This window comes from Microcoleus vaginatus PCC 9802, assembly GCA_022701275.1.
Taxonomy (GTDB): domain Bacteria; phylum Cyanobacteriota; class Cyanobacteriia; order Cyanobacteriales; family Microcoleaceae; genus Microcoleus; species Microcoleus vaginatus_A.
In genome coordinates, this window is the sequence record CP031740.1 from 4287339 (window position 1) to 4345009 (window position 57671).

Sequence of the window (57671 nt, forward strand, 5' to 3'; positions counted from 1 at the left end):
GATTTGATGTCTTTTGTGGGGCTGCCAGCGCCGGAACTGAAAGACCCGCCTTGGACTCCGGTTGTGCCGCCGCGCTTGCGAAACTCGGAACCGGCAAGGATTTTAGATAAATCGAGGTTGGATGCTGAAGATGGTGAGGATATTTTCACGACCATCCGGCAGGGGGATTTGATGTTGCACCATCCTTATCACTCGTTTGCGGCGACGGTACAGCGGTTTATTACTGAGGCGGCGCACGATCGCTCCGTGTTAGCGATTAAAATGACTTTATACCGCACTTCTGGAGATTCGCCGATCGTCAGCGCCTTAATTCAAGCAGCGGAAAACGGCAAGCAGGTAGCCGTTTTAGTAGAACTCAAAGCTAGGTTTGACGAAGAAAATAATATTAATTGGGCTCGCAAGTTAGAACAAGCTGGAGTCCACGTAGTTTACGGTTTGGTGGGACTCAAAACCCACACCAAGATTGTGATGGTAGTGCGTCGCGAGGACGGGTACATCCGCCGCTACGTCCACATCGGCACCGGTAATTACAATCCCAAAACAGCGGGACTATATACCGATGTGGGTTTGTTGAGTTGTCGCGAGGATTTGGGATCGGATTTGGCGGATTTGTTTAATTATTTGACTGGTTATTCGCGGCAGGTATCTTATCGCAAATTATTGGTGGCACCTGTCAATATGCGCGATCGATTTTTAGCTTTAATCCGCCGCGAAGCCGAATTCTGCCGCTTGCAGGCCGAAGGCCACACCGGTAGCTGCGGCCGCATTGTCGCTAAAATGAACGCTTTAGTTGACCCTCAAATCATTGTTGCTTTGTACGAAGCTTCGCAAGCGGGAGTTAAAATTGATTTGATTATCCGGGGGATTTGCTGTTTGCGTCCCGGCGTTGAAGGTGTTAGCGAAAATATCCGAGTTATCAGTATTATCGGTCGCTTTTTAGAGCATTCTCGGATGTTTTATTTTTTCAACGGTGGCAACGAAGAGGTGTATATTGGTTCTGCTGACTGGATGCAGCGCAATCTCACCAGACGGGTTGAGGCCATAGTTCAGGTGGAAGACCCGACAATTGCCATGGAATTGCAAGAAATTTTGGGAGTAATGCTGGCTGACAACCGCCAAGCTTGGGATTTGCAGCCGGGAGGACACTACTCTCAGCGACGGCCGCCTGCTAATTGCCCAGAAGTGAGCTCTCAGCAAATTTTGATGGATATGGTGATGAATTAGTCAGTAGCCAGTAGTCAAATTTGCAGTTAGCAGTTGTCCGTTCTTGTTAGCTATTAAGCTGTACAGCATTTAATTTACACTTTGAGAGCGGGTTCTGGCGGCCAACCCACAATATTTTTAGTAAACACAACTATAGCAATCCTTGCAGGATTTGTGGGATGGGCTTCTAGCCCGTCCCTCCCAGTTGTGGGATGGGCTAGAAGCCGATCCCGACTAGAAACCCAAACCACGTTTATAACTGACGAAAGGATTGCTATGTGCAAATTAAATGCGCGACAGGTTAGCCGACTACTGACTAATGACTACTTAACTATTAAAAGTACGCTTGAATTCTTCTAAGAGATCGTCAATTTCTTCGATCGCCTGAGCCACATCTATTCTCAGGGCTCCCAAGTCCGATCGATCTAACAGCCGCAGGAGGGATTCCCGCTTGCTCTCGATCTGTGCTACGCGCTCTTTGATTGTTTGTGCATCCATGGTTTTTTGCCTTTGCTACTATTAACAAAAATATTTGACATTCCCCCCTGCGAACAGGCGGAGATTCTTAATCCACCGACATACCTTTATGGGCAAATCCTTCACTGTTTTTATATGGGAAGTGATGAACCTGCTCAGGGTTTTTGGGTCTGTGTTATAGTTTGATTGTACATCAAAACTTCCCCCAAACTTCAGCCAAATTTTAGCGCAAAAAAGGCGGACGTTTGGTATCTGCGGGTTTATTTTTCATCATTCCAGCTAAAAATCGCTTCAGGGCCTTCTCCCGGTTTTTCATAAAAGCAGCCCAAAATCCCGGTTGATATTCATCCATCGTCTTGGCTAGGGCCCAGACATCGATCGCTAAGATATTATAAAGTCTTTCATCTTCGCGTTTGAGCGAGTTAATCTGCTCCAAAACCGCCTTGTTTGCTCCAGCAGTTTGTTTGTCTTCGTCTTTAATCATGTCCGAAAAATGGTTGAAAGGGCAAGAGTGTCGATCGCGATCGCCACTCTGTATACTTTGATGATACTGCCGATCTCGATTGCCTTCTGGAACCAACGCCGCGCAATTAACACGGATATTTACCGATGGCGTGCCCGGGCGAGTCCGGCAGGATAAGCTTCTGAACCTAGAGACAAGACTGTGGATGCACACCGCTCCCGCGCTCATAGATGCTAGCAGTTTTTGCAGGTCTTTTGGCAAAAAAACTAAATTTATTCAAGACTTTTTGACAGATAATAATTAAAGTATATTGTTGATTCCAGCTAACTACCTCACTAATATGTTACGCAAAATTTCTTTAGCAAACCTAGCCTTAGTTGTTGGCGGTATTATAGCAGCAGTCGGTTTCGGAGCATACTTCACAGACAGACCTACCCTGAACCTAGCCGGTTTTTTTTATGGAATTCCGCTGTTGCTGGGAGGTTTGGCCCTGAAAGCGGCCGAACTCGAACCAGTGGATTTCACCGAACCTACCTCTGCTGAAGTTCTCCTCCTGCGAGAAAGTCAGGCCACGGATACTCAAAACCAAGTCCGCAAAGATATCACCCGATTTCGCTACGGCCAACCCGCGCACTTAGATGATGCTTTGGAGCGCCTGGGCCTGGCCCCGACCGACGAGGAACGACCACTCCTGCAAGGGTTGCGGGAAGTTAATGTTGATGGTGCTTATGGGTTAATTCTAGAGTTTTATTCGCCGCTAATGCCGATCGACCTCTGGGAAGAAAAGCAAGACAAAATAGCTACTTTTTTTGGACCAGGTTTGCGCGCACAAGTGAGTCAAAAGCCTGATGACAAAATTGAATTGGCTCTCATTAAAAATACTCAAGCTTAAAGTATTCGGAAGTTTTGAGTGCAGAAATTTTGAAGTCGCCAATTAATAATTAATCGTGTATCGGCTCAGATATTGATTTTAGCGGCAGCGTGAAACCTGTCGCTATCAACACAAACTCAATCCGCAATTGGGCGATCGCGCAAATTAGATTTTCCTTAATTACAATAATAGTTGAGAACCGATCGGCAATCTTAAATCAGGAGAAGCAAAAATGGTTTCGTCCGAGAGTAGGATAGGTATTATGGGCGCCAGATCATCAGGGTTTGTCAGTTGCAGTTAAACAAGCGTCGAAGTCGATGATACCAGTCTCAGTTGCAAATAATCCTGGCTCAGTCTGGAGTAGAATAAATGAGCAGGTTGAATCCGCCAAACTACATTATTGACCACAATGTATAGGGAAGAGAGGGATACGCCAATGTCAGAAAACAGAGTGTCCATCACCGCCAAAGTACCTTTAACTGCTCAACAGCAGTGGGAGACTCTCATGGCTCATCACTGCGGACGTTGGCAAGGGGTATTGGTTAGATATGATGCCACAGGGCAGGTTCTCGATATTCTTGATTCTGTACGGAGTTTCATTCCTTCGGACGATCGGCAAACTGTCACCCATTCCCTCGACTTCAGGAGTCGGATGACAGAAACAGTAACGCAGAAACAATGGGTTTTGACCTTGGGTAATCCGCTGATTATCCATCCGGTTGATCCAGAGGCTTATCTGCTTTTTAATCCCCATTCTTCTGACACAATGGTTGGGCCCGATCGAACTGGTCAGGGATTTTATTTTGAGCCTTACCTCCTTGCATCAGGAAAAAGAACGAGTGTGGTAGTAATGTACAAATCTGCAGCAAATAGCCCTCAGCCCAATATGTTTTCCTTCTTCCGAGAGATTAAGGAAGAGGTAGCGGAACCTTGGTGGTCTGAAGAAACTCACTGTAGGATTGATCGAGTCAACTGTTTCAAATTTGCTCAAACGACAGGCGGGGCGTATGTTTCACTGGATGAGATGGCTCACCTGCCAGTTCCTCCTCAACCCAGTGAAATACAAGGAGATTTTCTACAAATCCAATTTCCAGATGCAATAGAGGTTGTTCTTTCGCTCGATCGATTCAAGACGCCATATTATGCCTCCATGTGTTGGACACCAGATACCAATGACACGCTGCGAAGCTGTACTTTAATCTACGAACAACCGGATCAAAAGGCTGATGTATTCGCCATTTAACAGGCTCAAATTTCCACTTCTGGATGAATGAGCTGGTATCCTTCTGCTTTGAGCTTCTGATTCGATATGCGCCGATTATTCGATCGCTCGGTTGTATCTGACCCATCCCATTCCACTTCAGGTAATTCGTAGCGCTCGCACAGTTGTTTAAACAATTCACGAGCAGTAATTGGAACATCATTCACTAGGTTATAAACTCCTTGTAATTGACGAGCGAGCGCCAACTCACTTGCTGATACAATGTCGTCCAGATGAATCCAGTTCGTGAAATGATTGCCTGTGCCTGGGCGAGTTGTGCCTGCAAGCTTACTTAACCGTTTCTTGAACTCGCGATCGGGTCCATAAATGGCTCCAAGGCGAAATATACATACTTTCAAATCTTGGCTGGATGCGGACAGCAAAACTTGCTCTGTCTCATGTAAAATCTCTCCATGTCTGTTAGCTGGTGCCACAGGGGAATGTTCACTCACCCAGGCTCCATTACTATTGCCATACACCGCACAACTACTGGTATATATGAGTTGTTTTATGTTGGGAAAATGCTTCAAGGCAAGAACAAGGTTGTTAGCCGTATGCAGGTATGTCTCCTCGTACATATCGGAATCTACTTGTTGGTTCGCTGTAGGAGCGAGACTCAGGAAGACCACATGTTGATTTTGCAGGATCGTCTGTAATGTCTCTTCATCGCAGCGCTTCAGGACGATCGCCTCGTTGGCCACTTTCTGTAACTCCCCAATCCGGTCTTGCGTTGTCGTCGTTGCAGTAATTACGTGACCCAGGTTCCGCCAATGCTGGGCAACGGCACTTCCAACATAGCCACAACCAATAATTATAGCGTTCATCCGTTTTTTTAACTTCTGATATAGAAGGCTCTAGATTGCATCCAAGATACCAATATATCAAAGTTACAAAACTTTACGCACTGTTTTATTGGATTTGCATTCTGGGCATTTCCTGCTACTTTTTCTCCATATCATCCCTCTCTTAGGGAACGCCGAGTTAATCAGCATTAACAAACAAGCGGGAACGAGTCATAAAACGCTCTCCATCCGGCCCTTCCAGGGAAAAATCGCTGCCTCCGGGCCCCGATGCTACGTCTATAATTAACTGCGTGTGCTGCCAATATTTGTATTGCTGCGCTGCAATATAAAAGGGACAACCCCCTATTTCACCCAGCAATACGTCACATCACCGATTATCAGTTCGCCCTCGGTAAAGCACATGGGGGAACTACCGTCGCAGCAGCCGCCGGATTGGTGAAACATCAATTCTCCCTGTTGAGTTTTGAGAGGGTTAATTAATTTTAAAGCCGCTTCTGTTGCTGTGACTTGTGCAGTTTCCATTGCAGTCTGTTTAGAACAATCTCTAGTTATTATTATGAGCTTATAGTAAGTTGTCAGGCATCTAAATTGTATTTTTGGGCGGGCGGTACGCCCACCCCACAAGCAGAAAACTCACTCTTTGTGGAACAGGCATCTTGCCTGTTCCTGACATAATTTAATAGTTGAAGGACTTTAGTCCTCACTACAAACCAATGAGTGAAGACTTTAGAAAAAACCTAAAGCTTTCGGGCTGTAACTTACCAACAACTTCTTAGTTTCCTGGTAGTGATCTAACATCATTTTGTGATTTTCGCGACCGATACCAGATGATTTGTAGCCGCCGAATGCTGCGTGCGCGGGATACAAATGATAGCAGTTTGTCCACAGGCGGCCTGCTTGAACGGCGCGGCCCATGCGGTAGGCGGTGTTGATGTCGCGAGTCCAAACTCCTGCACCTAAACCGTAGAGAGTATCGTTGGCAATTTCTAATGCTTCGGCTTCGTCTTTGAAGGTGGTGACTGCTAATACTGGGCCGAAGATTTCTTCTTGGAAAATTCGCATTTTGTTGTTTCCTTTGAAGACTGTTGGCTGGAAATAATAACCGTCTTGCAAGTCGCCTGATAAGATGTTTCTTTCGCTACCAATGAGACATTCTGCGCCTTCGGTATGACCGATTTTGACGTATTCGGCGATTTTTTCCATCTGATTGATGGAGACTTGGGCGCCGAGGGCGGTTGTCGGATTTAAGGGGTGGTCTTGTTTGATTTGACGGATGCGATCGATCGCCCTTTCCATGAATCGATCGTAGATTGACTCCTGAATTAAGGCGCGGGAGGGGCAGGTGCACACTTCGCCTTGGTTGAAGGCAAACATGACTAATCCTTCGACTGCTTTGTCGAGAAATTCGTGGTCTTGGGCGCAGATATCTTCAAAGAAAATGTTGGGGGATTTGCCGCCTAGTTCTAGGGTGACGGGGATGACATTTTGGGAGGCGTATTGCATGATTAGCCTGCCGGTGGTGGTTTCGCCGGTGAAGGCGACTTTGGCAATCCGGGGACTGGTAGCGAGGGTTTTGCCGATTTCGGCGCCGGGCCCGTTAATGACACGGTGGTTTCGTCGAGTTCGCCGATCGAGCCTTCTTGAGCTCGGATGCAGCTTGCAAAGTAATTGAAAAAATAGTAAATAAGTGCATTCATCATTATCAATGTGACGATCTTGCATAATATTTATTAGCACCATAAGCAATAAAGGTTAAAACACTCAATGTCTGCTCAAGGGTTTTATCGTCGTTCACTCCCCGATTCTGCTATTGCTTTTTCCTCCGTAGAGGGAAGGCAAATTTTTCGAGAAGCCTTGGCATTGGGAGGTATGGAAGGGTATTTTGCTCTAGCGGAACAGTTTCACACTCAAGCAGAACCCGCTTTTTGTGGATTGGGTAGTTTAGTTGTTGTTCTTAATGCCTTATCCATCGATCCGGGTCGCATTTGGAAAGGGGTGTGGAGATGGTATGGAGAGGAATTTTTAGACTGTTGTTTACCTCTTTCAGTCATTAAAGAAAACGGTATCACCTTTGATGAGTTTGTCTGTATCGCACGTTGCAACGGTGCTGTTGTAAAACCTAACCGTTACCACCAAAGCAGCTTGGAAAACTTTCGGCAAGCAGTTGAGGAGGTGACTGCGGCGTCAGGTGATATTCATCTAGTTGTTTCCTACAGCCGAAAGGTATTAGGACAAACGGGTGATGGTCACTTTTCACCAATTGGTGGCTATCATCCACAGCGGGATCTAGTTCTTCTGCTGGATGTTGCCCGTTTCAAATATCCACCTCACTCGGTTTCTCTGCCTTTGTTATGGCAAGCATTTGAACCTCTCGATACCGTCACTAATCAATGTCGAGGTTATATTTTATTGCAGAAGAGTGAAAGGTTGCCAGAAACCTTCTTTCATGTTGCTTTTGATTTACATCAGTGGCGTAGTGTTGCTCCTTACTTTACAGACATACTCCCAGACCTTCTGAGAAAAGAGCAAGCTGATTCAATTGCTTCAGTTGTCAGTACCATTCTGCACCATTTGCCTGTTGAGTTCACAACTATGGTGCATACCTCGTCAGAGACAGCAGAGAAACTTGAGAAATTACGGGCAGCTATTCAGTTAAATTCACTGTTTGATATTGTTCACCAATGCTTGTCAAGCGATGACTCGGATGCAATGTCTGTTGTACGCAAATGGCGATCGCACCAGCTATTCGTAGCAGAGATAATAACAGCAATATTACTCTCCTGTCCCGAAACGCTCTATGCAACTCTCAAACCCGAGTTACGACTGTGGTTTAGTGAGGTTCGCCACCTTGAGAAACTACTCCCTCCCTTGGATGTAGAGATATCTAGATTGAGACAACAAATGTCAGCACTCCAGGAGTTTTACACTTTATATTCCAAGGGACATCAGTGTAATATCCCTCAGAGTTAGCACCTACCGCCTTTTGACATCCCCAAACCTCGCCTAACTACAAAAGTCACAATTAAAGAGCAAGATTTAATAATACGATTTGATAGCGAAGGAATTTCTAAAAAAATATCAGGAAGGGGTTGATGTCATTAAACTATTTGCGACTGTGGATGGAACGAATTTTGATTTATTGGAGTTCCCAGCGTTAGATTAATCTCGGAAAGGATTTGGGGCTAAAACACCAACTAATGCTTGAGAACAATTGCTGGCGGCGGTTGTGGATAAAGATAAACCTCAGCGAAATATCAGGGTTGTGACTGATGTGAGTGAGGAATGGACAACGGAAAAGGTGGAAGTGGTGGTGAAAAAGAGTGGGGTTTGAGTTAGGAATAAGGAAAAGTTTAAGAAATGTACTTTTTCTTTTCCCCTTCTACTGGTTGGTTAGGTAGCTGGCGCACATTTGTTTATCGTCTTTTGTGACATTAGGATTGGTTTTTAGATAATCGCTAATCCAATTGCAGCCTTCTGACATAATGCTTTCTAAGTTATTATCCACTTTCCACAGTTTCACGGTATTGTCAGTACCTCCACTTGCCAGACTTTGACTGTCGGGACTCCAACTCATACTATCGTCAGAAAATAAAGAACTCTGATAACCGCTAAGAGTGTTGAGGAGTTTGCCTTGTTTACTCCAGAGTTTCACCGTCTTGTCACCACTTGCACTAGCCAGAGTTTGACCGTTGGGACTCCACCTCACCCTCCATACAGCCCCCTGATGATCACTAAGAGTGTTGAGGAGTTTGCCTTGTTTACTCCAGAGTTTCACCGTCTTGTCCCAACTTGCACTAGCCAGAGTTTGACCGTCGGGACTCCAACTCACACTCCAGACAAAACTCTGATGACCACTAAGAGTGTTGAGGAGTTTGCCTTGTTTACTCCAGAGTTTCACCGTCTTGTCATCACTTGCAGTAGCCAGAATTTGACCGTCGGGACTCCACCTCACCCTCCATACAGCCCCCTGATGATCACTAAGAGTGTTGAGGAGTTTGCCTTGTTTACTCCAGAGTTTCACCGTCTTGTCACGACTTCCACTAGCCAGAGTTTGACCGTCGGGACTCCAACTCACACTAGAGACAGATTCTTGATGACCGCTAAGAGTTTGCAGGAGTTTGCCTTGTTTACTCCAGAGTTTCACCGTCTTGTCACGACTTGCAGTAGCTAGAGTTTGACCGTTGGGACTCCAACTCACCCTCCTGACAGCTTCGTGATGACCACTAAGAGTGTTGAGGAGTTTGCCTTGTTTACTCCAGAGTTTCACCGTCTTGTCACCACTTGCAGAAGCCAGAATTTGACCGTCGGGACTCCAACTCACACCCGAGACACCTTCTTGATGACCAGTAAGACTGTTGAGGAGTTTGCCTTGTTTACTCCAGAGTTTCACCGTCTTGTCACCACTTGCAGAAGCCAGAATTTGACCGTCGGGACTCCAACTCACACCCGAGACAGATTCTTGATGACCGCTAAGAGTTTGCAGGAATTTGCCTTGTTTATGCCAGAGTTTCACCGTCTTGTCATCACTTGCAGTAGCCAGAGTTTGACCGTCGGGACTCCAACTCACACCCAAGACATATTCTTGATGACCGCTAAGAGTTTGCAGGAGTTTGCCTTGTTTACTCCAGAGTTTCACCGTCTTGTCACCACTTGCACTAGCCAGAGTTTGACCGTCGGGACTCCAACTCACAAGCGAGACAGATTCTTGATGACCGCTAAGAGTTTGCAGGAGTTTGCCTTGTTTACTCCAGAGTTTCACCGTCTTGTCACCTGCACTAGCCAGAGTTTGACCATCAGGACTCCAACTCACACTCCAGACATATTCTTGATGACCAGTAAGAGTGTTGAGGAGTTTGCCTTGTTTACTCCAGAGTTTCACCGTCTTGTCACGACTTGCACTAGCCAGAGTTTGACCGTCGGGACTCCAACTCACACTCCTGACAGATTCTTGATGACCGCTAAGAGTAAACAGGAGTTTGCCTTGTTTACTCCAGAGTTTCACCGTCTTGTCCTCACTTGCAGTTGCCAGAGTTTCACCGTCTGGACTCCAACTCACACTAGAGACACCTTCCTGATGACCGCTAAGAGTAAACAGGAGTTTGCCTTGTTTACTCCAGAGTTTCACCGTCTTGTCCTCACTTGCAGAAGCCAGAGTTTCACCGTCGGGACTCCAACTCACACTAGAGACACCTTCCTGATGACCGCTAAGAGTAAACAGGAGTTTGCCTTGTTTACTCCAGAGTTTCACCGTCTTGTCATCACTTGCAGTTGCCAGAGTTTGACCATCAGGACTCCAACTCACACTCCAGACAGATTCTTGATGACCCCTAAGAGTTTGCAGGAGTTTGCCTTGTTTACTCCAGAGTTTCACCGTCTTGTCATCACTTGCAGTTGCCAGAGTTTCACCGTCGGAACTCCAACTCACACTAGACACATATTCCTGATGACCTGACAAAGTATTGTGTTCTGTGATAGCATAAAGCGTTTGCATTAAGGCATCTAATACTTCCGCTTGAGTGTCGTCCTTTTCCCAGAGTAATCTATTAAGTTGTTTGAGTTGTTGCCCCGCCCGCAATGCTTCTAGTAATGCGGTGAATCCTTGACCATAAACAAGTTTTTCTCTGGAAGATGCAGTTTTTAATCTTACGCCCGCTGCTTTCAGTATTTCGCTACTAACTATCATCGTCGTGGCTAGAGAAAAAATAAATACACCCAAGGAAAGCCAACTAATCAAACTCGCCTTTTGTCGAGCTTTCGCTAAAATTTGATTAGCTTTCTTCTGGGCATCCAATTCTGTTTGAATTGTGCGCTTGTCTAATTCTTGACTAAGGCTTAAAAATTGATAATCCAAATCGCTCAAGCTTTTACTACTTGCCCAATTTTGAGCATTTTGTAATGCCTGACCTTGCAACAGCCGCGATTCATCTTGGTAATCAGAATCTATCCAAGCTTTAAAACTTTCGCTGTAAGGGCGGAGATTTGCTAGTTGTTTTTCCACCCAATCAAGGTTAAAAACCGATTGATAGATTTGGTTATAAACTTTAAGTTTGCCAGACTCCTTAACCACCAGCCCAGTTAATCGTAGTTCCATTTGTTCTGGACTATCATCAGTCGTTATTTCATTATGCTGTAGAATTTGCTGATAGATCCCTAGCAAACGACTGGCACGCTGTTCGCTGTGTAAAATGCGATCTCGAATTGTCTTTAAATGCTCTGGTTCATCCTGTATTTCCCAATTATCAATCACCTTTTCCCGCACTAAAGTTTCTACCCACTCAGCAGGATTTTGCCTGGATGCAGAGTTGGCATAATTAAACAGTAACTTACAAACTCTTTGCGTTAAAAATGGCTGTCCACCAGTCCAATATAAGACTGCTTCTAATAAAGCTTGAGAATTTTCTGCTTGAGTTCCTAGCCCAACTGCCAGAGGTTGAGCTTCTGCTAATTGAAACCCCGTTAACTCTATCCCTCGACCAATATTAAACGGAGTGCGTCGCTTGTCTTGAATTAAATCTGATGGAGTGGCTACCCCTAACATCGTAAATGTTAATCGACGATAGTCGGGTTTATCAGCTCGATTATTATAGCAATCACGAATTACAGCAAAAAAATCTTCTATTTTAAAATTTAAGCTGATTAAGCTGTCCGATTCATCGACAAAAATTACTATATCTTCTGAGATATTCTTGAGTAATACTTCTTCAATAAATTTACTAAACCTTTTAACATTCGATAGTAATCTGTTCTCCTCCCACCATTCATCTAAATCAAAAACATCATATAAATTTAATCGGCTGATGATGCTATCGATCACACCTGCATACCACTCTTCTGGCGTAATATCTGAGGTGCCAATTTCTGTGATATCAATGCTACTACAGGCGATTCCCTCTGCTTGTAACCGCTGCATTGTCCGCACTCGCAGGGATGATTTTCCCATTTGTCGGGAATTAAGAACATAGCAAAATTCTCCGGCTTTTAAAGCTTGATAAAGTTCTTCATCCGCCTTTCTAGTGACATAAGTTGGGGCGTTTGCAGGAAGGCTCCCTCCAACTTGATATTGATAATCTTTCATAGGTCATTGTTAATTCATAGGTGGAAACTCAGAAAGTTAAGGAATCAATTTGTACAGTCGTACAGGTTCAGTAATTACCTTTAACTGTTGCATACATAAGTCAATTACATTTAAAAATAAATGGGTTTTAACTGCTTTTTCGCTGTTAACCACTTGTCTAATTGCTGCTGCTAGTTATGCCTTTTTTGGCAACTTAACTAAATGGCACCGTAAATGATCGTAGTAAGGGCTTTCTTCATTAGGAGCGACTTTTAGCAAGCGCTCTAAGCTAATTCTCTCCTGGGCAACTTGGTAGAGAGCAACTCGCACTAAATAAGCATGAGCACCCACCATTTCCATTAAGTCACAAATCTCTTGATTTGACCAATTTAATCGGTGTCGATTCACTAAATCTGTTACCTGTCTCTAATTTGATGGACTCTTGGTTGAGGTAATCAGCACACATCTGTTTATCCTCTTCTGTTACTTTCGGGTTGGTTCTGAGATAATCGCCGATCCAGTTGCAGCCTAATGCCATTAGTTTATCGAAATCCCAAGTCCACAGTTTGATAGTCTTGTCAGCGCTTCCAGAAGCCAAAGTCTTGCCATCGGGACTAAAGGCAACGCTATTGACCGAATCGCTATGGCCGGTGAGGGTAGCGATCGGTTTTTGGGTTTGCAGGTTCCACAGTTTGATGGTGTGGTCATCGCTAGCAGAAGCCAAGGTTTTGCCATCCGAACTAAAGGCGACGCTATTGACCTCACCGCTATGTCCAGTCAGGGTAGCGATCTCTCTTTGGGTTTGCAAGTTCCACATTTTGATGGTGTTGTCAAAGCTTCCCGAAGCCAAAATCTTGCCATCTGGACTAAAAGCGACACTTACGACCCCACCGCTATGTCCGGTGAGAGTGGCAATGACTTTTTGGGTTTGCAGGTTCCACAGTTTGATAGTGCGGTCATGGCTAGCAGAAGCCAAAGTCTTGCCATCTGGACTAAAAGCGAGACTATAGACCCAATGCCAATGCCCGGTAAGGGTAGCGATCGCTTTTTGGCTTTGTAAGTTCCACACTTCGATGGTTGTGTCACCCCTACCCCTACTACCCGAAACCAAAGTCTTGCTATCTGGACTCAAGGCGACGCTAGTGACCCCCCAACCACCCTGCGCGGTGAGAGTGGCAATGGGTTTTTGAGTTTGTAGGTTCCACACTTTGATGATGTTGTCCCTACTACCAGAAGCCAAGGTCTTGCCATCGTGACTAAAAGCGAGGCTATCGACTTTTCCGCTATGTCCAGTGAGGGTAGCGATGACTTTTTGGGTTTGCAGGTTCCACACTTTGATGGTTTTGTCATCGCTAGCAGAAGCCAAGGTTTTGCCATCTGGACTTATGACAACACTATTAACCTCACCGCTATGCCCAGTGAGAGTGGTAATGGCTTTTTGGGTTTGCAGGTTCCATAGTTTGATGATGTTGTCACTACTAGCAGAAGCCAAAGTCTTGCCATCTGGACTCAAGGCGACGCTCTCGACCTGACTGCTATGCCCGGTGAGAGTGGTAATGGCTTTTTGGGTTTGCAGGTTCCACACTTTGATGGTGCTGTCACTACTAGCAGAAGCCAATGTCTTGCCATCCCGACTAAAGACGACGCTCTCGACCTGACTGCTATGCCCTTTGAGGGTAGCGATGGGTTTTTGGGTTTGCAGGTTCCACAGTTTGATGGTGTTGTCAAAGCTTGCAGAAGCCAATATCTTGCCATCGGGACTAAATGCGACGCTCCAGACCCAATTGCTATGTCCGGTAAGAGTGGCAATGACTTTTTGGGTTTGCAGGTTCCACACTTTGATAGTGTTGTTGTCTCCCAAGCTAGTAGAAGCCAAAGTCTTGCCATCTGGACTTATGGCGACGCCTGCGATCCCCAAATGGCTATGCTCGGTGAGGGTAGCGATGGGTTTTTGGGTTTGCAAGTTCCACACTTTGATGGTTTTGTCACTTACAGAAGCCAAGGTCTTGCCATCTGGACTCAAGGCGACGCTATAGACCCTAGTACCATCCCCAATGAGGGTAGCGATGGGTTTTTGAGTTTGTAGGTTCCACACTTTGATGGTTTTGTCATTGCTAGCAGAAGCTAAAGTCTTGCCATCAAGACTAACAGCGACCCTATTGACTTTTCCGCTATGCCCAGTGAGGGTAGCGATGAGTTTTTGGGTTTGCAGGTTCCACACTTTGATGGTTTTGTCATCGCTAGCAGAAACCAATGCTTTGCCATCTGGACTAAAGGCGACGCTATAGACCAGATCGCTATGTCCTTCCAAAGTATTGCGCTCTTTGACTTCGGAAACAGCTTTTTGCAGCGCAGCTATCACTTGTCCTTTGATGTCTCTTGTAGTCTCTGCTGAAGCATTAAGTTGTTTGAATGTTTGCCCTGCTTTCAAGGCTTCCAACAGCGCTTGAAAGGTCTGCCCGTAACTCAATGATTGATTGGAGAAAGCACTCTCTTGGATGGTATTTGCTAAAGTTTGGACTTGAGCCGCTTGCCGATTAGCTTGAGCCACTTGCCGATTAGCTTGAGTGACTTGCTTCCAGCTAAAAAAAGAGGCTCCAAACGTCACTAACAAAGCCACCCCAGCTACAACCAAAGTTACAGTCCTAATCTTTAATGCCTTTTGCTGTGCTTGAGTGAGCGTCTGATTCGCCTGAGTCAAAATTTGATTGGCTTGTCTCTGTGTTTCTAACTCTCCTTCAACTTCCCGTTGTTGGAGTTCCCGACTGGCATTTAAAAACTGATTATCTAAATCGCTCAAACTTTTACCGACTGCCCAATTTTGAGCATCTTGCAACGCTTGCCCCCGCAATAGTCGCGATTCATCCTGGCAATTAGACTCTCTCCAAGCTTCAAAACTTTCGCTATAAGGGCGGAAAGCTGCTAATTGTTTTTCCACCCAATCTAGTTTAAAAACAGATTGATAAATCCGGTTATAAACTTTAAGTTTGCCCGACTGCTTAACCACCAACCCAGTTAATCGCAGTTCCATTTGTTCGGGAGTATCATCAGCCGCTATTTCATTATTTTGTAAAATTTGCTGATAAATTCCCAGCAACCGACTTGCCCGTTGTTCGCTGCGTAAAATGCGTCCTCGAATCGTCTTTAAATGTTCGGGTTCATCCTGTCCTTCCCAATTGTCAATCACCTTTTCTCGGACTAAACTTTCTACCCACTCAGCAGGATGTTGAATGGGTGTAGAGTTGGCACTATCAAGCAGTATTTTACAAATTTTTTGGGTTAAAAATGGCTGTCCGCCCGTCCAATATAAGACTGCTTCTAATAAAGCTTGAGAATTTTCTGCTTGAGTGTCTAACCCCACTGCCAAAGGTTGAGCTTCTGCTAATTGAAACCCCGTTAACTCTATCCCTCGACCAATATTAAAAGGAGTGCGTCGCTTGTCTTGAATTAAATCTGATGGAGTGGCCACCCCTAACATGGTAAATGTTAATCGACGATATTCGGGTTTATCAGCTCGATTATTATAGCAATCACGAATCACAGCAAAAAAATCTTCTATTTTAAAATTCAAGCTGATTAAACTGTCCGATTCATCGACAAAAATTACTATATCTTTTGAGATATTCTTGAGTAATACTTCTTCAATAAATTTACTAAATCGTTTAACATTCGATAGTAAACTATTCTCTTCCCACCATTCATCTAAATCAAAAACATCATACAAATTTAATCGGCTGATGATGCTATCGATCACCCCTGCATACCATTCTTCTGGCGTAATATCTGATGTGCCAATTTCTGTGATATCAATGCTACTACAGGCGATTCCCTCTGCTTGTAACCGCTGCATTGTCCGCACTCGCAGGGATGATTTTCCCATTTGTCGGGAATTAAGAACATAGCAGAATTCTCCGGCTTTTAAAGCTTGATAAAGTTCTTCATCCGCCTTTCTAGTGACATAACTTGGGGCGTTTGCAGGAAGGCTCCCTCCAACTTGATATTGATAATCTTTCATAGTCATTGTTAATTCATAGGTGGAAAGTCACAAAATTAAGGAATCAATTTGTACAGTCGTACAGGTTCAGGAATTCCCTTTAACTCTTGCAAGCCTAAGTCAATCACATTTAAATCTGAGTGGGTTCTAACGACTTGATAAACTGTTTCAGAAATACAGATTCCTCCTGGCTCTGCTTTCCCTTCTAAACGAGCAGCTAAATTTACACCTGTCCCCCTGATATCATTATTAAAAAAGAAGATTTCCCCCAAGTGAATACCAATCCGGTGTTGGAGGACATGACTCGCAGGTAAGGTTGTAGCAGCTTCGGCGAGACTTCGCTGTATTTCTAGGGCACAGGCGACTGCTTTTACCGCACTTTCTGGAAAGAAAATTAATAAACCATCGCCCATTTCTTTAAGGACTTTGCCTTGATATCTATCGCAGATGTCTCGGATGATCCTGAAATCTCGATTCACTAATTCTAGTGTCAGCTTTTGGTTTGCAGCGGATAAAGCGGTGGAATTAACAACATCCGAAAAAATTATAGTTCCTAAATTACTCTCTAAGTTCAAACTGGATTGGTTATTCGTTTGTTGCACAGCAGTTATATTCGGTTGGGGAGAGGCTAGGCGATGGCGAAAATATTGACGATACAAACCACACAATGGCATTACAGCATTTCCCTGAAATTTGATCAACCCCATGCTTCGCAATTTAAAAGCCTCTCCGGTTTTGATCTCTACAGGTTTTTCGCTGTTAATCACTTGTCTAATTGTTGCTGCTAGTTCTGTATCTTTTTCCAAGTTAACTAAATGCCGTCGTAAATGATCGTAGTAAGGGCCTTCTTCAGTAGGAGCGACTTTTAGCAGGCGCTCTAAGGTAATTCTCCCCTTGGCAACTTGGTAGAGAGCAACTCGCACTAAATAAGGATGACCACCCACCATTTCCATCAGGTCACAAATCTCTTGATTTGACAAATTTAATCGGTGTCGATTCACTAAATCTGTTACCTGTATCTGATTGAGTTCAGGTAACTCTATGGGCAATCCCACATTAAATGGCGACTGATTAATATTAAGAGGAATATAAACTTCTTGAGAGTGAGAAATGACTAACCTCAGCTTTTTCCAAATAGGCTCATTTTTTCCCCGCTCGTGCCAAGCTCGTAATAATCCAAAGAAGTCGGTGGCTATTTCGGAATGCTCAAAAATCCGATCGACTTCATCTAACCCTAAAACAACAGGCCGCTCACTGTCCGATAGTAGATAGCGTTGGAAATACTTCGTGCTTTTATTTTTACTGCCGAGAACCCCTTTCCAATATTCTCCTAACCTATCTTCTAAATTTAATTCATTGGTAATCTCACCACAAAACCACTGCAACAACTCATCAATATTGGTGAGGGAACTGCCATCAGCCGATTGAAAGTTTAAATAAGCCGTTTGATATCCCTGTTCCTTGCCGTGGTCTAAGATTCGCTGCACTAAGGAAGTTTTTCCCATTTGACGGGGGGCTTTGACTCGGATTAAAGCTGCGGGTTTTACAATAGTTTCGTAGCACTCCGATTCAATGGGAGGTCGATCAATATATAGGGGTGAATCTAAACTAACAGAACCTTCTGGGTTATCTAAATTGAGAAGAGAAACGGGAGGTGCGACGATCAAGAATCGCGCATTTTCCACTACAGGCGACGGCTCCTCAACGATATCACCAACAGAAGCATCGCCCGATCGCTCTGCTGCATCCAACTCAGAAAAATCCGACTTCTTCTTTAATACCGGAGTCAGCTCTTCGGGAATACCAGCCATGCTGATGCTAACGCAACCCAACTTATAGGCAAATTCGATCGACTCCCCCGCCGCCAACGTATCGTAAAAACCTACAGCAAATTCTCGTGCGGCGTTATCTCCCACCGTTTGCTTCATGCCGATAACGTATGGAATGTGACGTGCGATCGCAGCCGCTTGCACTTCTGAATAGCAAGCGTTGAGTATGACGCACTCCACGTACTCATTAAACGCCTCAAACAAAGCTGCCAAAGCCTTGGCATTTACTAGCTTAATCTGCCCCATGCCATCTTCTAGGGCTAAACCGCCTTCTCCTGCACCATGCCCAGAGAAATGTACAATCTCTGGTTTATAATCTAATACGGCTCGCTGCATTTCTCTTGGCGTCACCGCCCACTGTTGCTCCAGTTGGAACTTGTCGGCCTTTTTAGAGCGTTGCAACCCCTCTGCAATTTCCTTCGCCTCTTTCTGTAAGTCCACATGGGTGGTATTTTTGGGGTTGGCAGCCAAAAACAGTATAGTTTTTTTCTTTAAAGGATAAATGCTCATCAATGGAACCTTCACGCTTAGGAGATACAGGAGCTTAACGACACTACCCCAGTCAGGGCGAGATATTTCTTGCCTTTACGGTATTTAAGCACAAACATCTTTATTTTTGTTGGTCAGTAAACTGGCAGAAACGATCGCCCTGAGTCAAGCATAACCAATCGAAAAGGCGATCGCTACTCTCAACTACTCATTTGAGCTCCGTATTCCAGAAGTGCGATCGGCTTCCCCTTTTGCAGTCATATTTCATAAATATCGAGATTCTTTATAGTTTTATTCTCATGCCCGATCCAGGATTTTTTGATGATTATTATTGCCTAAATTAGTACCTAAAATCTTCTATGCTTCCCCATTTACTTAACCCACGCACTCCGAAAAAAAACGGGTTTTTAATCAAATTTGTGGATAACAACAATGATTTATTTTAGTTTACTTAAACAATCATTCAATTCCCCTACCAACCATTCTTTCTCAGCTTGCGGCAAAAATAAGCCAAAACAATAGTTACGCGACTTGGTGCGAATCCGGCAAAAAGTCATCGATTTTTTGAGCAATGGCAGATGAATTCCGCTCAACTTTACCCGCTGGATATCTTGGGGAGTGATTTTAATTGGTCTGATGAATAGACGAGAAGCAATCCTACACAAGAACCTACACAACCACATCAAAGCATAAAATACGGTAAATATTATTATAGCTAGGATTGATATCGAGAAAAATGGATCAAATAATTTACCTAGCCAGTCGGCTACAGTGTATTTAAACAAGCCAACTGTCGAGCTCGACATATGGCATATGTACCCTAGGCTTACAAAAAATACCAGAATCAAAGAGAAGGGAAGTAAAACTTTATAACTCAGATGAATGAATTGGAAAAACCCTTTGATTTTGCTAGGAAAACGATCGGGGTATATCTTAATGAATAACCACCGTTGAGCGTCAATTAAAGTAATTCGGGATTGGGGCGAGCGCTTAAACATTTTTTCGGGATTAATCCCGCTTTGCTGTTCCCCTCGCAGCGCTGATAAAGCATCTTTTGCTGAGTGAAATCGAGCTTCAATTGCAGGTTCAATTATCTTCTCTAACCAGTCGGCAAACTCTGGAGAAATAGAGACGCGAGCGCGGAATTTTATCTTTTGCTTTTGTCTGGGTAAATCCGATGGAAATTTCTGGGTTAACAGGAAAAGCAGCGTTGTTCCTAATCCATACAAATCTGTTGATAATACAGCTTTTCCTCTGAATTGTTCTGGTGCCATATAACCGTAGGTTCCGACAACGGTACTGCCTCCTGTAACGGTATGATGGTAAGTATTTTGAACTGCGCCAAAATCAACCAGGAAGACTCGCCCATTTTTTTGCAGAATAATATTTTGGGGCTTGATATCTCGGTGGATAGTAGCAGGCAACAGCGATTGCAGATAAACTAGAATTTCTAGCAATTGACAGGCGATATGACGAACTTGCGCTTCATTTGGTTTCCAGCCATTTTCTATCAACTGTGCGAGAGATTTTCCAGGTGCGAGTTGTTGGGCGATATAAAAACAACGATCTTGGTCAGTATCAACTTGAAAGTAGTCAATGTAGCGAGGAATTCCCGGATGATTCAATCCCGATAAAGTTTTTGCTTCTCGTTCAAATAACTCGACTTTCTTCCATTCAGTTGTCAGACGCAGGGATAAAGCTTTGAGTGCAACTTTTTGATTGCTGTTTAAATCTACAGCAGCATAGGTAATCCCAACTCCACCCTGTCCTAATTTACCGATAATGCGATATTTTTCAGCAATAATTTTTTCCGATTGTTGTAGTGTTTCCATATTTTTAGGCCTGGGTTGATTTTGGAGAATTAGTCTGTTGCGCCGTGATATCTGAGTATTTGGGCTGCTGCTTCTCGGCCGGGGTTCGAGTTGGTTTCTGCTATCTTTAGCGGCGTGTCACCATAGCAGTTTTTAGCGTTAATGTTTGCACCTTTAACAATTAGCAACGTTAAGATTTCTACAGTGCCATAATGTGCGGCTTTGTGCAGTGGAGTTGTGCCACATTGGTCTATATGATTGATATCTGCACCGTTGTTAATTAGCAGTGCAGCAATATCCTTGTGTCCGATCGCGATCGCTTGATACAATGGAGTTTGACCGTTCGCCTTTCTAATGTTAACCCTCGCACCTTTAGCAATTAGCAGTTCAGCGATATCTTGAGCTCCTCCATCAACAGCAAGATGCAGGGGAGTTTGACCCCAGTTATTTCTGGCATGAACGAATGCACCTTTGGCAATGAGTTGTTTGGCTACATCCTTAAGTTTGAAAATCACAGCGATATGCAGTAAAGTTCTGCCATATTTGTCTTCACTATTAACATCTGGGTGTTTACTAATCAGCAACGCTACTGTATCCTGAAGTTTCATGTCTACGGCGATATCCAGTGGAGTTGTTCTGCTGTCATCCTTAACATCAATTTCTGCACCACGCTCTAACAGTAGTTGATTAATATTCTGCATATTCTTTGAGACAGCAATATGTAGTGGAGTCGCTCCATAACTATTTTTAACATTGAGTTGCGCGCCATTAGCAATTAAAAAAGAGACGATTTCTGGGCGATCGTCTTGAATAGCTAGGTGTAACGGAGTATTTCCAGATTCGTCCCTAGTGTTGATATCCAGCATGAGCAAAGCAGCAACTTCTTTTGTAGCTGCATAGTGCAGTGGAGTTCTTTTTTTACTATCCCTGATAACAACATTTGCGCCTTTGTTAATTAGCTGTTGTACCAACTCCTTAAAGCCTATTTTTGCTGCGTTATGTAATAAAGTTGTACCCTTGCCATTTCGGGCATTGTCTTCTTTGATGTTAATTTTTGCGCCTGCTGCGAGTAGTATTTGTGCGATCGCCTTCGATTGCGCCGTATGTAGAGGAGTTATGCCATTTTTGTTTTTGGCATTGACATTCGCGCCTTTAGCAATCAGCAACTTGGCCATTTCAGGCGATCGCGCAAAGAACAGAGGAGTTGCAGCCCTACTATCGACACGTAAAGACCTTACCAATTTATAACTCCAGAAAGGAGTCCACCTATCCAAAAGAAGTTCACTCTGGGCGTTAATATCTGCACCTTTAGCAATTAGCGTCTGTGCCACTTCTATGCGATCGGATGCAGCAGCAAAGTGTAACGGGGTAAAGCCAAATCTATCCTTAGCTTTGACATCTGCACCCTGGGCAATCAACAATTCTGCCATCTCTTTTGAGCCAGCAAAGTGTAGTAAATTCTGATTATTTACCCTAGTATTAGCACTAATACCAAGATCCAGATAATGCCTAACAGTTTTAGTATCTCCCTGTTCAACAGCGTTGACAACTGCATCGGGGGTAAATCCAATCCGGTTGAGGAGCGGATATTTAAAGTGATTTAAAACAGCAACAGTAGCAATAGCAGCCATTCCTATTTTGAGGCGTCTTTCCCATTGCGTCGGATCGGATTTAACGCTAACTATTCTAGGATTGCGAAGCAATTCAAGCGCTTCTTTTGCCGAGTTAAAGCGGTTTTCTAAATCAGGCGCTATCATCTTTTTTAACCAATCGGCAAATGCTGAAGAAATCTGAATTTGAGAGCGAAAATCTCTTTCTAGTATATTTGTTGGTAATTCGGCCGGGGAACGGTGGGTTAGTAAATACAACAACGTCCCTCCTAAACCATATAAATCTGTTGCAGGTACGGCTTGTCCGAGAAATTGTTCTGGAGCCATATAACCATAGGTTCCAACTACGGTACTTCCTCGCATTAAAGTATTGTAATAAGTGTTTTGTACTGCTCCAAAATCTACTAAGCAGACTGCCAAATCTTTTTGTTTATGGGAATTGATGGGCGATTTAAATACAATGTTCTCTGGTTTAATATCCCGGTGGATTACAGGTGGTGTCTGTGAATGGAGATAAACCAAAATATTCAAAATTTGTGTAGCAATGCGTTGAATTTCGGACTCACTAGCGTGCCAGCCACTTTCGACTAAACTTGCTAGAGATTGCCCTTCTGCCAGTTCTTGTACTATATAAAAACAACGGTTGTCGGGAGTATCGACATAAAAATAATCCAAATAACGCGGAATTCCCGGATGATTCAATTTTGATAAAACATTGGCTTCTCGTTCAAATAGTTCCAACACTTTCCAGTCGTTCATCTTCTGTAAAGACAAAGCTTTGAGTGCGACTCGCTGGTTTGTTTTGAGGTCAAGGGCTTCGTAAGTTGTGCTACTACCGCCTTCTCCGAGTAGATTTTTAATCTGATAGTGTTTGACTAAGTTATGGGAATTTTTTTGAATAATATCCATAGCATTATCCTGGGTTGATGAGTACCAAGAAACATTTTCTAGTTGGGTTTTTGTAACTCAAATTTTGAAAAATTTATGCAATGTAAATTGAGTGTCTGAGTATATTTCAAACAAGTCAATAGAAAAGTCAATGACTGACTCTGTATATTTGCTTAAATTTCAATTACCGTATTTCTATGGATAGCTTACCCAGAATTTTGGAGTGTCATATCACCTTTGGCGAAAATTTACGTACGGGATATGGATCGTAATCGAGCCGATAATCATAGCCGACGCGATCGTAAATGCCTGCAAGCAATTCCGGCAAATTAACAATAGGTTCTACATCTTCTTCGCGCAAAGGAAGTTGTCGGTCTTTTTGAGATGCTAGCCAACGTTCGTAGGCTTCTCTATCGCCACTTTTTCTCTCAGCGCCCTCTGCGTCCTCTGCGGTTAATCAAAAAAAGTAGTGATTTTGGATACAATTCCCGACTCAACAGTCGATCGAACTCCTCAATTTTCGATGCGGATCTAAAATTCACCTAAAGTTCGACGCCCGATCGCAAAACCCTTCCTAAGATAGAAGTTGGGGAATGATCGACCTAAAAGCCGGTTCAGGGGCAAACGCCTTGCACCTGAAAATCCCCAACTAGCGAGCCGCAAGACAGGGAGGACATCAAAATCATGGTAAACGCGCCGACAGGGGAAGCCCGCCTGGGCCCGACCGAGCAGGTACAATCCTTAGACCGCGATTGCACAACCCTATCTCGTCACGTACTCCAGCAACTCCATAGCTTTTCAGCAGATGCTCAGGATCTCAGCGCTCTGATGAATCGCATCGGGCTGGCGGCAAAGCTGATCGCGAGGCGGCTCAGCAGAGCCGGGTTAATGGAAGATGCTTTAGGGTTTACAGGGGCTGTGAATGTGCAGGGAGAATCCGTCAAAAAGATGGATATCTATGCCAATGAAGTGTTTATCTCGGTATTCCAGCAAAGCGGACTTGTCTGCCGCTTGGCTTCGGAGGAAATGGAAAAACCCTACTACATTCCCGAAAACTGTCCGATCGGGCGTTACAGTCTGCTCTACGACCCCATAGACGGTTCTTCCAATCTTGACATCAATCTCAATGTAGGTTCCATATTCAGCATCCGCAAGCAAGAGGGCGACGATGAAGACGGTTCGGCTTCCGACTTGCTGCAACACGGACACAAACAAATAGCGGCCGGCTACGTACTCTACGGCCCGAGTACCATGCTGGTTTATTCGATCGGTCAGGGCGTTCATTCCTTTACCCTCGATCCCAGTTTGGGCGAGTTTATTCTAGCTAACGAAAACATTAAGGTTCCCGATCGCGGCCCGATTTACAGCGTTAATGAAGGCAACTTCTGGCAGTGGGAGGAATCTTTGAGAGATTACATTCGCTACGTACACCGCAGCGAAGGCTACAGCGCCCGGTACGGCGGGGCTTTGGTGGGAGATTTCCACCGGATTTTGTTCCAGGGAGGCGTGTTTTTGTACCCCGGAACGGTGAAAAACCCCGAGGGCAAATTGCGATTGCTCTACGAATCGGCTCCTTTGGCGTTTTTGATGGAGCAAGCCGGCGGGCGGGCAAGTACAGGTATTCAAGACATCTTGGATGTAGTGCCGACCAAGCTGCACGAGCGATCGCCCTTGATTATCGGCAGTAAAGAAAATGTAGCGATGGTCGAGTCTTTTATTCAAGATCGAGCGCGCAATCCTAGAACAGTCCAAGCGTGAAGGAAAAGGGAAGTTCGGCAACGAGCAATGTACGGGATGTAACGGATGTCAGGAAGAAGGAAGAGGGTTTTAACTTATAACTTTCGGCTCCCAATTACCAATTCCCCATTGCCAATTTTCAATTTTCAAGTCCCAATTTTCAAGTCCCAATTTCCAAGTCCCAATTAACAGCTATCAAATTTTAGGAGTTACAGTAATGACGACAACACCAACGAATCACCTGTTAGAAATCAAAGAAATTGGCCAAAGTATCTGGATGGACAATTTGACTCGCGATCTGATCGAGTCCGGCGAACTCAAACAGATGATTGAAAGTCGGGGACTGCGCGGGATTACATCTAATCCGGCTATTTTTGAGAAAGCGATCGCGGGTAATGTGATTTACGACGCGGATATCGAAGCGGGCATCCGGGCGGGTAAATCTGTAATGGAGATTTACGAATCTCTGGTATTTGAAGATATCCGCAACGCTTGCGACATCTTCGCCCCAATTTACGCAGAGTCGAAGGGTTTGGACGGCTACATTAGCATTGAAGTGCCACCGACGATCGCCAACGACACAGAAAGCACGATTAGCGAAGCCATGCGCTATTACCAAGCCCTCGGCAAAGAAAACGTGATGATTAAGATTCCGGGAACCGCTCAAGGTTTGCCCGCAGTCGAGCGAGTCATCAGCGAAGGGATTAACGTTAACGTGACTTTGCTGTTCTCGGTTGACAGCTACGTCGAAACCTTCTGGGCTTACATTCGCGGTTTGGAAGCGCGCGTGGCTAAAGGTTTGGATATTAGCAATATTGCTTCTGTTGCCAGTTTCTTCTTGAGCCGGATCGACATTAATATCGATGGCAAGATTGACGAGAAACTCAAAAATGTCACAGATATTTCCACAAAAGCCAAACTGGAAGCAGTGAAGGGGAAAATTGCGATCGCCAATGCCAAGGTAGCTTACCAGAAGTATAAAGAGATCGTAGCGAGCGATCGCTGGCAAGCTTTAGCGGCCAAGGGAGCGAAAGTGCAGCGCTTGCTGTGGGCTTCCACCAGCACCAAAAACCCCCACTACAGCGATGTCATGTACGTCGATGAACTAATCGGCCCGGACACCGTTAACACTTTGCCGCCGAACACCGTGGAAGCTTGTTTCGACCACTGCGATGTCGCACCCCGGATTGAGAACAACGTTGAAGAAGCTTACACGCTGATCCAAAGTCTCCAAGATCCCGACATTGACATCAACTTGGACAAAGTGATGGAAGACTTGCTCCTCGACGGGATTGAGAAATTCGTCACCCCGTTCCAATCCCTGATGGATTCCTTGCAAGAGAAAGTCCAGAAGTTGTCGCCCGTCGCTTAGGCAGATATCTGTATCCTGAAAGGCAGAAGCATTTAGGAATCGGAATAGATAATTATTTGGGTTCTTAAATGCTGAGTCTTAAATCCTCTCTAGGAATTTTGAGATTAATGGATGTTAGAGTTCCTAGAGAGCAAAATCATCTGCCTCCTCTAGCAGTATTAAGAATCGATTAACTCTCTCACCCAGCAACTAGCAGAAATGACCGCAAACTATCATGGTGTCTTGGCAGGGTTAACACCACTAGAACAAGGAAAATAAATAATGGTAACGCTACTTGAAAATCCACTGCGCGTCGGTTTGCGAAAAGAACGGGTGCCGGAACCACAAATTCTGGTAATCTTCGGAGCTTCTGGGGATCTCACCCAGCGCAAACTGGTACCTGCAATTTATCAGATGAAGCGCGATCGACGCTTGCCACCGGAAACTACCGTCGTGGGAGTAGCCCGCCGTCCTTGGAGTCACGATTACTTCCGAGAGCAAATGCGCGAAGGCATTGAAGAATTTGGCGGTGGCATTGGCAATGAAGATTTTTGGCAAGATTTCGCTCAAGGTTTGTACTACTGTCCGGGCGACATTGACAACCCCGAAAGCTATCAAAAACTCAAAGCTTTCTTAGCCGAACTCGACGAAGAAAGGAGAACTCGCGGCAATCACATATTTTATCTCTCGGTTTCCCCGAACTTTTTCCCAGAAGCAATTAGGCAACTGGGCGCTGCTCAAATGCTGGTTGACCCAGTAAAACACCGCTTGGTAATTGAAAAACCCTTCGGCCGCGACTTGAGTTCGGCAAAAGCTCTCAACCGAGTCGTGCAGAAGGTTTGCCAAGAACAGCAAGTTTACCGGATTGACCACTATTTGGGTAAAGAAACTGTTCAGAATTTAATGGTGTTCCGCTTTGCTAACGCGATTTTTGAACCGCTATGGAATCGGCAATTTGTCGATCACGTACAAATTACAGTTGCAGAAACAGTAGGCGTAGAAGACCGGGCGGGTTACTACGAATCCTCTGGGGCGTTGCGGGATATGCTGCAAAACCACTTGATGCAGATTTTCTGTCTGACGGCGATGGAACCGCCGAACTCGCTCGATGCTGACAGCATCCGCACCGAAAAGATGAAAGTTCTGCAAGCAACTCGCTTGGCAGATTTGAATAACTTGGAGTTCTCAGCGATTCGGGGTCAATATTCCGCAGGTTGGATGAAGGGCAAACCGGTGCCAGGATATCACGAAGAACCCGGGGTTGCTCCCAACTCGACAACGCCGACTTTTGTGGCGATGAAGTTTATGATTGACAACTGGCGCTGGCAGGGAGTGCCTTTTTACCTGCGAACGGGCAAACGGTTGCCGAAAAAAGTTAGCGAAATTGCGATTCAGTTCCGCGAAGTTCCGCTGCTAATCTTTCAGTCTGCGGCCCAACAAACTACTCCTAACGTTTTGACCATGCGCGTGCATCCTAACGAGGGGATTTCGCTGAGGTTTGAGGCGAAAATGCCGGGGCCGGATTTGCGGACGCGGACGGTGGATATGGATTTCAGTTACGGTTCTTCTTTTGGGGTGACATCTTCGGATGCTTACGATCGACTGTTAATTGACTGTATGCTGGGCGACCAAACTTTGTTTACCCGTTCTGATGAAGTGGAAGAAGCTTGGCGGGTGGTAACGCCGGCGCTGATGGATTGGGAATCGTCCAACGAACAGCAGTTGGTTCCTAAATACGAAGCGGGTACTTGGGAACCGGCGGAAGCAGAACTGCTAATTAACAGAGACGGCCGCAAGTGGCGCAGACTTTAAGAGTGATTAGTCAGCAGTCTTTAGTCAGCAGTCTTTAGTTTATTGGTCAGGATTAGCCACTATAGATTAGCTAAGAACCAATGACTAAGAACCAATGACTAAGAACCAATGACTAAGAACCAATGACTAATGACTAATAACAAATAAGAAAGGAGAAAAGATTTATGACGATGACACCGATGAAAGCTCCGCCTCTGGTTTCGCTGCAAAATCCTAAAGATGTGTCGATCGACCAGATAGAGGCAGAATTGAGTCAAATCTGGGAAAGTTACAGAGAATCGGGGTCAAAAGGCGATGTTCCGATCGCTAGTAGGGCAACAACTTTTACTTTTGTAGTCTACGAACCCGAAGAAACTCAGCGGTTATTGGCGGATCTGGGGTTTTACGACGGGCCGGTGGACGGTATTACCGGGCCGATGACGGCATCTAGCATCAGGGCGGCTCAAAAAGCTTACGGGCTGCCGAGAACTGGCAAACCTAACGCTGAATTGCTGGCGACTTTGCGGGAAGAAGTGGCTCGCAAAAATTCCAATGGCGAGGAGATGGGATCGAGTGGTTTGGGTTCCGGGGGTTCGGGGGTGGCTGACGCGATTGTGGCTGCCAATCCCTGCCGGATTATTGCTCTGTGCCCGACGGCGGGGGAAGATACGGGCGTGCAGGCTCAAGTGGCTGCTTATTGTCCGGTTCACAAGCGCACCACCGGCAATCTGATCTGCTGCGAGTACATTACCCTCCGGGGTACGGAAGCTGCGCTGGAACGGGTGAGCGGCATCGTGACGGCGTTGACTATCGCTGATTTGCCGACGCTGCTGTGGTGGAAGGCGAATCCTGATGCCGATCGAGGTTTGTTCCAGCGACTGGCGACAATTAGCAGTTCTGTGATTGTTGACTCTAGCAGCTTTGCCGAGTCTGAAGCTGAATTGCTGTTGATGCACAGTCTGATTGAGGAGGGAATTCCGATCGCGGATCTGAATTGGCGCCGGCTGGCCGCGTGGCAGGAGTTGGCTGCTGAGGCTTTTGACGCCCCGGAACGTCGCGCTGCGATTCGGGAAATCGATCGGGTGACGATCGATTACGAACAGGACAATTCTACGCAAGCGCTGATGTATTTGGGTTGGCTGGCGAGCCGGCTTCAGTGGCGTCCGGTTGCTTTCAAACAAGAAGAGGGCGATTACCAAATCAAGCGAATTAAATTCGCGGGGCCGGACGAACGAGTTGTAGAAGCCGAGTTGGCTGCTATCCCTAGTGCTGATACGGGCGATGTCCCGGGCGATTTGATTGCTCTGCGTTTGAATTCTACGAACGAAAAGGCTGACTGCGGTACAGTTCTATGTTCGGAAGTGGGTGGCTGTATGCGGATGGAAACGAAGGGTGGCGCTCAAACTGATCGCTTTAACCAGGTGAGTCCTCTGTTCGATCAGGTGACGGAACACTTGCTGGGCCAGCACTTGCAGAGTTGGGGTCGAGATGTGCTTTACGAAGAAAGCTTGGCAGTGACGGCTCAAATGCTGAAGTTGGCTAAGCGGTAAAAAGAAGGAAGAAGGAAGAAGGAAGAAGGAAGAAGGAAGAAGGAAGAAGGATTGAGTTAATATTCAGTAGGGCAGGCAATGTCTGCCCTACTTTTTTAGGAGTTAGGAGTTATGAGTTATGAGTTTTGAATTAATAATGTTCTTTGACTCTAAACTATAAATTACTTCCAAAAAGCCACGAAATTACCTATATTCTTCTCTTTCTTTCTTCGCGGCTTTCGCGTCTTCGCGGTTCGTTAAATAGGTATTATTTGAGAAGTTCAAGACCAATACTCATAATTTTATCACCGGGCTGCTTTCTGTATTTTTTGTAACTAATCTAGAACTATGGCTTTAGTAATTGCTGGCGAACGCAGCGGTGCGGGAAAGACGACTGTGACGATCGCCCTTTTAGCTTTTTTAATCCGTCGCGGCTTGAATGTTCAATCTTTTAAGGTAGGCCCGGATTACATCGATCCGATCTTTCATGCTTTTGTTACTGGTCGCCCCTGTCGGAATTTAGACGCGATATTAACCTCTGAATCTTATGTAAAAAAGTGTTTTTCTCGTCATATTCAAGATGTCGATTATGCCTTAGTTGAAGGGGTAATGGGTTTATTTGATGGAGTGAGTCGAAGGAATCAGGAATCACGAAGCCACGACACGGATTTTGAGACGGATACACGGATTAATTATCGAAAAGAAGAAGGCAATTATGATTTTTCCTTTGCTTCTACGGCTCATGTTGCTTATTTGCTGAATTTGCCGGTATTGTTTGTGATAGATTGCAGCAGGCTCTCTGGTTCTGTGGCTGCGATCGCCCACGGTTTTCGTTCTTTTAACCCTGACCTTAAATTCGCTGGTTTGGTGCTGAATCGGGTGGCGAGCGATCGACATTTGGAACTGCTTCAAGATGCTCTCAAACCGCTCAATTTACCGATTTTAGGCGTTTTACGTAGGGATGAGGCTGTTACTATTCCCGATCGACATTTGGGGCTGATTCCGGCTGAGGAGTTGCCGAATCTTCATGCTGCGATCGATAAGTTAGCGGATTTGGCTGCTGTTAGTTTTGACTGGGAGCAACTTTTGCCTTTGTTGGCTGCAACTCGAAATGAGGGGGGTGAGGGGTCTGAGCAACTTTCGCGTAGGCACAGTCTCCCTTCGGGAATTGTAACTAAAAAAGAGGATGTTGTCAACTCTTTAGGAAAACAATTTGGAGTGAGGATTGCAGTTGCGCGCGATCGGGCTTTTAATTTTTACTATCAGGACAATCTTGATTTGTTGGAAGAGTTGGGTGCGGAGTTAGTATTTTGGAGTCCCCTTGATGACTCGGCTTTTCCTGACAATGTGCAAGGGTTATATTTTGGTGGTGGTTTTCCCGAAGTTTTTGCTCAAAAATTGAGCGGTAATGTTTTAATTCGGGATGCGGTAAAAAGTGCGATTTTTTCGGGAATGCCGACTTATGCGGAGTGCGGCGGTTTGATGTACTTGTGTGATTCTATTGTAGACTTCGATGGCAATTCTTGGCCAGGGGTGGGAGTGTTGGAAACTGTTGCTGCGATGGGAAAGCGTTTGACGCTGGGATACCGAGAAGCTGTGGCGGTGAGGGATAGTTCGGTGTTAACTGCTCTTGATCAGGTTTGGGGACATGAGTTTCATCGATCGCATTTAACTGTGGAACCGAGTAATCCAGTTTATCACAGTTGGAGGTATGGCAAGCGGGGGGAAGTTGAGGCGGTTGCTGAAGGTTGGGGAGTTTGTCAGGTACACGCTTCTTATTTGCATTTGCACTGGGGTGCTCGGCCTGATATTCCGGCTCGTTTTTTGCAGCAGTGTGCTGATTTTGATTGTAAGGGTGTTTTGGGCGATCGATCTCAAGTAATATCTTTTTAACGAACCGCGAAGACGCAAAGGACACGAAGGAAGAGAATGAAGAGGAAGCAGAAGATAGGTAATGTCTGTAGCGCTTTGGCAGTAAATCAATTCTGTTTTTTGGGAAGTCGCAAAGCCGGTTCCTGGCTGCGCCCAGAGTAGAAATAAAGTGGTCTTAGTATTTATATTAGAATATTTATGACGGAGAAAGCTAGGGATGTTGCGATTTATGAGCGAATCAATTTCGACTAAGCAGTTATCCGCACAATGGGTGACACCGGAGAATTTTCAGCGTTACGGTCAAGTTATCTTTGCGGCAATTGATGGCAAGTCTTTCGATGCTGAGGATGCTCAGTTAAATTTGCAAAATGGTATTCCTAGATTTTACATTATGCGGCTGCACCAGAAAGGTCGCAAGTTTGGCAAAATTACGCGACACGTTCAATGTACTCAGTGTTTGGGTTCTTTGGAAGGGAAGGATTGGTTGATGGCGGTTGCGCCTCCTGGGGATAGCTATAAACCGAGTTTAGAGGATATGGCTGCTTTTCGGATTCCGGGCAATTGTTTTATTAAGTTAGATGTGGGTACTTGGCACGCTGGGCCGTATTTTGATGCGGATTTTGTTGATTTTTACAATCTGGAGTTGAGCAATACTAATGTGGTTGACCATTTTACCTTTGATTTGGTGAAAAATCACAATCTGGAGTTTGAGATTGTCTGAGGTTGGCGGTTTGTAGTTGCGCTTTCTTTTTGGTGATTATTGTTATAGGTTGGTTTTTTGAGTAAGATTTTTTAACCGCAGAGGGCGCAGAGGACGCAGAGGAGGAGTAGGAGGGGGTTGGCAAGTGATTGGGGAATTCTTTTGGCCTCACTAGGCTGAGTAGCAACTAGGAAGGATCACGTTTACAAGTGTTAAATTTAGGTGCAATTGTCATGCCTGAGCAAAAGTATAGCATTGTTCTGCGCCAATGTCGTTTGTTAGGTGCGATCGACGATCGCCCAACGGTAGATATTGCTATCGAGGATGACCAAATAGTCGCCGTTTCGCCTCGGATATCAGAACTTGGCGAACGCGAAATCGACATTCAAGGCAAATTAGTTAGTCCTCCTTTTGTGGAGTCGCACATTCATCTCGATTCGGCTTTGACTGCGGGGGAACCGCGATGGAATCAAAGCGGCACTTTGTTCGAGGGAATTCAAATCTGGGGGGAACGCAAGCAAAGTTTAACTCTGGATGATGTCAAAAAACGGGCTGTTGAAACTTTAAGGCTGCAAGCGTCTCAAGGAATTTTGTTTGTCAGGAGTCACGCTGATGTTAGCGAACCGACGCTGACTGCTTTGCAAGGACTTTTGGAAGTTCGAGAACAAGTCAAAGATTGGATGACTCTGCAAGTTGTGGCTTTTCCCCAAGACGGGATTTACGGAAGTCCAGAAAATGACAAACTTTTAGAGAAGTCTCTGGATATGGGGGCGGATGCTGTGGGGGGAATTCCGCATTATGAGTTGACGCGGGAAGATGGGGTGAAGTCGGTTGAACGAATTTTTGAAGTGGCTGAAAAATACAATAGATTAATAGATGTTCACTGCGATGAAATCGATGATGAACAGTCGAGATTTTTGGAGGTGGTAGCGGCTTGGGCGATTAGATGCGGGGCTGGTTCGCGGGTGACTGCGAGTCACACAACTGCTTTCGGTTCTTATAACAATGCTTATGCTTTTAAGCTGATGGGAAGTTTGGCAAAATCGGGAATTAATTTTATTGCTAATCCTTTAATTAATATCACTCTGCAAGGCCGCGCTGATACTTATCCCAAACGCCGTGGGGTGACGCGGGTTAAGGAGTTGTGGCAGCAGGGATTGAATGTGAGTTTTGGTCACGACTGCGTGCAAGATCCTTGGTATAGTTTAGGTACGGGAAATATGTTGGATGTCGCTCATATGGCGGTTCATGTTTGTCAGATGACGGGAATGGCTGAGATAGAAGCTTGTTTTAATATGGTGACTGTCAACGGTGCTAAAACTCTCAATCTGGGAGATGATAATTATGGGATAGAGGCGGGGAAACCTGCAAATTTGATTGTGTTGGATGCTGAGGATTGTTATGATGCAATTAGGAGGCGCGCTGCGGTTCGGTATGTGATTTCGCGGGGTAAGTTGCTGGCGCAAACTGAACCGACAAAAACAAGTTTTTTCTGACTTTCAAGTCGCACCAATTTTTCAACATGATGTCGTACAGACAAACAAACTCATTTCATATGTAAAATTCAAATACATCTCGCTTTGGAAGCGGTATTGACTACTACAAGTAATTATGATATTTCCTCAATAAAGTGTGCCAAATAAACGAACAAATATGAACGCTAAGTTTAAAAAATTAGACTGCAACACAGATATTTTATTGATTCAAAAAGATACTTTTACACTTAATAGATTTAAAGAATTAATGACTAAGAAACTTGCTGAAAACCTTAACAAAAAACCCGAGGGAACAACGGGTAGGATTAATCCAATATTTTTTAGTTTGTTTTCGGATTTTTCAATTGGAGAAGTAAATATTAGAGCTTTTGAGAGTAAATGGATTTTTCCTTCTCAAGGAATAGATTGTCACCTTCTAAAGATTGGTTCTCAAGGCTGGCAAAAAGGCAAACTAAGAATAGAAGCATCTCTAAGTTGGGCAACAAGCACTGGCTACTACACAATCGAGGTAATTAAATTAGAATTTTGTCCTGATGAACCTGCCGAACCGGAATCTATTTTAGATGACATCCGCCAATCTGAGGAGTACAAAAACCTCACTAATAACTCCTGATAGCCAGACAAAGATACGGAGGCAGGGCTATAAAATCACATAAATTATTGCTGAAAAATAACCATAAATCTACAATAATGAGAAATCGGCAAAATCATGAAAATTCGCTGTATTGCTAATACGGGTGAATCTCTACCTGAGAAATATATAGATCCGCCACGCGGTTACACTAGAAAAGTTGAGTTGCCACTAACTATAGGTAAGGAATATGTTGTTTATGCTATCCGATCGTGGCAGAGAATAGTTTGGTACTATATTTGTGATGATAATTACAGCTATTATCCCATACAGACTCCCGCACCCCTGTGTGAAGTAGTTGATAACCGAGTTTCTAAGTATTGGCAGTTTATGCTTGACCCGAATGGGGTGTTAAGGATTGCTTTTGAGCAGTGGTTTACTGACCCTTGTTTTTATGATAAGCTGACGGATCAGGAAGAGGCGGAGGTTGAGATTTTTGAGAAGGTTAAGGAATTGATGGATGCTGAGGATTTTGCTTTGCCTACGCTGGAGGTTGCAGTTGAGAAGTTGCGGGAAACTGTCAGTGTTTGAGTGGGAAAAGTGCGATCGCAAATTGTTTCTTTACCACCTTGACTCAAATACCTTCAAATGGTATCAAATAGGAAGCAGCAGAATTTTGTGAAATAAAATGAACGAAAAAAATGAAATCAATAGAAGCTATGAGATACTAGATGGCGATGATGATGTTTTGTTATTGGGGAAAGCTACTTTTACGGTGGGGAGGTTTAAAGAGCTAGTCGCTAGGAAGTTTGATTATATACTATTTTCTATCGAGGCAGCAGAAAAGGAATATCGCAAGAAATCGATATATTATTGGATGGAATCTCTGTCGATTAACGAAGAAACAACTATTCAGGTAGGGGAGATAAACTGGAGTTCCCCTCAAAAAGGAATCGATTGTCAAATTCTCAGAATTGGTGCCAAAGGTTGGCAAAAAGGAAAGCTTAAAATAGAAGTTAATAGAAGTTTCCAGTCTGGGGAAGCGCAGACATCTATAAAGTTTTGTCCTGATGAACCGCCATCGCAAAAATCGCCTTTAGATGATATCAGACAATCCGAGGAATACAAAAAACTGAGCAATAATAACTGACAGCCCGATCGCGATTACAATACAATAATCGATCGCACTTATATCTGAATCTTAGATTTTAAACCGCAGATGAGGGCAGACGTACGCGGATGAACGCTGATGTTTTTTTGGGAGGGACTCATGGTAAATGTAGAAGAATATGTCGATCGCACCGCTGAACTGATAAACTTACCCTTAGACCCAGAACACCGCCCCGGTGTTGTGGTAAACTTCGAGAGGATAGCTGCGATCGCCCAACTCGTTACTGAATTCCCTTTACCTCAAGCAATCGAAGCTGCGCCGGTGTTTGAACCTTAGATTTTTAACCGCAGATGAGGGCAGATGAACGCAGAGGAACGCAGATGTTTTTTAGATAAGGCTGATGCGGTTGCTACGGCAGCGGCGGTTAAATCTGGTAAGGTTACGGCTACAGTGGCGGTAAATGCTGCTTTGGAACGGATTGCTGTTAAGGATAAAGCTTTTAATTGCTTTACTGCAATCACTGCATCAAGCGCACTCGCAGCAGCCGAAAAAATAGATAATTCCATCGCAAATAACGAAAACCCAGGCCCTTTAGCAGGCGTTCCCTTCGCAGTCAAAAACCTGTTCGACATCGGCGGAATTACCACTCTAGCAGGGTCAAAAATCAACGCTGACAATCCTCCGGCTACCCAGGACGCGGCGGTGGTCGCAAGACTAAAACAAGCCGGGGCTGTGCTCGTAGGTACTCTCAACATGGATGAGTACGCCTACGGTTTCGTCACCGAAAACAGCCACTACGGGCCGACTCGCAATCCCCGCGATACTACGCGCATCGCCGGCGGTTCCAGCGGTGGTTCCGCAGCAGCAGTCGCCGCCGGTTTTGTACCCATCACTCTCGGTTCTGATACTAACGGTTCCATCCGCGTACCGGCTGCTTTGTGTGGTGTCTTTGGGTTTAAGCCTACTTACGGCCGTTTGTCCAGGGCTGGCGCTTATTTATTTTCGAGTAGTTTGGATTGTGTGGGGCCGTTTGGGCGATCGATCAGAGATATGGCGCTGCTGTACGATATCCTGCAAGGCCCTGATTCTCGTGACCCAGTTTGCACTCAACGCCCGCCAGAACTTTCTTCGCCGCAGTTAAATCAAGGTATCGAAGGATTGCGAATTGCTGTTGCTGACGGGTATTTCGCCACAGGGGCGGAATCGGAAGCAATGGAGGCTGTAGAAATAGTTGCTAAAGCCTTGACAAATATAGTGGAGTGTGGTAACGGAACCGAAAAAACAACAAACCCCCCAAAAATAGGGGGGCTTGCAACTGTCAGCATACCGGAATCCGATCGCGCCAGGGCTGCGGCATTTATCATTACCGCTTGCGAGGGGGGAAACTTGCATTTAGACAATTTGCGATCGCGCCCTCAAGACTTCGATCCTGCCACGCGCGATCGTTTTTTAGCGGGAACCCTGATCCCTGCGACTTGGTACTTGCAAGCGCAGAGATTCAGACAGTGGTACCGCGATCGAATTCGCGAAATATTCCAACAAACAGACATCATCCTCGCACCCGCAACCCCGATAGCTGCCCCTGAAATTGGCGTCGAGAAAATGGTAATAGCCGGACAAGAAATCTTAGTGCGTCCCAATCTAGGACTGTTCACCCAACCCCTATCATTTATTGGCTTGCCCGTTCTTTGCGTGCCCGTACAGCGGCCCGGCGCTTTGCCCTTGGGGGTACAAATTATTGGTGCTCCCTACAGCGAAGCGGTGATTCTCCGAGTCGCTGCGGTACTAGAATCGCAAGGCCTTGTATCTGCCGAATCAATTGACCCCTAATTCTAGGGTTTGTTGTTGCGGTGAAAGCGTCTCTTAGTCCTTCTGGCAATAGCTTTGCGCTTCTGCTTTTCCAACGGGGTTTCAAAGTGGCGGTGCTTTCTCATGTCGGGGAAAATACCCGCTTTGGAAACTTGTCGCTTAAACCGTCGCAGGGCTGACTCAATCCCTTCATTTTCGCCTATTACAACTTGGGTCATTATTTCTCCTTTTGTTCGTTAGATCAAGTTTTATCATATCAAGGTTTTTGGCCGCGCGACCTGTTGAAGGTCGGGCGATCGGCCAAAACCCCAAAATTATAGCAAATCCGCTGCCATCACCGCTCTTGATTCTTTAGTTTGCACAGCCAGACTTTGTATGTCAAGGCGCGAATTAGATTCGCGCGGTGGAATCGGTTGGGGCTATCAACTGATTTTCCTGCCGCAGGTAAGCTTGAATAAACGGGTCTAATTCGCCGTTCATCACATCTGCGATGGCGGTTGTTTCCACCCCAGTACGCAAATCCTTGACCATTTGGTATGGGTGAAAAACATAATTGCGAATTTGCTGGCCCCAAGCCGCCTCCACCATATCGCCGCGAATCTCGGCAATTTCCGAAGCCCGCTGTTCCTTCGCAATCACCAACAGCCTAGCCTTGAGTAATGCCAAAGCTTTTTCCTTGTTTTGCAACTGACTGCGTTCTTCAGTGCAGCGGACGGCCAAACCGGTAGGAAGGTGAACGATGCGGACTGCGGTTTCTACCTTGTTAACATTTTGCCCGCCCTTACCGCCAGCGCGGGAAGTCGTGACTTCCAAATCCTTTTCTGGGATGTCCAACTGTACGGATCGATCGAGAATTGGCATCACTTCGACGCCAGCAAAACTTGTTTGACGCTTGTCGTTAGCATTAAAAGGCGAAATTCTCACCAAGCGGTGAGTGCCTTTTTCCGATCGCATATAACCGTAAGCGTAGCGGCCGACAATTTCCAAAGAAGCCGATTTAACACCTGCTTCCTCTCCCTCGGAAATTTCCATTAAATGTACTTTGTAACCTTGACTTTCCCCCCAGCGGGTGTACATCCGCAGCAGCATTTCGGCCCAATCTTGAGCATCTGTACCGCCGGCCCCGGCGTTAATTGTCAAAACAGCGCCGCCTTCATCGTAGGGCCCAGATAGTAATTGTTGCAGTTCCCACTGGTCGAGTTCGCGGGTTAACTGAGAAAGACTCGATGAGGCTTCTTGGAACAGGGACTCGTCGGCTTCTAACTCCAGCAGTTCTAAAATAGCTTTAGCATCTTCTAAGCTAGTTTGCCAATTGCTGTATTGTTCTAAGTGAGATTTGAGGTCATTGAGTTCTTGGAGAGTTTCTTGAGCTCGATCTTGGTCGTCCCAAAATGCTGGTTGGGCGCAGATTTGCTCTAAGTCTTGAATTTTGGCTGTAAGTGCGGGGATGTCAAAGATAGTCCTGGGTTGTACCCAGTCGATCGGACAAAGTTTCGATATTGTGTTTGATGTCTAGAACTTCCACTGTGAGTTCTCCTAGTTGTGGGGTGTATTTTTAAGTTTAGCTGAAATTGGGATATTTCAACAAACAAAATGTTATTGCTTCTTCCTGATTAGATAGAGTGCGAACCCGTTGAATTAAAAACTTTACCGCATTAAAAATTCCCCATTCAAAAAAAGTTGCTATAATCTAAAATCAGGTTAACGATCTCAATGGAAGTTAACTGCCATGATTTCCCCAGAACTAAAATTAAGCTTGCCGTCCACCGAAGACCTGCCCTGTTCGGACGATACGCCTGTGGATAACGAAGACCAGAATCTGCTGCCGAACCTATTGTTGTTTGTCCTGACCGGTATTTGGTCCGATCGCATGGATTGGTACTTTGGGGTGGATATGGCGGTGTATCACACCACAGGAATCAGTCCCAAAGTGCCTGTCGTCCCCGACGGGTTTCTCAGTTTGGGGGTGGAGCGCCGAAAAGGAGGCAAATCTCGCCGCAGCTATGCTGTCTGGGAAGAAAACGAGGTTGTGCCGATCTTAGCATTGGAAATGGTGTCTCACAAACCCGGTGGAGAGTACGACGATAAAATGTCGATTTATGCCGGGTTAGGGGTTTTGTACTACATTATTTACAACCCTGAATTTTGGCGGCGCGATCGGCATCAACCGTTTGAAGTGTACAAGCTGATTGACGGGCAGTACCGGCAGCAGATTGGCGAACCCTATTGGATGCCAGAAGTGGGACTGGGCATGGGGCGATCTCAGCAACTTATTGGGGGCATCGAGCAAGAAATTCTGGTTTGGTATGATGAGTCTGGAAATATCTATCCCCTGCCGGATGTAGCGGCGGGGCAGATGCGCGAAGAGTTGAGGGTAGAACGACAGCGAGCCGAACGTTTAGCTGAGTATTTGCGATCGCAAGGGATCGATCCCGATAACCTGCCTGAATCTTGACGTGAAATTCGATCGGCTTCACCGCATTCTTCCTTCTATTTTGTGACAACAGTCAACAGTCAACAGTCAACAGTCAACTGACTTCTTAGATATACTGCGAACCTGTTGAATTGAAAGTTTTACCGCATTCGTGAGCGCATACATCCAATCTTTTAGAACAGGAAAAACTTTTTGTGAGCTCTTCGCGAAACCAATCTCTGGCGATCGCATCTTTCACCGATTGAGTTCTGAGAGAATTAAAGCCATCTCCGTACTTTTCAATTAAAGCCAGCATTTGCGGTCTGTAAGTGTGGTTATAAACAGCGTATTTAGTATGGCTTACCCAACAGCAAGGCCAGAGTTCCGCTTCAAAACTGATGAAAATTTCTTTGGTGGCTTGAGTTTGACAGCTAATTTCTACATTGCGGTAGTAATTGTTTAGGCTACCAAATGTTTCTACAGCTTGAATAAATTGGTCTCCCTGTGGATTTTTATATTGTTCCAACGATGGGGGTTGGAGTTCTTCGCTGGCTGGCTTTGATGGGATAGGCGGATTTTGAGCTGGTGCTTGAGAGGTTTCGATAGCTATAGCTTGATACCAAGCATAATTTGCTTTTTCTGGTTGCCCCAACTGCCTCAACACTTGAGCTAAATTGCGATAAGCTCCTGCAAAATTGGGTTTAAGCTCGATCGCCTTTTGGTAATAAGCACTAGCGGGCTGCCACTGTTGCTGTTGAGCATAAAGACTGCCGACATTAGCATAAACTTCTGGAAAATTAGGCTGAATTTTAAGTGCCTTGGCGTAACAATCTGCTGCTGCTTGCATCTTCCCCAAACCTTGAACAGCATTGCCTAAAGTTTTCCAGGCTGCTGCAAAATTAGGTTCAATTTTTAGGGCTTGTTGGCTGGCTCCGATCGCCTCTGAGAGCTGTCCTTGTTTCAAACAATCCTCAGCTTGTTGGTGCAACCCAACAGCGGTCTGTGTTTGATTTTGAGGGGCTGACGCATTAGTTGTTGCTGGTTGGTTGGGGCGATCGCTCTTAGCATCTACCTGAGAGTTTTCTGCCTTCTGAGGCTGTTGATTGGCGGACTCTTTGTCATAAATCTCTTTCGCCACAAAACGAGAGGTAGCTTTGGGTACAAACTCGACAAATCCTAGTTGTTGGGCTAAATCCCGCGCTGCTTCTACTTGGTGCTGGTTGTGTTCAAATATCAAGTAGTGCCATACAGCTTTTCCGCCAGCTTGGATGAAAGCCTTAACCGACTGCATTATCCTGTCCCAGTTGGTATTTTGGCGGTAGATGCTGTTAGTATCTGCCAACCCGTCGATACTAAAAATTACGCGATCGTGTTCTCCTGTCATCGCCTTTGCCAGGGCTTGCCACCAGTCTGGATTGCGTCCGCTACCATTGGTGTACAGGCTGATATGAGGAACTCCCATGCGGTGCAAATACTCGATCGCCGGAATTGTGGTATTGCTAGTCATAGCATCGCCGTAGTTGCCACACATATACACCAAATCCAACTGAGAGCAAAACTCTTGTGGGAAAATTCTCTCAATATCCTCCATCTTTAATTCCGCCCCCGGCAAAATCGGGTTGTCGGTGCGGGGACACTGGGGACAAGCTGCATTGCACCTGGAGGTAATTTCTACGCTGACTCTCCTAATATCTTCATATTTTAAGTACATGAGTTTTCCCCGATTAATTTGTGATTAATATTGAAATCGCGATCGACACAATTAGATAACAAGAGCTTTGATTGAGTGATTAAAAAGTAAAATTATACCTTATGCCTGCCGGCTGTGAACATGATATAAGTTTTTTGTATGTGGGACAGAGGAGGCGATGACGACTATCTTGAACCCAAATCTTAATTTAAAAAAAACCGCGGCCGGATGTCGATCGAGCCGCGGTTTTTTTTTAAGCTAAAGTTTCAATTAATCGCGGCTGTTGATAGCAATCAGCAGGCGCAGAATGAAAATGAACAAGTTGATGTAGGTCAAGTACATCGACAGAGCGGCGGGCAAATACTGGTCGTCGCGGTAGCTGCGGGGTAATATGTAAAAATCGACGATCGCAGCGCCGGCAAATATAAACACGCCGATGCCAGAAATGCCAATTTCCAACCAGGTTGGGGTGTAGACGCCAAATAGAGAGAGCAGAAACTGACCGCCAACGACGACGAATAAAGCAATCACACCTAAACTGATAGTTTTGGTGAGGGCCATGCCGTCTTGTTCAGAAAGGTTGGAGCCAATTTGGCGGGCGGCGATAAAGGTAATGCCGCATCCGAGGGCCGCAAAAGCGATGCCGGAGATGCCGACGCCTTGGGTTCTGAGGGCTGTAAATACCAATCCGCTGAGAGTGTAGCCGGAAAGCAGGCTGTAGGTTGCCAGCAGGGGCAAAGCGGTGTTTTTGTTGCCTTGTTCGGCGGCGCCGCGGGCGATGAAGAAGAGAATTAATTCTACGACGATCGCGGCGATGAATGTGGGAAAGAAGAGCCCGGGATAGTTACGAATCACTCCGAGGCCGCCGTAGGTGCCGACAGCAGTTAAGACAAGTCCGCCGCCCACGAAGGGGAGAGCGTTGGAGATGACGTTCGGGCCTACCAGCGCGTGGTTTTTGGCCTCGCGCACGGCTTCGCGGAAATTGCTAGTGTTACTCACGAGGATTTACCTAATTTTGGCTGAGAATTGCTATCTATTATTTTGACAGCTTTACACTTTGTTTGCAAAACCTGAAAGAGTTTAAAGATTTGATAAAGAACGGGGGTGAAATCACTCCAACCCAGGGATCGATTGTTTATAATCGACTGCGTACAGGTCTGTGCCGTGTCGCTGTCTCGCACCGTTGCGCCTCGCGGCAAAGCTATAATTGAGTTTAAAGGGCCGGCGCTATCTGCAGCCAAGGGCTAGCTTAAAGTCGATCAAATCACAGATAGCTGAAGTCAATCAATTTTGGAGGGGGTATTTACGATTGGGGATTAAGGAGTATATGCTAGAGGCAGGGGCCACACTTGATTTTAGGTTTTTGATTTGCGACTTAGTTGAAACTAGGGATCACAAACTTCAATAATATAAAATATAAAATATAAAATCTAAAATCGGTTCCGTTAATTGCTAAGGTAGCTCAGACAGAGGATACAAAGAAAATTAATGAATAGATCGAGTTCTATCGACAAACTGCTAAATAGGTAATGTCCAATGCCCACCTTTTTTGAGCGCAAATTATTGCCCCCTACAGCCGGGATTTTATTGGCTGCCGTCGCCGTTATTTCAAGCGGTCAAGCTGCAGTTGCAGCTAATGTCCGAGCCGTTTCTACCGCTGCTTCATGGCAGGGTTCAGAAAATTTGCTGCTGGCTCAGACCGGTCAACTCCCCCAAGGTACAACTTCTTCAACCCCCAACCGGGGGACGGCAAACCGCGTACCTCTGCCCGTAAGAATTCCTGAGCCTTCGACGGTGGTAGGGTTGGGTTTAGTTGCGGGTTCGCTGGCGCTGAGTCGCCGGAGAGTGAGAGTTAAAAATTAGACTTTTTTTGGCAAAAAGTCTAATTTTTGGATTTTTAACCGCAGATAAACGGAGATAAATCCGGGTATCGGGATGTTAGCCGATCGCGTCGCGCAGAGCATTTTTAGTCATAGCTGCGATCGACTGTTCGGTAGCTTTCGGCAAGTGATAATATTTCCCTCCAGAAGTCTTGGCCAATTCCTTCGCAAAGCCAGTCGAAATAAACTTGCTCTCCGTATCAATCACCAGCAACTGCATTCCCAACCCACGAATTTTGGCAGCAATTTCTAACAATTCCTGCTTAATATCAGGCTTTTCTCCATCTACAATCGGTTCGCCCAAAGAACGAGCCAAAGGAATATTGCCGCGTCCGTCAGTAATGGCGACAATCGCAACTTGACCGATATCTCCCGACTGACGCGCGTTGACTCCCACCCGCACTGCTTGAGTCAAACCGTGGGCCAGGGGGGAACCGCCTCCGCAGGGCAACCGTTCCAAACGCTTGCGGGCCAAGGCTATTGAGCGAGTCGGCGGTAGCAGCACTTCTGCTTGTTCTCCGCGAAAGGGAATGAGAGCAACTTGGTCACGGCTTTGATAAGCTTCTGTGAGTAGCTGCATGACTGCACCTTTGGCGGACTGCATTCGGTTGAGGGCCATCGAACCGGAGGCATCGACGACAAATACGACTAAAGCTCCAGCTTTTCTGGCCAAGCGCTTCGCCCGAATGTCTCCCTGTTCGACAAATACACGGCGCTGAACCCCCTCTTGTCCCCCCTGACTAAGGGGGGGTTGGGGGGGGTGAGAATTCCTGTCGCGGCGGGCTTTTTGGTAGGGTGCGGCGGCTCTGAGGGTGGCGTCAACGGCGATGCGGCGGACGGGGCCTTTGGGTAATACTGGCTTGACGTAACGGCCTCTATCTTCCGAGAAAATGGTGCTGCGGCTGCCCGATTTGCCTTGGCGGCTGGCGGCTTGGGCGAATAAAAGCACGCTGGGGTCGAGAATTACGCCTTCGGGGTCGAAGAGAAATTCTTCGGGAATGGTATCTTTTTCTGGTTCTTCTTCAGGTTCCGGGCTGTCTTCATCCTCTTGGTCTTCTTCGTCTTCTTGCTCGTTTTCTGGTTCGTCTTGTTCTTGTTCTGACTGCTTTTGGGGAGGCGGTGGGGGGGGAGGAGGAGGAGAGTTTTCGTCTGGGGGAGTTTGGATGACGGTGGCGCGGGGTACGATGACTAATTCTACGGCGCGGCGCAGGTCTTCGGCGTTAACTTCTGTGCGTCCTTCGATGGCGGCGGCGGCTTTGGCGACGCGGACTGCGAATATTTCGGCACGGTGTCCTTGAACTCCACCCCGGATGGCTTCTTCTACTAGGTAGGCAATTTGTTCGCGTTTAATGCTGACATCTTTGAGCCATTCTCTGGCTAGGATGATTTGGGTTTTGAGGTTGTCGGTGTCTTCGCTGTATTGATTGAGAAAGTCTTGGGGGGAGCTGGAGTAGGATAAAGCTTGTTCTACTGCATAGACTCTTTCTTCTATTTCGAGTGCTGCGTCGGCTGAAAGTACGATCGCGATGCGATCGAGCAAATGTTCTCTCAGCGGCCCTTCTTCGGGGTTGTAGGTGGCGATAAATAGAGGTTTGCAGGGGTGTTGAAAGCTAATGCCTTCGCGTTCTATTTGGTTGCGCCCTTCGGTTAATACTGTTAGCAATTGGTTGGAAATGTTGTCATCGAGAAGGTTAATTTCGTCAACATAAAGTACCCCTCGATTTGCTTGGGCTAAGAGTCCGGGTTGAAATACGGTTTGGCCGAATTTTACTGATTGTTCGACATCGACTGAACCTAAGAGTCTGTCTTCCGTGACACCCAAAGGAATTTGAATGAATGGTGTGGGAATTATTTCAGTAGTTAAGGAATTACTATCCGTGGTGTGGGCATCTTGCCCGCCATTTTCTGCTAACAAGCCTGATGCCTGTTCTGCAAGAATTTCATTAGGTTCGGCGTTGCAAAAAGAATCTTTAACAATTTCAATGGGTGGCAGTAATGAGTGCAAGGCGCGGGCCATTACTGATTTTGCTGTGCCGCGGCGGCCTGCGATCGCAACTCCTCCCAATCCGGGATCGACTGCTGCTAACAGCAGGGCTAATTTGATTGCTTCTTGCCCGACTACGGCGGTGAGGGGAAAGGCTGTGGTGGAAGGGCTAAGGTTGGCTGCGGGCATAGGATTTTCGGATGTAAAAATTTGAACTTAATGTTTAGCTTACTTCTTGGAGTATTTTAACTTCTTGGGGCAGAATCACGGTAAAAGTTGAGCCGACTCCTATTTCTGATACTAACTCGATTTTGCCTTGCAGCAGCGTGACGAGCCGCGATACTATTGCTAATCCCAGGCCAGTGCTTTCGGTGGGAAAGAGCTGTGTGGCTGCTTCTCCTGCTTGAAAGAAGGGGTCAAAGATGCGCTTTGTATCTTCGGGGGCGATGCCAATGCCGGTATCTCTAATTGCGATCGCCCACTTTCCGTCTCCAGCAGGATGGCAACTTAATTCGATGCTACCAGATTCTGTATAGCGAATGGCATTGCTCACCAGGTTGATCAGAATTTGTTGCAGCCGCTGTGCGTCGGCGATTACTTGTGTTGGAGCGCAGTCGTTGGTAACAGCGAGCTTTAATCCTTTAGCATCAGCAATTGGCTGCATCATTTCTACTACGGTGTTAATTACAGATTGTACATTAGTGGGCCGCAGGTTAAGTTTAATTTTTCCGGCATTGGCGCGAGAAAGTTCTAGTGTGTCATTAATCATGCGAAGCAAGTGTCTGCCGTTGCGTAATACTCGCTCGATGTGTTCGATGCCGGGGAGGGTATCTTTGACTTCAGATTGCCATTTTTCTTTTCGCAGGAATAGTTCGGAATAACCAATAATTGAGTTGAGAGGAGTTTTAAGTTCGTGAGCCAAATGGTAGACGTTTTCTTGATGGACGCTGACAAGGCGAGAGAGTTCTTGATTGGTGAGTTGTAACTGAGTTTGGATTTGTTGAAGTTCCTGCAGCCTCTGAGCGACGTAGCTGTTGAAACACTGGGCAATTGCTTCGTCTACTACGGCATCTATCAGCCTAACAGCTCTGAATACGTCGGCGGTGGTTCCTGCTAGCAATTGTGATTCTAACTCCGAGAATATTACTTGACGCAATAAGTGGTATTCCCGCGCTACTTCTGCTGCATCGTAGCCTTGTTCTGCTCTGAGAAATCCGTGATCTAAACTGGCTTGAATTATTAGTTTTATTTCGCTGTTTTGATATTGGGAAAGCACTGTGGCCATCGCCGCCAGCAGGTGAGGTATGTGATTTTCGATTGCTGAGTGCGGTAAGCCACCAGCGCTTTCAATGTTCCGATCCTGACGAACTGCTTCAATCCAGTTCTTGACGATAATATCGGTTTTTTCGGCGAGCACTTGGCTGTAGTCCATAATGTCTGCGTGGGGGTTGAGTTTGGCAGAGATTGCCTATGCTTCATTGTAGTTGAGCGATCGCCAGATCGCCATATCAAACTTCGGGCGATCGCGACCCTGCCAAAAGAAGTAGTTTTGAGGTGATTTTTTCCCTGTGCCGGAAAGCTCTTGATGAGTCGTTCCCAGCTTGTTGCTGCCAAAATCAGCACTTAAATTTATTGACACAAGAGCCATAAAGTAGTATAGTCTCTCGAACCGAGACTTTTTAATTTGTAAGTTCTATTATTTTCAGGGGACTAAATGGAAAACGTGCAAGCTGTGATTGCTGCAACAACATTTATATGTGTAATTTTCTTAATAATTACAGAATGGATACACCTCACAGTTGCGGCATTTCTGGGAGCAGTGATTCTGGTTTTTACCCACGTGATGACGTTAAACAACGCGATCGAATATATCAGTCGGAGTCACGCCACGCTGGGCTTATTTTTCGGAGTCATGGTAATAGTGAGAGCCTTTGAGCCTACCAAAGTATTTGAATACTTGGCAACTCAAATTGTGCTTTTGGCTAAAGGCAAAGGCAAAAATCTCTTGCTAGGTATTGTCGCAATTACTACGCCAATTTGTGCAGTTTTGCCCAATGCCACGACAGTCATGCTGCTAGCACCATTAATTCCGCCAATGGCAGAAGAAGTCGGTGTAGATTTTGTGCCGTTACTGATTTTAATGGTATTTGTAGCTAACAGTTCGGGACTGCTGACAATCGTTGGCGATCCGGCCACATTCATTGTCGGCGATGCTATTAACATGAGCTTTGCAGATTACCTGGTAAAGTTAAGTTTGGGCGGGGCAATTGCCGTAGGAGTGATAGTAGTTATGTTGCCTTGGCTTTTCCGCGAAATTTGGCACAAGAACTTAGACGATTTGGAACATTTGCCGCACCCAACAATTAATCACCCGCGAGTCTTAGCAGTGGGCGGTGTAATTATAGCTTTCGTGCTGACATTTTTTGTAATAGGAGAGTCTCTGCCCGTGCCTATTTCACCGGCAGCGGTTGCTTTGTTGGGGGCTGCTTTGGCAATGCTTTTAGCTCACCATTCCAAAATTGATTCTGTTAATAATATTTTGCGGGATTTAGATTGGAGTACGCTGCTATTTTTTATGTCTATCTTTGTGCTGATTGGCGGTTTGGAAAAAACCGGGGTTATCGGCAGTATATCTGGAATATTAGCAGTGATTTTAGGTAAGAATATTTTTCTGGGTTCTTTAGTTTTGTTATTTTTTGTGGGTTTGATGTCGAGCGTGGTGCCAAATATTCCGTTGGTAGTGGCGATGGTGCCACTGCTAAAACAGTATGTTGTCAATATCGGGCTCGCACCTGCAGAGGTGCTGGCTCCGGATTTTGCAGGGCAGTTTCCACCTGCTGTACTGCCACTGTTTTATGCGATGATGTACGGAGCAACTTTAGGCGGAAACGGCACTTTGGTAGGGGCTTCTTCTAATATAGTGGCGGCGGGAATTTCTGAACTGCACGGGCGCCGGATTTCTTTTCAAACTTTTCTGCGTTACGGGCTGCCTGTGATGGCGGTGCAATTAATAACTGCGGCTATTTATGTAACTATTCGGTTTCTGATTTGAAGAAGTCATTAGTCCTTAGTTGGCAGTTGGCAGTCAACAGTCATTAGTCAACAGTCAACAGTTAACAGTAATCTAAACTCCATCCAATTCTAAGGGAAAAATTACAGTGAAGGAGGAGCCAACTCCTACTTCAGAAACTAATTCGATTTTACCTTGCAAGAGGTTGACTAATCGAACGACAATTGCTAGCCCTAAGCCGGTAGTGTCAGGAATGCCAGAACCCAGGGAGCTGTCCGCTCGAAAATAGGGTTGAAAAATCCGATCGCAGTCTTCTGAAGCAATGCCAATTCCTGTATCGGTGATGCAGAGACTCCACTGTTCGTCTGACAATAATTCGGTTTTTATGGTAATAGTACCAGCTTGGGTGTAGCGAATGGCGTTGCTCGTCAAGTTGGTGATAATTTGCTGCAAGCGCAAGTAATCTGTCATAACTTGATCGAGAACCGGAGTGCACTCAACGACGATCTCTAAATTTTTTTCTTTAGCCAAAGGCTCGATTATTTCGACAACAGTGCCGATCGCCGATCGCACATTTGTAGCACTTAGCTGCAATTTTATGCGTCCCGCGTCGTACCGCGAGATTTCGAGAGTATCGTTAATTAATCTAAGTAAGCGTCTGCCGTTGCTGAGGACTTTATCAATATGTGCCAAATTGGGAGCCGAATCTTTAACTCTAGGATTGTTTATTTGGCGCAAAAACAATTCTGAGTAGCCAATAATAGAGGTGAGGGGGGTTTTCAATTCATGAGCTAAGTGAGATAGATTCTCTTGACTGGCGCGAAATAAACGAGTCAGCTCTTGATTTGTAAGTTGCAATTGGTTGTGCAACTCCTGTAGTTCTTGGAATCTTGCTTGGGTATAGGTTTTGAAACAGTCAGCAATTACTTCGTCGAGGGCAGCGTCAATTAAGCGGTAAGCTCGGCTGACTTCAGCGGCTGAGCCTTTTAGCAATTCTGGCTCTAAAGCATCGAAAATTACCCTCCGCAGCAAGCGGTATTCCCGCGCAATTTCTTCGGCATCGTAACCTTGTTTTGCCCTGACAGTCCCGTGTTCTAAACTTTCTTCTACGAGTGTCCCAATGTCGCTTTCTTCTGATTGGGACAGCATAGTTACGATCGCTTGCAGTACGATGGGAAGGCTGTCGCGCACGGAAGTGTAGGTGAGTTGCTTGGCGGTTTCGATTTGCTCGTCGGAGCGAACAGCTTCGATCCAGTTTTCGGTAATTATGTCAATTTTACCTTGTAACGCTTGACTAAAATCTGTCATGGCTATTATAAATAAATCAATGGAGCGATCATATTTTATATCTCTAGGTTAGTTTAATAATTAACTTTTTGAATTTTCTCTCAACTTTTGGGCTTCGCCGATCGCCAATAGCTACTTCTAAAGACATATTGACAAAATTAAATGGTCGTGCTAGCTTAAGTTAAATTGGCTTAAAACGTCAAGCCTAATCCACCAATGCGCGATCAAACCAAGCGTGTGGCTGGAGCGGAGGAACCAATTTTCGGGGCGAATCTCTACAGAATTAAAAAGCAAAGTTAAAAATTGCCAAATTTGAGTGTAGTTTTTGATTTTGAAATCTCAGGAGAAGGACATCTCTCAGTCCTAGCCCGTCAGCTAACTTCGCAGGCATTGAGAAGAGACTGAAAAGCCAAATGTTCTGAAAAAGATTGTTTGGCTTCGTCAGTGTCTCAGGTTGGTATTGTTCAAGATTCTTGTACCTGCCCTGACTCTGAAGGAGATTGAAATGTTCATACAGCTTAATTTATCTGCGATCGCACTTGCAGGAGTTGCAACGTGGAAGCGTGTAAAACCCGTTGTCATCCGAGATGCTGTTTTGTTACCGGCTGCGGGTTTTTTGGGAATTCTTGGCTTGTGGTGGATTGTTGCCAGCTTCAAAAGCGATTTGATTCCCACTCCGTATCAGGCGTTTATAGCTAATTTAGATTACATATTGCATCCATTTTACCGGCGCGGGCCTGGAGATTTAGGCATTGGCTGGCTGCTGCTAGCGAGTTTGCGACGGGTGTTGGTGGGATTTTTGCTGGGTGCAGCAGTTGCGATTCCCGTGGGATTTACGATCGGGATGTCGAAACCGGCAATGATGGCGCTCAATCCGCTGATTCAAATCTTCAAACCGGTGTCGCCGCTAGCGTGGCTGCCGATAGCTTTATCGATTTTTAATTTAGCAGAGCCGTCGGCAATTTTTGTCATATTCATCACGTCTTTGTGGCCGACAATTATCAACACTGCTTTGGGAGTTTCTAGCGTTTCCCAGGATTATCTGGATGTGGCGCGAGTGTTGGAAATGCCCCGCTGGAGGCGGATTACCAAAATAATTTGGCCGGCGAGTTTGCCATACATTTTTACAGGTTTGCGGATTAGTTTGGGGATTGCTTGGCTGGTGATTGTGGCGGTGGAAATGCTGACAGGCGGTGTGGGAATTGGCTTTTTTGTCTGGGATGAGTGGAGCCGTTTGAATCTGAGTTCGGTATTTTTAGCGGTGTTGGTAATTGGCATAACTGGATTGTTGCTCGACGCTGCTGTTGACAAAGTTCAGGAATTGGTAACGCATCGACCAATCATTAATCATTAGTCAGTTTGCAGTTTGCAGTTGTTAGGAAAGCAGTTGTCAGTTGTCAACAGTTAACAGTCAACAGTCAACAGTCAACAGTTAACAGTCATTAGCCAAATTAAATATGAGTGACAAGTTTTCCAATGAATGGAAGCGCCGAGAATTTTTGCAAGGAATGGGAGCTGCGGCGGCGGGAATGGCTTTATCGGGTTGTGGAATTAGCGCGGATCGATCGGCAAAAGGACTCACAGAAGAGGCCTCAGCCGTAAAGCCGATCGTCGATTCCCGAACCTTAGAAAAACCAAATTTAACCGTAGGATACGTGCCGGTTAACGATTGTGCACCATTTGCGATCGCCTGGAAAAAAGGCTTTTTCCGCAAATACGGTTTAAACGTCCAACTCAACCGCGAAGCAAGCTGGGCAACCTCCCGCGACGGCGTAATCTTCGGCCGCCTCGACGCCTCCCCAGTCGTATCCGGCGCCGTCACAAACGCCCGAATTGGCGCCGAAGGAGCGCGCCACGCACCTCTGTGCGCGGCAATGACAATTCACCGCCACGGCAACGCCATGACGATGAACAAAGCTATGTGGGATTCCGGTTTACGCCCGTGGCACGAATACAACGGCAATTTGGAAGAATTTGGCAAACAATTTCGAGCCTTTTTTGACAGTCAGCCGTCGGAAAAAAGAGTTTGGGCAGTGGTTCTGAGTTCTGCTATTTACGAATACTTTGTCCGCTACATATCGGCGGCTGCCGGTGTCGATCCGTTCAAAGAATTTCGGGTAATTATTGTGCCACCGCCGCAGATGGTAACGAACATCAGGATTGGCGCGATGCAGGCTTACATGGTGGCCGAACCTTGGAATACGCGGGCAATTCAAGGCAATTTGGGCGTGGGTTTTACCTTCGTCCAAGGCAAGGAAGTTTGGCTGGGGCATCCCGATCGCCTTTTGGGAGTAATGCAATCATTCATTGAGGAAAATCCGAAGACTTATTACTCGCTGGTTAAGGCAATGGTGGAAGCTTGTCAGTATTGCAGCAAGCCGGAAAATCGCAGTGAAATATCGGCGCTGCTGACTGAGCGATCGTTCACGGGGGCGAAACCGAAAAAAGGGGCGATCGACAAATTTACGCGACCCGCAATAGTTGGCGACTACAACTATGGAGGGTTTGACGGACAAGACCGCACCATACAATCGGAAGATGCAACTATTTTCTATGACATTCCTAAGAATTTGCCTCAAATACCCGGAAATCATTCAACATTTATGTGGCAGTCTCAGAGTATTTGGTTGATGACTCAAGCCGCTCGCTGGGGACAGATTAAGGAGGTGCCAAAAAATGCTGAGGAATTAGCTAAAAAAGGTTGGAGAACCGACCTTTACCGCAAGATTGTTGCCGAAATGGGGATCGATTGTCCCCAGGAGGATTACCAAGTGGAACCTGCGGAACTTTTCATTGATAAAAAGGCATTTGATCCTAGCGATCCGGTGGGTTATTTGAATAGTTTTGAAATTCGAGCAAACCGCCCTCAGTCTTTTTTTCAGTCTTAAGGTTTGACATCTTGCGCTTTTCCTACCGTCCCCCCAGGGACTTAAGTCCCTGGCTAATAGCTAAAGTCGGTTGAAACCGACTAAAAGATTTTAGAAATTACGCCACCGGAAGGAAATCAAATTAACACTTTACTACTTTTTAGGAGAATACCGTGACTCAATACTTTTCTACTTCTATCGAAGCCAGCAGCCAAGTCAAGAAGCACCCAGAATTTCTGGAAATTAACAACTTGTTCAAGTCGTATAAAAATGCTGACGGTAGCGAATTTAGCGTTTTGGACAATATCAATTTAAGTATTGGAGAAAACGAATATATTTCGGTAATCGGTCACTCGGGTTGCGGCAAATCAACGCTGCTAAAAATAGTGGCAGGTTTGGAAAAACAGAGCGACGGAATAGTGACACTGGAAGGAAAAGAAATTCGCAAACCGGGAGCCGATCGCATGATGGTATTTCAGCACTACGGATTGTTGCCTTGGCTGACGGTGCGGGAAAATATTCGGCTGGCAGTTGATGAAGTTTTGCGAAGTCTTAGCCGCCCCGAGAAGATTAGTCTTGTCAACGAACACCTAGCAATGGTAAACTTAACTGCAGCAGCCGATAAATATCCAGACGAAATTTCCGGAGGCATGAAACAGCGGGTTGGGATTGCGAGAGCTTTAGCGATCCGACCGAAAATGTTATTAATGGACGAACCGTTTGGAGCGCTGGATGCTCTAACTCGCGGCAAGTTGCAGAAACAGGTGCTGGATATTTGGGAAAATCACAGACAAGCTGCAATGATGATTACTCACGATGTGGATGAAGCTATCTATATGTCCGATCGCATTGTGCTGATGACAAACGGCCCCGCTGCGACAATAGGAGAGATTTTGTCAGTGCCGTTTGCCCGCCCGCGCGATCGCCAGGAGTTGCGGGAATCGAAGGAGTATTACGAAATCCGCAACTATGCTTTGAATTTTCTCGATCGCTACTTTACTCAAGACGAATAACACCCGACGGATCGACATAACAATTCACTTAAGAGAGGTTAAGCCTGTGAATCTCAAAACAATGTTAGCGCGTTTTGAAAGTGCATTGGGATACCAAAATTTAGCAGAAGAAATGGTGTTGCTGCCGGAGCCAACATTACCAGTTTCTAAGAAATCAAAATCCCCAAAACAGGCAAAAACTATCAATTTTATTGTCGGTTACAACAGTTCTCCCCAAAGTCAAATAGCTCTGGATATTACCCTTTGGATGGCGCATCAAACTCGTTTAGTAACAACTAAAGAAGTCACGGTTCAAGTTGTCTACGTGATCGACGAATCGTCAAAAAGTTACCGCGAAGATACTTGCAAAGTTGCTGTAGCAAATGCCTTAGCTGCACAGCAGAAAGTGTCTGATTTAGAGCAAACATTCGCCCTTAATTGTGCAGCGCCTGCGCTCGCTTTACCAACCGAAATCCCATCGGTATCCCAGCAAAAAACTTGGATAGATCCGCATTATTTTCAAGCAATTTATGGTCAAAATAATGAGTACGAGGTAGCAGATAAGTTGCTGTGGCAAGCGCGCTGTTTGGCTGAGGAATGGCGCGGTTTATTCAAAGCTCATTTACGCATCGGGGGGGTTGCTACAGAACTGAGAAAGGTGGTTGAAGTAGAATCAGCAAATTTACTGTTCTTGGGCTGTGGTTCTGGCAACCATCGGCTGGTTAGGGAACTAGGCAATAATTTTCCCTGCTGCGTACTCGGGATTCCTTCGGCACTCAGCTATCACATCGATGTTCAGCCTGAAGAAAGTTTGAGCAAGTTACAGTTGGCGACAACTATACCTGCAGGTTAAACTTGTTCACTCGTTGGGTCAGAATCTAATTATGTAAGGTGCGCTAGGCGCACCCTACGACTATAATTCGCGCGCCCAACCTTTTTTTGCGTAAGTTCTATATCGATCAAAAATTAAAAATGGTTTCCTCGCTCGAAGTCCTAATTATGAGACAATTAGGACTTTTTTTGATTGTGGAAATTTTAAAATTTATTGTCAAGGAAAATTATCGGCACTTATCTGATCATAGACAATTCGTTAACTAATTTTATCCTTCCCCGGCACACAGAGCGCAGCAGCCGATCAATCGAGCGTTTGTCTTCCTCAGTCAAATTTTCGTCAAAAATAGCAGCCATCAAACCATACCTATCGGCTAGAGTAATGTAGCCATTTTGATTCACTTCGGCAAACAGCTCGCCCAAAGCAGAGGGAATCAGGTGGACAGGAGTTTGCATAGTAATTGACTCTCTACTCGACAATCGGGCGATCGGGCCTTTCTGTGGCAACAAAAGGCGATCGCATTATAAAAATTTATAGCTGTATTGCCTTTAAAAGGGTGACAATAAGCCGCAAAATTCGTGATAGTAAACAGCAAAATTTGTGAAGTAAATCACCTTTAAAATTTGCGAATTATGATAAAGCTTGCAGGTGCGTTTTAGGGAAGACCGAGCAACTGCAAACTTAATGTTTTCTAAAGATTGAAAATCACCACTTCCTCCACAGGTTCAGCTAACTCAAACTTAAACACCCGGGAATAGAAATAGAATTCGCCGTCAAGAGTTCTTTTGATATTTTCAGCGCGGCGAAAACCGTGTTGTTCCCCTTCATAAGCAACATAAGCAACCGGCAAACCTTTAGCTTTCAATATCTCTACCATCATTTCCGCTTGATTAGGCGGAACCACTTTATCTTCTAATCCTTGAAAGAAGATAACGGGACAAGATAAACGTTCGGCGGAATGAATAGGCGAACGAGCTACATACAAATCTTTTCTTTCAGGATAAGGCCCGATTAATCCATCCAGATAGCGCGCTTCAAATTTGTGAGTATCCGTTGCCAAAGCTTCCAAATCGCTAACTCCATAATAGCTCGCACCGGCCTTAAACACATCGCGGAAAGTAAGAGCGCACAGAGTAGTGTACCCTCCTGCACTGCCTCCGGCGATCGCCATTCTTTCGCCATCAACTAAACCTTTTTGAGCTAAATATTTAGCACCGTTAGCGCAGTCGTCAACATCGACAATTCCCCAACTATCTTGCAGTCTTTTTCTGTATTCTCGGCCGTAACCAGTGCTGCCGCCGTAATTAACATCGAGCACGGCAAAACCGCGACTCGTCCAATATTGAATTTTCAAATTCATACTGCTAGAAGTAGCAGCAGTTGGGCCGCCGTGACTTTTAACAACAAGCGGCGGTTTTTCACCCGCAGGCGCTGCGAAATCTTGATTTTTCGGAGGATAGAAGAAACCGAAAGCAGTCAAATTGTTTTCCGTAGGGAATTCAATCGGTTCCGGTACCGAAAGATAACCCGGATTGATGCTTAAATTGCTTGATTGGCGCAATATTTCTAGTTGGCTTGTTGCTAAATTGAGTTGTACAATAGCAGTAGATTCCGTCGGCGAACTTGCCAGACAAACAACAGTTTCTCCCCGCGCTTTGACCGACGAAATATCAGTGTAAGGCGTCTCAATAGTTGTCAAATGCTTTGTCGTTAAATCAAGACTCGCTAAATACCACTGGCCTTGCTGAGTGTAGGTGCAAATAATTTTGCTTTCCGAGACAACGGCATAAGTAGACATTCCAAAAACCCACTGAGGAAGTCCGAACTCAGCCGCCATTTCGCACAAGCTGGTTTCTATCTCGGCTTCCCCCCTTACCAAGGAGGGATTGAGGGGGGTGCTAGATTGCCAGCGGTAGAAATTCCACCAGTTAGACTTGTCAGAAACAAAATACAAAACTCCATCGGGCGACCATTCCGGTTGAAAAATCGACTCCTCAACCCCGCCAGCCACTAAGTATTTTTCACCTAAAGAACCGTCAGCATTAATTTCTGCTACCCACAATTCTGTGCCATCCCAGGGCATATTTGGATGGTTCCAACAAATCCAGGAAAGTAGAGAACCGTCTGGACTTAAACGAGGGGAAGCATAAAAATCATTGCCCTGAGTTAAGATTTGAATATCTTCGCCGTTATCTAAATTAATGCTAACAATAGTATTGACAGGTTCCCCCTCACCTGCATGGTCTTCGCGCACGCAAATCAGGCGATTTCTTTGCTGGTCAACTATCGCATCTGCATAGCGAGAATTAGCAGTAGGTGTCAGAGGTTCTGGTTGAGAATTTAATGTTTGAGTATAAATACGTTGGTCGGCAAAATGAGAAAAATAGACAACACCGCCAGCAACTGCAAAAGCAGCGCCGCCGTATTCGTTAACGCGAGTGCGAACATTGAAAGGAGCAGGTGTCACGTCGCTGATTTTACCATCAGGAGTGCGCCGCACGAGAACGCTTCTTCCCGCTTCCGAAGGCCTTCCCTCAACCCAATAAATATCATCGCCGTCAATAGCAATTTGTCCGAGCCCGACAGTTCCAGAAACAATTAAATCGGAAGAAATAGGTGATTTCCAAGAGCCGTAAGGTGATAATTTATTCATATAGTTGAGGCAGTTGTGTTTCTCGCACAAAAAAATTAATATGTGTACTTTACACTAATTCAGTCACCCGGAAGCAAGATGTCAAAAAAACTTGTACTAATGGATCACGACGGTGCAGTTGACGACTATCTCTCAGTCGTGTTGCTGATGACAATGGAGGAAGTCGAAACTCTGGGAGTAATTGTCACTCCTGCGGACTGCTACATTCAACCGGCGGTGAGTGCAACGCGCAAAATCCTCGATTTGATGGGGTGTTCAGAGGTTCCGGTGGCGGCGAGTACGGTGCGGGGACTCAACCCATTTCCGGTGTTATTTCGGCGAGATGCCTTTGCAGTCGATCGACTTCCGATTCTAAATGAAAAAGGAACCATTGACACGCCGTTAATATCAGAACCCGGACAAAACTTTATGGTGCGAGTTTTGCGGGATGCAGCCGCACCAGTCACATTAATGGTAACGGGGCCGTTAACAACAGTAGCGCAAGCTTTAGATATCGCGCCAGAAATTGAAAGCAAAATTCAAGAAATTGTCTGGATGGGAGGCGCCCTCAATGTTATCGGCAATGTTAGCAAAGATATGGAACCCGGACAAGATATGTCGGCGGAATGGAATGCTTACTGGGACCCGATAGCAATCGATAGAATTTGGCAAACCCAAATTCCCGTTGTCATGTGTCCTTTAGATATCACGAATAATGTACCGCTGACTGTAGAATTTTCCAATCTCTTAGCAAGACAGCGCAAATATCCAATTTCCGACTTAGCAGGACAGTGTTATGCCCTAGCAATATCTCAAGATTACTACTTTTGGGACATTTTGGCAACCGCTTATTTAGCGCATCCAGAATTTTACCAACTGCGAGAATGGGAAACAGAAATTATTACCGAAGGCATCAGCCAAGGACGCACAAAAGTTAAAAGTGGAGGGCGAAAAATTCAAGCAATGGATAAAGTAGACACCGCCAAATTTTACAATTACATATTACAACAGTGGGCGCGGTAAAAATCACAATATCCGCTAGGGACAGGTGAGCAAAATCTCCGTACAAAACCAGCCGGGACACGAAGATTTCCCTCCTCTTCTCTTCCCTCTCTTTCTCTGGCCCCTCTGCGCCCTCTGCGGTTAAACAAAAATCTCATCTACCAAATGTAAAACCTCAAAAAATGCTGCCAGTTCTATCAATTATCCCTTTAGCCCAAACCCCTCCCGCACCTCCCGAAATAATCCAAATTCAAGAAGTGCGACCTCTCCCCGGACAGTTAGACAACGTACCAGTATTTAACAGCAACAGTCCCGAAGTAGTGCTGCAAGAAGGAATTTTGCTTTCGACATTTCCCCCGGAT

Annotated in this window: 43 protein-coding genes and 4 pseudogenes (2 of these 47 cut by a window edge); 25 read left to right on the plus strand and 22 right to left on the minus strand. The window is 45.6% G+C overall.

Annotation, left to right across the window (positions count from 1 at the left end; all coding sequences use genetic code 11):
• Positions 1-1224, plus strand: partial view of a polyphosphate kinase 1 gene (gene ppk1, locus D0A34_17455; protein UNU20425.1) — the 3' portion only. It extends 960 nt beyond the left edge of the window; only the last 1224 of its 2184 coding nucleotides appear in the window; its start codon lies beyond the left edge, outside the window; it ends in the stop codon at positions 1222-1224.
• Between the two features lie 679 nt (positions 1225-1903).
• Here the strand turns inward: ppk1 and D0A34_17460 are convergent.
• Entirely contained in the window at positions 1904-2164 is a 261-nt protein-coding gene (locus D0A34_17460) for a hypothetical protein (GenBank protein ID UNU20426.1), read from the minus strand.
• Positions 2165-2483: 319 nt separating this feature from the next.
• Here D0A34_17460 and D0A34_17465 point away from each other — a divergent pair, with 319 nt between their 5' ends.
• Together D0A34_17465 and D0A34_17470 are read left to right on the plus strand one after the other, a co-directional pair.
• Positions 2484-3035 carry a DUF2854 domain-containing protein gene (locus D0A34_17465; protein UNU20427.1) on the plus strand — a complete coding sequence of 184 codons (552 nt, stop codon included), beginning with the start codon at positions 2484-2486 and terminating at the stop codon, positions 3033-3035.
• Between the two features lie 415 nt (positions 3036-3450).
• Entirely contained in the window at positions 3451-4257 is an 807-nt protein-coding gene (locus D0A34_17470) for a DUF3598 family protein (GenBank protein ID UNU22347.1), read from the plus strand.
• 5 nt (positions 4258-4262) lie between these two features.
• On the opposite strand, the gene D0A34_17475 is transcribed toward D0A34_17470, so the two are convergent.
• The 3 genes and pseudogenes from D0A34_17475 to D0A34_17485 form a co-directional block, all read right to left on the minus strand.
• Positions 4263-5099, minus strand: a complete 837-nt coding sequence (locus D0A34_17475) for an SDR family oxidoreductase (GenBank protein ID UNU20428.1) — start codon at positions 5097-5099, stop codon at positions 4263-4265.
• A 157-nt stretch (positions 5100-5256) separates the two neighbouring features.
• Positions 5257-5600: pseudogene (locus D0A34_17480) on the minus strand (DUF779 domain-containing protein).
• A gap of 204 nt (positions 5601-5804) precedes the next feature.
• Positions 5805-6683, minus strand: a pseudogene (locus D0A34_17485) (aldehyde dehydrogenase family protein).
• Positions 6684-6842: 159 nt separating this feature from the next.
• Between D0A34_17485 and D0A34_17490 the strand changes: the two are divergent.
• The gene (locus tag D0A34_17490; protein ID UNU20429.1) at positions 6843-8048 is read left to right on the plus strand and encodes a DUF1984 domain-containing protein; all 1206 of its coding nucleotides are present in this window, start codon (positions 6843-6845) and stop codon (positions 8046-8048) included.
• A 409-nt stretch (positions 8049-8457) separates the two neighbouring features.
• Here the strand turns inward: D0A34_17490 and D0A34_17495 are convergent, their stop codons facing one another.
• The 7 genes and pseudogenes from D0A34_17495 to D0A34_17525 form a co-directional block, all read right to left on the minus strand.
• Positions 8458-12153, minus strand: coding sequence for a hypothetical protein (locus tag D0A34_17495; protein ID UNU20430.1), 3696 nt, complete (start codon positions 12151-12153; stop codon positions 8458-8460).
• Between the two features lie 177 nt (positions 12154-12330).
• Positions 12331-12555, minus strand: a pseudogene (locus tag D0A34_17500) (adenylate cyclase).
• Positions 12497-16153, minus strand: coding sequence for a hypothetical protein (locus D0A34_17505; protein UNU20431.1), 3657 nt, complete (start codon positions 16151-16153; stop codon positions 12497-12499). The pseudogene D0A34_17500 and the gene D0A34_17505 overlap by 59 nt, the downstream one beginning before the upstream one ends.
• Before the next feature lie 29 nt (positions 16154-16182).
• The gene (locus tag D0A34_17510) at positions 16183-18465 is read right to left on the minus strand and encodes a CHAT domain-containing protein (GenBank protein UNU20432.1); all 2283 of its coding nucleotides are present in this window, start codon (positions 18463-18465) and stop codon (positions 16183-16185) included.
• 416 nt (positions 18466-18881) lie between these two features.
• Positions 18882-20276: a serine/threonine protein kinase gene (locus D0A34_17515; protein ID UNU20433.1), complete on the minus strand. Its 1395-nt coding sequence runs from the start codon at positions 20274-20276 to the stop codon at positions 18882-18884.
• A 29-nt stretch (positions 20277-20305) separates the two neighbouring features.
• Complete coding sequence (locus D0A34_17520; GenBank protein UNU20434.1) at positions 20306-22774, minus strand: serine/threonine protein kinase; 2469 nt, start codon at positions 22772-22774, stop codon at positions 20306-20308.
• A gap of 205 nt (positions 22775-22979) precedes the next feature.
• Positions 22980-23120: pseudogene (locus D0A34_17525) on the minus strand (DUF4058 family protein).
• A gap of 317 nt (positions 23121-23437) precedes the next feature.
• On the opposite strand from D0A34_17525, the gene D0A34_17530 reads away from it, so the two are divergent.
• From D0A34_17530 to D0A34_17585, 12 genes are all read left to right on the plus strand, one after another.
• Positions 23438-24511 (plus strand): class 1 fructose-bisphosphatase, encoded by a 1074-nt coding sequence (locus D0A34_17530; protein UNU20435.1) that lies wholly within the window; start codon positions 23438-23440, stop codon positions 24509-24511.
• Between the two features lie 196 nt (positions 24512-24707).
• Positions 24708-25862, plus strand: a complete 1155-nt coding sequence (tal, locus tag D0A34_17535) for a transaldolase (GenBank protein UNU20436.1) — start codon at positions 24708-24710, stop codon at positions 25860-25862.
• 261 nt (positions 25863-26123) lie between these two features.
• A complete protein-coding gene (locus D0A34_17540) occupies positions 26124-27653 on the plus strand; it encodes a glucose-6-phosphate dehydrogenase (protein UNU20437.1) in 1530 nt (509 codons plus the stop codon).
• A gap of 164 nt (positions 27654-27817) precedes the next feature.
• Entirely contained in the window at positions 27818-29182 is a 1365-nt protein-coding gene (gene opcA / locus D0A34_17545; protein UNU20438.1) for a glucose-6-phosphate dehydrogenase assembly protein OpcA, read from the plus strand.
• Positions 29183-29509: 327 nt separating this feature from the next.
• Positions 29510-31054 (plus strand): cobyrinate a,c-diamide synthase, encoded by a 1545-nt coding sequence (locus D0A34_17550; protein ID UNU20439.1) that lies wholly within the window; start codon positions 29510-29512, stop codon positions 31052-31054.
• A gap of 208 nt (positions 31055-31262) precedes the next feature.
• Entirely contained in the window at positions 31263-31754 is a 492-nt protein-coding gene (locus D0A34_17555; protein UNU22348.1) for a Ureidoglycolate hydrolase, read from the plus strand.
• 212 nt (positions 31755-31966) lie between these two features.
• Positions 31967-33229, plus strand: a complete 1263-nt coding sequence (locus D0A34_17560; protein ID UNU20440.1) for a cytosine deaminase — start codon at positions 31967-31969, stop codon at positions 33227-33229.
• 157 nt (positions 33230-33386) lie between these two features.
• Positions 33387-33842, plus strand: coding sequence for a KGK family protein (locus tag D0A34_17565; GenBank protein UNU20441.1), 456 nt, complete (start codon positions 33387-33389; stop codon positions 33840-33842).
• A gap of 96 nt (positions 33843-33938) precedes the next feature.
• A complete protein-coding gene (locus D0A34_17570; GenBank protein UNU20442.1) occupies positions 33939-34391 on the plus strand; it encodes a hypothetical protein in 453 nt (150 codons plus the stop codon).
• 97 nt (positions 34392-34488) lie between these two features.
• A complete protein-coding gene (locus D0A34_17575) occupies positions 34489-34950 on the plus strand; it encodes a KGK family protein (protein UNU20443.1) in 462 nt (153 codons plus the stop codon).
• A 120-nt stretch (positions 34951-35070) separates the two neighbouring features.
• Complete coding sequence (locus tag D0A34_17580; protein ID UNU22349.1) at positions 35071-35247, plus strand: DUF4089 domain-containing protein; 177 nt, start codon at positions 35071-35073, stop codon at positions 35245-35247.
• 24 nt (positions 35248-35271) lie between these two features.
• Entirely contained in the window at positions 35272-36741 is a 1470-nt protein-coding gene (locus D0A34_17585) for an Asp-tRNA(Asn)/Glu-tRNA(Gln) amidotransferase GatCAB subunit A (protein UNU20444.1), read from the plus strand.
• A gap of 2 nt (positions 36742-36743) precedes the next feature.
• On the opposite strand, the gene D0A34_17590 is transcribed toward D0A34_17585, so the two are convergent.
• Together D0A34_17590 and prfB are read right to left on the minus strand one after the other, a co-directional pair.
• Positions 36744-36938: a 30S ribosomal protein S21 gene (locus D0A34_17590; GenBank protein UNU20445.1), complete on the minus strand. Its 195-nt coding sequence runs from the start codon at positions 36936-36938 to the stop codon at positions 36744-36746.
• 172 nt (positions 36939-37110) lie between these two features.
• A protein-coding gene (prfB, locus tag D0A34_17595; GenBank protein ID UNU20446.1) for a peptide chain release factor 2 occupies positions 37111-38245 on the minus strand; the annotation gives its coding sequence in 2 pieces (ribosomal slippage) (positions 37111-38172 and positions 38174-38245; 1134 coding nt in all).
• Positions 38246-38449: 204 nt separating this feature from the next.
• On the opposite strand from prfB, the gene D0A34_17600 reads away from it, so the two are divergent.
• Positions 38450-39175, plus strand: a complete 726-nt coding sequence (locus D0A34_17600; protein UNU20447.1) for a Uma2 family endonuclease — start codon at positions 38450-38452, stop codon at positions 39173-39175.
• A gap of 85 nt (positions 39176-39260) precedes the next feature.
• Here the strand turns inward: D0A34_17600 and D0A34_17605 are convergent, their stop codons facing one another.
• From D0A34_17605 to D0A34_17615, 3 genes are all read right to left on the minus strand, one after another.
• On the minus strand, positions 39261-40844 hold the full coding sequence (locus D0A34_17605; protein UNU20448.1) for a tetratricopeptide repeat protein: 1584 nt from the start codon (positions 40842-40844) through the stop codon (positions 39261-39263).
• Between the two features lie 249 nt (positions 40845-41093).
• A complete protein-coding gene (locus D0A34_17610) occupies positions 41094-41822 on the minus strand; it encodes a hypothetical protein (protein ID UNU20449.1) in 729 nt (242 codons plus the stop codon).
• Positions 41819-42064, minus strand: coding sequence for a hypothetical protein (locus tag D0A34_17615; GenBank protein ID UNU20450.1), 246 nt, complete (start codon positions 42062-42064; stop codon positions 41819-41821). The genes D0A34_17610 and D0A34_17615 overlap by 4 nt, the downstream gene beginning before the upstream one ends.
• Before the next feature lie 295 nt (positions 42065-42359).
• Between D0A34_17615 and D0A34_17620 the strand changes: the two genes are divergently transcribed.
• Positions 42360-42686 (plus strand): PEP-CTERM sorting domain-containing protein, encoded by a 327-nt coding sequence (locus D0A34_17620; GenBank protein ID UNU20451.1) that lies wholly within the window; start codon positions 42360-42362, stop codon positions 42684-42686.
• Positions 42687-42761: 75 nt separating this feature from the next.
• On the opposite strand, the gene bchD is transcribed toward D0A34_17620, so the two are convergent.
• The 3 genes from bchD to D0A34_17635 are packed head-to-tail and all read right to left on the minus strand — an operon-like array spanning position 42762 to position 46335.
• Complete coding sequence (gene bchD / locus D0A34_17625) at positions 42762-44876, minus strand: magnesium chelatase ATPase subunit D (protein UNU20452.1); 2115 nt, start codon at positions 44874-44876, stop codon at positions 42762-42764.
• 34 nt (positions 44877-44910) lie between these two features.
• Positions 44911-46119 carry a sensor histidine kinase gene (locus D0A34_17630; protein UNU20453.1) on the minus strand — a complete coding sequence of 403 codons (1209 nt, stop codon included), beginning with the start codon at positions 46117-46119 and terminating at the stop codon, positions 44911-44913.
• A gap of 36 nt (positions 46120-46155) precedes the next feature.
• Positions 46156-46335, minus strand: a complete 180-nt coding sequence (locus D0A34_17635) for a hypothetical protein (GenBank protein ID UNU20454.1) — start codon at positions 46333-46335, stop codon at positions 46156-46158.
• 66 nt (positions 46336-46401) lie between these two features.
• Between D0A34_17635 and D0A34_17640 the strand changes: the two genes are divergently transcribed.
• Positions 46402-47739 (plus strand): transporter, encoded by a 1338-nt coding sequence (locus tag D0A34_17640; GenBank protein ID UNU20455.1) that lies wholly within the window; start codon positions 46402-46404, stop codon positions 47737-47739.
• Positions 47740-47811: 72 nt separating this feature from the next.
• Here D0A34_17640 and D0A34_17645 read toward each other — a convergent pair whose 3' ends face one another.
• Positions 47812-49005, minus strand: coding sequence for a sensor histidine kinase (locus D0A34_17645; GenBank protein UNU20456.1), 1194 nt, complete (start codon positions 49003-49005; stop codon positions 47812-47814).
• Between the two features lie 484 nt (positions 49006-49489).
• Between D0A34_17645 and ntrB the strand changes: the two genes are divergently transcribed.
• The 4 genes from ntrB to D0A34_17665 all read left to right on the plus strand — a co-directional run bounded on the left by ntrB (position 49490) and on the right by D0A34_17665 (position 53696).
• A complete protein-coding gene (gene ntrB / locus D0A34_17650; GenBank protein UNU20457.1) occupies positions 49490-50338 on the plus strand; it encodes a nitrate ABC transporter, permease protein in 849 nt (282 codons plus the stop codon).
• Between the two features lie 103 nt (positions 50339-50441).
• Positions 50442-51872, plus strand: coding sequence for an ABC transporter substrate-binding protein (locus D0A34_17655; GenBank protein ID UNU20458.1), 1431 nt, complete (start codon positions 50442-50444; stop codon positions 51870-51872).
• 152 nt (positions 51873-52024) lie between these two features.
• On the plus strand, positions 52025-52864 hold the full coding sequence (locus D0A34_17660) for an ATP-binding cassette domain-containing protein (protein ID UNU20459.1): 840 nt from the start codon (positions 52025-52027) through the stop codon (positions 52862-52864).
• 61 nt (positions 52865-52925) lie between these two features.
• A complete protein-coding gene (locus D0A34_17665) occupies positions 52926-53696 on the plus strand; it encodes a universal stress protein (GenBank protein UNU22350.1) in 771 nt (256 codons plus the stop codon).
• A 215-nt stretch (positions 53697-53911) separates the two neighbouring features.
• Here the strand turns inward: D0A34_17665 and D0A34_17670 are convergent, their stop codons facing one another.
• Both D0A34_17670 and D0A34_17675 read right to left on the minus strand, forming a co-directional pair.
• Positions 53912-54130: a hypothetical protein gene (locus tag D0A34_17670; GenBank protein ID UNU20460.1), complete on the minus strand. Its 219-nt coding sequence runs from the start codon at positions 54128-54130 to the stop codon at positions 53912-53914.
• A gap of 236 nt (positions 54131-54366) precedes the next feature.
• Positions 54367-56328, minus strand: a complete 1962-nt coding sequence (locus tag D0A34_17675) for a S9 family peptidase (protein UNU20461.1) — start codon at positions 56326-56328, stop codon at positions 54367-54369.
• Positions 56329-56406: 78 nt separating this feature from the next.
• Here D0A34_17675 and D0A34_17680 point away from each other — a divergent pair, with 78 nt between their 5' ends.
• Together D0A34_17680 and D0A34_17685 are read left to right on the plus strand one after the other, a co-directional pair.
• A complete protein-coding gene (locus tag D0A34_17680) occupies positions 56407-57330 on the plus strand; it encodes a nucleoside hydrolase (GenBank protein UNU20462.1) in 924 nt (307 codons plus the stop codon).
• Between the two features lie 161 nt (positions 57331-57491).
• Positions 57492-57671: the beginning of a DUF3370 domain-containing protein gene (locus D0A34_17685; GenBank protein UNU20463.1), read on the plus strand. It continues 1179 nt past the right edge of the window; only the first 180 of its 1359 coding nucleotides appear in the window; its start codon is at positions 57492-57494; its stop codon lies off the right edge, out of view.

What these genes read in the sequence shown, in the direction of transcription:
- D0A34_17460 (UNU20426.1), bottom strand. Translation starts at nt 2,164, where the DNA reads ATGATTAAAGACGAAGACAAACAAACTGCTGGAGCAAACAAGGCGGTT.
- D0A34_17465 (UNU20427.1), top strand. Translation starts at nt 2,484, where the DNA reads ATGTTACGCAAAATTTCTTTAGCAAACCTAGCCTTAGTTGTTGGCGGT.
- D0A34_17470 (UNU22347.1), top strand. Translation starts at nt 3,451, where the DNA reads ATGTCAGAAAACAGAGTGTCCATCACCGCCAAAGTACCTTTAACTGCT.
- D0A34_17475 (UNU20428.1), bottom strand. Translation starts at nt 5,099, where the DNA reads ATGAACGCTATAATTATTGGTTGTGGCTATGTTGGAAGTGCCGTTGCC.
- D0A34_17490 (UNU20429.1), top strand. Translation starts at nt 6,843, where the DNA reads ATGTCTGCTCAAGGGTTTTATCGTCGTTCACTCCCCGATTCTGCTATT.
- D0A34_17495 (UNU20430.1), bottom strand. Translation starts at nt 12,153, where the DNA reads ATGAAAGATTATCAATATCAAGTTGGAGGGAGCCTTCCTGCAAACGCC.
- D0A34_17505 (UNU20431.1), bottom strand. Translation starts at nt 16,153, where the DNA reads ATGACTATGAAAGATTATCAATATCAAGTTGGAGGGAGCCTTCCTGCA.
- D0A34_17510 (UNU20432.1), bottom strand. Translation starts at nt 18,465, where the DNA reads ATGAGCATTTATCCTTTAAAGAAAAAAACTATACTGTTTTTGGCTGCC.
- D0A34_17515 (UNU20433.1), bottom strand. Translation starts at nt 20,276, where the DNA reads ATGGAAACACTACAACAATCGGAAAAAATTATTGCTGAAAAATATCGC.
- D0A34_17520 (UNU20434.1), bottom strand. Translation starts at nt 22,774, where the DNA reads ATGGATATTATTCAAAAAAATTCCCATAACTTAGTCAAACACTATCAG.
- D0A34_17530 (UNU20435.1), top strand. Translation starts at nt 23,438, where the DNA reads ATGGTAAACGCGCCGACAGGGGAAGCCCGCCTGGGCCCGACCGAGCAG.
- tal (UNU20436.1), top strand. Translation starts at nt 24,708, where the DNA reads ATGACGACAACACCAACGAATCACCTGTTAGAAATCAAAGAAATTGGC.
- D0A34_17540 (UNU20437.1), top strand. Translation starts at nt 26,124, where the DNA reads ATGGTAACGCTACTTGAAAATCCACTGCGCGTCGGTTTGCGAAAAGAA.
- opcA (UNU20438.1), top strand. Translation starts at nt 27,818, where the DNA reads ATGACGATGACACCGATGAAAGCTCCGCCTCTGGTTTCGCTGCAAAAT.
- D0A34_17550 (UNU20439.1), top strand. Translation starts at nt 29,510, where the DNA reads ATGGCTTTAGTAATTGCTGGCGAACGCAGCGGTGCGGGAAAGACGACT.
- D0A34_17555 (UNU22348.1), top strand. Translation starts at nt 31,263, where the DNA reads ATGAGCGAATCAATTTCGACTAAGCAGTTATCCGCACAATGGGTGACA.
- D0A34_17560 (UNU20440.1), top strand. Translation starts at nt 31,967, where the DNA reads ATGCCTGAGCAAAAGTATAGCATTGTTCTGCGCCAATGTCGTTTGTTA.
- D0A34_17565 (UNU20441.1), top strand. Translation starts at nt 33,387, where the DNA reads ATGAACGCTAAGTTTAAAAAATTAGACTGCAACACAGATATTTTATTG.
- D0A34_17570 (UNU20442.1), top strand. Translation starts at nt 33,939, where the DNA reads ATGAAAATTCGCTGTATTGCTAATACGGGTGAATCTCTACCTGAGAAA.
- D0A34_17575 (UNU20443.1), top strand. Translation starts at nt 34,489, where the DNA reads ATGAACGAAAAAAATGAAATCAATAGAAGCTATGAGATACTAGATGGC.
- D0A34_17580 (UNU22349.1), top strand. Translation starts at nt 35,071, where the DNA reads ATGGTAAATGTAGAAGAATATGTCGATCGCACCGCTGAACTGATAAAC.
- D0A34_17585 (UNU20444.1), top strand. Translation starts at nt 35,272, where the DNA reads ATGAACGCAGAGGAACGCAGATGTTTTTTAGATAAGGCTGATGCGGTT.
- D0A34_17590 (UNU20445.1), bottom strand. Translation starts at nt 36,938, where the DNA reads ATGACCCAAGTTGTAATAGGCGAAAATGAAGGGATTGAGTCAGCCCTG.
- D0A34_17600 (UNU20447.1), top strand. Translation starts at nt 38,450, where the DNA reads ATGATTTCCCCAGAACTAAAATTAAGCTTGCCGTCCACCGAAGACCTG.
- D0A34_17605 (UNU20448.1), bottom strand. Translation starts at nt 40,844, where the DNA reads ATGTACTTAAAATATGAAGATATTAGGAGAGTCAGCGTAGAAATTACC.
- D0A34_17620 (UNU20451.1), top strand. Translation starts at nt 42,360, where the DNA reads ATGCCCACCTTTTTTGAGCGCAAATTATTGCCCCCTACAGCCGGGATT.
- bchD (UNU20452.1), bottom strand. Translation starts at nt 44,876, where the DNA reads ATGCCCGCAGCCAACCTTAGCCCTTCCACCACAGCCTTTCCCCTCACC.
- D0A34_17630 (UNU20453.1), bottom strand. Translation starts at nt 46,119, where the DNA reads ATGGACTACAGCCAAGTGCTCGCCGAAAAAACCGATATTATCGTCAAG.
- D0A34_17635 (UNU20454.1), bottom strand. Translation starts at nt 46,335, where the DNA reads ATGGCTCTTGTGTCAATAAATTTAAGTGCTGATTTTGGCAGCAACAAG.
- D0A34_17640 (UNU20455.1), top strand. Translation starts at nt 46,402, where the DNA reads ATGGAAAACGTGCAAGCTGTGATTGCTGCAACAACATTTATATGTGTA.
- D0A34_17645 (UNU20456.1), bottom strand. Translation starts at nt 49,005, where the DNA reads ATGACAGATTTTAGTCAAGCGTTACAAGGTAAAATTGACATAATTACC.
- ntrB (UNU20457.1), top strand. Translation starts at nt 49,490, where the DNA reads ATGTTCATACAGCTTAATTTATCTGCGATCGCACTTGCAGGAGTTGCA.
- D0A34_17655 (UNU20458.1), top strand. Translation starts at nt 50,442, where the DNA reads ATGAGTGACAAGTTTTCCAATGAATGGAAGCGCCGAGAATTTTTGCAA.
- D0A34_17665 (UNU22350.1), top strand. Translation starts at nt 52,926, where the DNA reads ATGTTAGCGCGTTTTGAAAGTGCATTGGGATACCAAAATTTAGCAGAA.
- D0A34_17670 (UNU20460.1), bottom strand. Translation starts at nt 54,130, where the DNA reads ATGCAAACTCCTGTCCACCTGATTCCCTCTGCTTTGGGCGAGCTGTTT.
- D0A34_17675 (UNU20461.1), bottom strand. Translation starts at nt 56,328, where the DNA reads ATGAATAAATTATCACCTTACGGCTCTTGGAAATCACCTATTTCTTCC.
- D0A34_17680 (UNU20462.1), top strand. Translation starts at nt 56,407, where the DNA reads ATGTCAAAAAAACTTGTACTAATGGATCACGACGGTGCAGTTGACGAC.